This is a genomic window from Pseudomonas poae RE*1-1-14 (genome assembly GCF_000336465.1).
Lineage (GTDB): Bacteria > Pseudomonadota > Gammaproteobacteria > Pseudomonadales > Pseudomonadaceae > Aquipseudomonas > Aquipseudomonas poae.
Map to the genome: position 1 here is coordinate 2,868,154 of NC_020209.1, position 57,671 is coordinate 2,925,824.

Genomic DNA, 57,671 nt, shown 5'->3' on the forward strand with positions numbered 1-57,671 from the left:
GCGAGGTCTGCATCAGCAGTTGCCGCGCGCGGGTCAGGCGCAGTTTGAGGTAGTAACGCGATGGCGTGCAAAACAGATAGCGCTGGAACATGCGCTCCAGCTGGCGCCGCGAGACGTTCACATAGGCCGCCAGGTCGTCCAGTTCGATGGGTTCTTCCAGATTGGCCTCCATCAGCGCGACCACTTCCTGCAGCTTGGGCTGCTGCGTGCCGAGCAGGTGCTTGAGGGGCACACGCTGCTGATCGCGTTCGTTGCGAATGCGCTCGTACACGAACATCTGCGAGATCGCCGCCGAGAGTTCGTGACCGTGATCGCGGCTGATCAGGTGCAGCATCATGTCCAGCGGCGCAGTGCCGCCGGAGCTGGTGAAGCGATTGCCGTCGAGGGTGAACACGCTCGCACTCACCGTGACGCGGGCAAAAGCCTCCTGCATCGACGCCATCAGTTCCCAATGCACGCTGCACTGGAAGCCATCGAGCAACCCGGCCAGGGCCAGGGCCCAACTGCCGGTGCACACCGCGCCCAGCCGCCGGCAATGCAGACGCGCCTGGTTGCGCAGCCAGGCAATGTGCTCGGCGGTCACGGCCTGTTGAATGCCGATGCCACCGCACACCACGACCGCGTCGAGACTGAGCAGGTCGCGGGTGGACGCATCCGGCGTGACCGCCACGCCATCGCTGGCCCACACCGGCTGGCCGTTGAGGCTCAGGGTCTGCCAGCGGTACAGCTCCTCGCCCGCCAGTTGATTGGCCATGCGCAACGGCTCGACTGCACACGACAGGGAAATCAAGGTGAACTGGTCCAGCAGCAAAAAGCCGATGGTCTGGCAGACCGGCGTCTCAGGTGCCACGGCATTCACTCCAAAGCGACTGATCAGGATTGCTCCAGCGCCACCGGTTTGGCCAGCGGCCCGTGCTGGCGCGCAGTGACCAGCCCGATAAACGAAATCACCAGCGCCAGGCCAATCGTCGACGACACTTCCAGGCGATGATCCGGCGTCACCATCATCACCCCCAGGGCCAGGCAGATGAAGACAATCACCAGGTAGGTCAACCAGGGAAACAGCCACATGCGAAAGGTCAGCTCAACGTTTTGCCGCAGCAGCAACCGACGCATGCGCAATTGCGACACCGCGATCACCAGGTACACCAGCAACGCGATGGCGCCGGAGCTGGCCAGCAGAAACTGGAACAGCCCGGCGGGCATGAAATAGCTCAGCAGCGTGACGCCCGCGCCAATGATGGTGCTGGCAATCACGGCCGCCCTGGGCACGCCCGCCGCCGAGGTGGCTTTGAGCGCGCGCGGCGCATCGCCGCGCTTGCCCAGGGAAAACAGCATGCGCGAAGAAATGTAGATCGAGGAATTCATGCAACTGGCCACGGCGATCAGCACCACCAGATCGACCATGAACTTGGCGTTGGGGATGTTCATCAACTCCAGCGCGCGCTGGTAAGAACCCACGGAGGCCAGCAGCGGATCGTTCCACGGCACGACCGAAATCACGATGGAGATCGACAGCAGATAGAACACGCCGATGCGCCAGATCACCGAGCGCGTCGCCTTGGCGATGTTCTGCGCCGGGTTGCTCGATTCGGCGGCAGCGATGGTCACCGCTTCGGTGCCGATAAAGCTGAACATGATGGTGATAAACGCCCCCACCACCGCCGACAGACCGTTGGGCGCAAAACCGCCGTGTTCCTGCATCAGCCGGCTCAGGCCGCTGGCTTCGCGGTCCGGAATCCAGCCCATCAGCACGCTGAAACCCAGGCCGATAAAACCGACGATGGCGATCACCTTGGCCATGGCGAACCAGAATTCGAACTCACCGTACTTGGCCACGCTGAACAGGTTGGTGATCACCAGCAGGATGATTGACAGCAGCGCGAATAGCCAGGCGTCCACCTGGGGGAACCACTGGTTGAGCACATGCCCGGCGGCCAGCGCTTCAATCGGAATCACCAGCACCCAGAACCACCAGTACAACCAGCCGATGGTGAACCCGGCCCAGGGGCCGATGGCCTGGTCGGCATAGGTGGAGAACGAGCCAGTGTCAGGCCGCGCCACCGCCATTTCGCCGAGCATGCGCATCACCAGCACCACCAGCAGCCCGGAGGCCAGGTACGCCAGCAACACCGCCGGCCCGGCCGCCGCGATGGCATGCCCGGAACCGACAAACAGCCCGGCGCCGATGATGCCGGCAATCGACAGCATGGTCACATGGCGGGGCTTGAAGCCTTGCGCCAACTGACCGCTGGAATCCTTGGAGTTGAGGTTAATCATTGTTTTTGTTGTGCTCTGCGACCCAATTGCGCACCACCATACGGGCGCAGCGCCAGGCGAAAAGGCCTGAGTACGTCACGATCGTGCCTGATGTCGACATGCAGAGAAGTGCTCACAGCCCCGTGGCGTCGGCGGCGTTACTCCTGAACGCTGCGGATCAACGCACCAAACAGGTCGCCACGGGGCATTTTGTCCAGCGGTATATCGGCGTTCTCGAACCACTCGCGCCCGGCTTCCGGGTGCGGACCACTGAGCACCACCACGCCCTTTTTATAGGTGTAGCGCGCGGCCGCGACGTCGCCATTGTGGTAGGTCGCGAGGGTCTGGTAAGGCGTGGCCGCCGTGGACGTGGGGAAATACGGACCGTCCTGATAGAACACGTAGTCCGGCTTGCCGGCCCAGGTGACGCGCACCGCCGCATCGTCGATGCCGCTGACTTCAAAGCCCGGACGACCGGCTTCGGTGTCGATGGCGTCGGGGATCAGGCCGAGGTTGTTGTCGTCCGCCAGATAGGCGCCCATGCACAGTCCCAGGTAACGGCCGCCCTTTGCCACGTAACTGCGAATAGCTTCGGCGCGCTCATCGCCCAGGCTGTCGAGGGCGCCGGGAATGTCCTGCCCGCCGCCTGGCTGCACGTAGAGGTCGTAGCGTGCGAGGGTTTGCGCGGTGATGTCGATAGCCTCGTCTGCGCCGACGAAGTCGACCTGGTAGCCGGGGTTGAGGCGCAGCAGCGCCGTTTTCACGTTTTCCGAACAGTCATCGCACCCCGCCGGGCCGCGGTAGATGGCGACGTGGGTGATCGGCACGGCGGCGTGCCCCTGGAAGGTGGCGAAGGCAAGGAACGTGGCGGCAATAACGTGCAGTTTCATGGTGGCGGGTTCTTCACAGGTTGGGGGCACGCGCCTAGCCTAATGCGAATGGCCGCGCAAAAAAGTTAACAGTTGTAAACACCCTGGGGAATGCCGGGGCACTCTGCGGCGCTGTGACAGTCCATTCCTGCACACCCCACACTCTGGAGCCGTCCATGATCATCGTCCATCACCTTAACAACTCACGTTCCCAGCGCATTCTGTGGCTGCTGGAAGAGCTTGGCCTGCCGTACGAGATCAAGCGTTACCAGCGCGACCCGAAAACCAACCTGGCGCCGCCGGAACTCAAGGCAATCAATGCACTGGGCAAGTCGCCGGTGATTGAGGACGAGGGCAACGTGGTGATCGAGTCCGGCGCCATTGTCGACTACCTGATCCGCCGCCACGGCGCCGGCCGCCTGCAACCGGACGCCGCCAGCGCCAGCTACGACCAATACGTGCAATGGCTGCACTTTGCCGAAGGTTCGGCCATGTTGCCATTGATGCTCAATCTGTATGTGGGTCGCCTGGGTGAAGCCGGTGCGCCGTTGCATCCGCGTATCGAATCGGAAGTGGCCAATTACCTGAGTTATCTGGATAACGCCCTGGCAAGCACGCCTTACCTGATGGGCGAGTCGTTGAGCGGCGCGGATATCCAGATGAGTTTCATCGGCGAAATCGCCAAGGCTCAGGGCAAGTTGCAGGCCTACCCTAACCTTGCTGCGTGGGTGCAGCGCTTCCAGGCGCGGCCGGCGTATCGCAAGGCGGTGGAGCAAGGTGGCGAGTATGCGTTTGCCAAGTGAGGCGTAGAGCCGGTTTGTTGTAACAAGCTGACTTGCCCTAATGCCGTTCACTTAAGCGCAGATTCTCTGTGGCGAGCGGGCTTGCCCCGCGTTGGGCTGCGCAGCAGCCCCAAAACCAGGCGCTGAGCCGTATCAGGCACACCGCGTTTTGCTGGATTGGGGGCGCTTCGCACCCCAACGCGGGGCAAGCCCGCTCGCCACAATAAGCCCACACATTTTCCTTAACTGAACGGCATTAGGGCTTGCCCGCTCGCCACAGGAATGGGATTGCTGAAATAGCTCACTTCCACATCGGATCTGCCGGCTTACCGAAACATCTGCCACAACGACGCACCCACGCCGGTGATGCTCTCACCGGCTATCAACCCTGCCGCCGCCGTGATCGCAAAGCGCTGCGTCACGCTCGGCCAGCGCAGGCTGACGAGCCAGGTGAGCACTGCGCCCAGCGCCATCATCAGTGACACCGAGGCCGGCAGCACAAATGCCAAGCCCAGGGCGGCCGCACTCGGCAGGTAGCGCGCGCGATGGGCCGGCAAGGTGCTGTCCAGCACGCCCAGCAACACGCCGATCAGGCCCGCGATGCCAATGGCCCAGCGAATACTCGGCGACAATGAATCCAGGCCGAGGGTGAGGGTTTGCGCCACGGCTTTCCAGGTGGCCACGGCCGGTGCCGGCCACTCCTCGGTCAGCAGCATGCCTTGCGGGTCGGGGATCAGCGCAAGGTAGGCGAACACCCCGACGATGCTGCCGACAAAAATCCCCAGGATCTGCGCAATCATCTGCTTGCGTGGCGTCGCCCCAATCGCTTTGCCCACCTTGAAGTCGTTCATCAGGTCGGTGCACTGCCCGGCCGAACCGCCGGCGGTGTTGGCGCTCATCAGGTTGATCGGCACCTGCCCCGGCGCGACGATGCCGAAACTCAACTGGGACAATTGCCCGATGGCCCCGATCGGCGGAATGCCGGTGGCGCCCACTACCCGCGCCGCCACGGCCGCCAGGCAGATCGCCAGGGGGATGGTCAGCAGGGCCATGCCCAGATTGATGCCGAACAGCAGCGCCTGCAGGCTCACCACAAGGATGATCGACAGCGCGAAACCCGCAGCAGGCCCAGGCTTGGGCAAGGTCCAGGGCGTGCCGCCGCCAGCTTTGGTCGAAGCGTGCAACGCCCACAGGCGGATCGCCAGCGAAGCCAGGGTCGAGCACACCATCAGGCTCACCCCCGGCCACAGCAGCCATTCCACCAGCGCGGCGAACTGCGGGCCGCTGCTGCCTTCGGGCAGGCTCACCAGATGCTGCGCCAGCAGCCAAGGCCCCAGCCCGCCCCAGGCGAGCAGCGCACCGAGCAACAGCCTCAGGCCCACGCGCAGGCCGATGATGCCGCCAAAGCCGAGCAGCAACAGCGACGGGTCGGCGGTAAACGTGAGACGTTCGAGCTGCGCGCTTGGCGACCAGCGCGGGAACGCCCACAGGAAAGTGTCCACCCACTTGACCAGCCCGGACAGCAACGCGGCGCCGAGCAACACTTGCAAGCGCGTCGCGGCTTCGCGGCCATGGTTGTAGATGTGCAACAACGTCTCCAGGGTGGCCATGCCTTCGGGAAATTTCAGCGCCTTGTCATTGAGCAGCGAGGGCCGCAGGTACCAGGCGATCCAGATGCCGAGAAAACTCACCGAAAACACCCAGGCGATCATCGGGATCGGGTCCAACTGGTGGCCGGTCAACAAGGTGTAGGCCGGGATCGGTGCCACCAGCCCGCCGGAAATGATCGACGCCGCCGCCGAAGCGACGGTCTGGTTGATGTTGCTCTCGTGCAATGTCCACGGCAGTTGGGTGGTGGAGCGCCTGGCCAGGCCTTGCCAGATCGCGTAACCGACCAGCAAGGCGATGATCGACATGTTGAATGACCAGCCGATCTTCAGGCCGGCGTAGACGTTGGAGGGGGTCAACAGGATGCCGAGCACCACCCCGGTGATGACCGCACGCGGGCTGAGTTCACGTTCGACGGGGCCGTGCAGCGGGGATGTGGGCGGGGTTGAAGGCATGCGGATTCCTTTCGGCAAGGGCACAGGGCGACTTAACAAGTGAGCCCCGTAACCCCCGAAGGTTCATCCGCAGGCTCAGCCCAGACGGAACCGCGCGGTGTTGTCGCTCAAGGCGCGGCTGCCTCTGCTCAAGGTATCCGCCGCCTGGTTCACCGCCCGTGCGCCGTCGAGCAAGCGCCCGGCGGCCTGGTCCACCTGCTGGATATTGCCGCTCACTTCATCCGCGGTGGTGGCTTGTTCTTCCACCGCGGCCGCAATCTGCGCCAGGGTGTCGGTGACGTTCTGCACGGCACCTGCAATCTCGCCCAGGCGCGCGCCCAGGCCGGTAACCGACTCAGCGTCGGTGAGTGCCTGCTCGCAGGCGGCGCCCATCAGGCTGACGGCCTGGCTGACCGTGGCGCGCAGGCTGTCCACCGTACTCGCGATTTGCGCGGTGGAGGCCTGGGTGCGTTGCGACAGGCTGCGCACTTCGTCGGCCACCACGGCAAAGCCCCTGCCCTGCTCGCCCGCGCGGGCGGCTTCGATGGCGGCGTTGAGCGCCAGCAGATTGGTCTGTTCGGCGATGCCACGAATGGTATCGACCACCGACTGAATCTGCTGGCCCTGCTGGCTCACCTGTTCCAGCGCGTTGGCGGTGTCGGTGAGCCGCTGGTTGAGCTGCTGAATGCTGGCCGTGGTGCGCTGGCTGTCGCGGCTGCTGTCTTCGGCAATGCGCCGGGTGTGCTGGGCACTGCCGGACGCCTGTTCGCAGCTTCTGGCCACGCCCATCGAGGTGGCCGCCAGCTGGGTGGCGGCGGCGGCGATCTGGCTGATCTGGTGCTGCTGGTCTTCAACCTCGTTGAGGGTGCTGCCCGACTGGGTATTGAGGGTGAGCACGGCCGAACCGAGCTGCTCGGTCTCGTGGTTGACCCCGAGCAGGCTGGTGCGCAACTGCGCCACGGCAACGTTGAGCGCGGCGCTGATGGCGGCCAGTTCGTCACGGCCTTGCACCGACACTTCCACGCACAGGTTGCCGTCGCGCAACGACTCGGCCAGCGTGGTGATGCCGCTGGCACTGCGTTGAATCGCGGCCTGCAGGCACATGAACAGGTACAGCGCCGCCAGGGCCAGCAGGCTGAACGTGGCTGCCACCGGCACGAATTGCTCCAGGGAGCGGGCGTGGTAATAGCTCAGGCGTGCGTCCAGCGAGTTGAGCGACTGGTTGCGCAGCGACCCCAGGCTGCCAAGCATGGCGTCGACGCTGCGGTCGAAGGCGGCGCTGTCGAGCTTGATGGTGCCGCCGAACACGCCGTCGTCGAGAATCTTGAGCTCACTGTCGAGCAGTTGCAGGCTGTTGTCGTACTGCGCGCTCCAGGATTCCAGGCCCGGATACGGCTTGGCCTTGAGCGAGGCGGCGGCCTTGATCAACTGATCCCGCGCGTCGCCGATGCGGCTACGCAGGTCGCGCATCTGCAAGCGGCTTTGCAGGGTGAACTGCCCGGATGCGATGGACGACTGACCCACGCTGGCCATGCGCCCCACTCGTTCGATCAGGTCCGGCGTCTGCTGGGTGGAAATCTGCATCAGCAGGTAGGTTTCCAGCCACGGGTCGAGAATCAGGCCGGTGTCGAGGGCGATTTGCTCGCGCAGGCCCTGCATCGCGGTCAGCGCCGAGGTGAAGCGGTCGTAGCCGTCCGGCCACCAGCCGACGGTGCGCAGCGATTGCGTGTCCATGCCCTTGACCGTCGCCTGCAACGCCGTAAAACGGGCCAGGGTTTCGGCGCTGGCCTGCTGGGCAGCGAGCGTGTCGCCCAGGGCTTGCAGGCTTTGCTGGATCATGGGGTTCAAGGCGTCGACCTTGTCCATCGCCGCCTTGGCCGCGGGCGTCGGTTCGCGCAGCAGGTCCACTGCCTTCCATCGCGCGGCGAGGTTACGCTGGGCCGTGAGCTGGCTGTCGAGGGAGTCCATGGCCAACAGTTGCTGAACGCCGGACTTTTCGCTGGAGATGACCGCACTTTTCTCGCGATAGTCCGCCGCGATCATCCACAGGCTGCCGACCAGCGGCAGCATGAACAGGAGGAACAGAATCTGGAACTTGCGCGCGAAACCGAAGCGCCCGAGCAGGCGCATACCGGGTGATAACAGACTGTGCATTGCCGACAACTCCTGGAACAACCCACACCGTGCACGGCGAGGCGAAGCCTTGAAACGACTAACGGCAAAATGCCATGTCATTGATTACCCTGGCACAAGCAAGATATGGGCCGTTGGTTACAGGCCCGTAATTGGCGATGCGGCGAGACGCTGCGCAGTGGGCGGTGCGTGAAAATGGGGCAAAAGCACTCAGTGTGTGGCGCAAACTGTAACCGGGCACCCAATCGGTGCAGTGCCCTGTGGAGATCCGCTCTTAGTGGCCAGGTGTTACTCCAGCAAAGCGGTGATCCAGCCAACCTGCCGCTGGAGTGCTCGCAGCCGATCTTCAGGCCCCCCTTGCAACGCTCGTTCGAAGCCTGCCAGGGTGCGCTGCTTCAGGCGCAACAGGCGCTGCCACTTGGCAAAAAACACCGGGCTGCGCACCTGCAGGTTCAGCGGGCCGAAGTACAGTTGCTCGGGCGTATAAGTGACCGGCCCGGTGCGTTCGGCCACGATGATTTCGTAGTAGAAACGGTTCTCGTGTAACAGCTCCTCATGAAGAATGCGGTAGCCGTTGTCCATCAGCCACTGACGCAGCGGTTGTTCACCGCCGTTGGGCTGCAGGATCAGGCGTTCCTGGCCGGACAGACGCGCCTTGCCCGCCTCAAGAATGTCGCGAATCGTCTCCCCGCCCATGCCGCACAGGCTGATGGCGGTGATCCCGTCGTCTGGTTCGATAGCCGCCAACCCGCTGGCCAGGCGCACCCTGATCAGGTGCTGCAGACCATTCTCACGCACACTGCGCGTGGCCGCCCGAAACGGCGTCTCGGCCACCTCCCCCGCCACCGCCGCCGTGATCACCCCGCGGCGCACCAGCGCCACCGGCAGGTAACCGTGATCGGAACCGATATCCACCAGGCGCGCCCCGGCCGGAACCTGCGCCGCCACGCGCTCAAGGCGTCGGGATAATGTGTGTTCGTTCAACTGTGGATCCTTCGAATCATGAATCGCCAGCAACGGCGCGTTTGGCCCCTGCGGTTTTTTGACTGGCAGGCGCAACCATTGGCCGCACCGTCAGCTCGACGCCCAGCGCCGCCATCAATTTCTGGACAGTCTCATAGCGCCTTCATCAGCACTGCCGTCAGCGGTCACGCCAACTGCTATCATCCGCGCCTGCACACATCCGGGCTGGAAACCATGAACCGTCAAAAGAAACTGCAGCAACTCTTCAAGGCCAAGGCCAAGAAAGCCAACGCGAAATTGGCGCCTAAAAGCAAAGACAAATACATCAGCAAGGCCGAGCGGGAAAGGCTGGCGAACGAAGCGGCTCAAACACCCGACGCTTCCCCACAGAGCTGACTCAGCAACCGTTCAACGCCACCTGCGGTCTTTCACCTGCGAAGAAAAACGGCCGCAGGCGCACACCGACGCCGTTGCCGATAAACGCCGCCACCAGCCACACCCAGCCATGCAGGCTGCCTGAGGCGATGCCACTGAAGTACGCGCCGATGTTGCAGCCGTAGGCCAGGCGCGAGCCGTAGCCGAGCAGCAGCCCGCCGATCACTGCGGCTATCAGCGAACGCGTGGGGATTTTCAGGCTGGGGGCGAAACGTCCGGCCAGGCCTGCGGCCAGCAGCGCGCCGAGGACAATGCCGATGTCCATCACGCTGGTGATGTCTTCCCACACTGGCGCGGCCAGCGCCTTGGCATTGCCCGGCATCTGCCAGAACGCCCAGCTGGACACGTCCACGCCCAGCCCGCTCGCCACCTTGGCGCCCCACAGCGCGAACGCCGAGGTGATGCCCCAGGGGCGGCCGGCCAGGGCCAGGGTCGCGTAGTTGAGCAGCGCCAGGCCAATCGCTCCCCACACCAGCGGCCACGGCCCGCGCAGAAAGCGGCGCAGCCCCTGGTGCTCGCTGGTCACACCTTTTTCAAGCTGGCCGTGGCGGGCTTTTTCCAGGCGCACGGTCAGCAACGCAATGGCCGCAAACACCCCCAGGCTCAGGACCAATGCCGGGACCACGCCAAAATGCTTGACGATGGACACCGCCGGCAACGCCGGCAGCGCAAACCACCAATCCACATGGTGCGTGGCGATCAGCGAACCGCAGATAAAGAACAACAGCGTCACCAGCATGCGCGCATTGCCGCCGCCCACGGTGAACAAGGTGCCTGATGCACAGCCGCCCCCCAGTTGCATGCCGATGCCGAAGATAAAAGCGCCAAACACCACCGACACCCCAGCCGGCGCCACCAGTCCCACCACTGGCTCGCCGAACAGCGTGCCCGCCCCCAGAGCCGGGAAAAACAGCAGCACCGCCACCGCGAGCATCACCATCTGCGCGCGCAGTCCGGCACCGCGCCGGTCCTTGATGAACACGCGCCAGGCTGAGGTGAAACCGAAGGCGGCGTGGTAGAGGGTCAGGCCCAGGGCGGCGCCGACTACCAGCAACAGCACCTGGCGCGCGCCAACCGTGTTTTGCAGGAACAGCGCGCCGGCGATCAGCAGGATAAAGGCCAGCAACGGCGCCACGGGCTTGCGCGTGGGCGTGAGGGAAAGGGAGGTGCTCATGGGGATCTCGTCTGGCATTGATTGCAGGACGGCAAGTATGCCGTTTTTTCGTAGCAGCCGGCTCACTCGCTCCTACAGTGGGGCGGTCGATCAGCCACGGCCTATCGAACCGCTCACCGGCAGGTTACCCAACAACTTCAGCCCGGTGGTTTTCACGAAGCTGTCGTAATCCATCGGCCGTTGAATGCGGGTTTCCGTATTGGGCAGCACATAGGCCCAGGCACGTTTGGAAGAGGCGTCGTACACCAGTTTGAACAGCCGCGTCGGCACCCACACCTTATTGCGGCCAATGGTGGCGTAGCCCGTGTCGAACAACGGCCCGGTGAACACGAACACATCGCCGCCCGCGCGTGCGGCGAACTTGCGCACGTCGGACTCGACTTTGCTCCAGATCTTGCGATTGTTGGTGGGGTCTTGCGGCACCATGTTCGACAGCGCGAACGACTGCGCCATGGCATGCGCGTTTGGCGCGTCGGCGGCCGGGGACTGGTGGCCACGGTCCACCGCTGGGTGCTGGGCATGGTAGTCGCTCAGTTCCGCACGACCGTCTTTGGGGATACGCGGGTCGGCGTAGAACTGGTTGGTACGCTCTTCGCCTTTCGCATCTTTCAACAACGCGGCGTTGAGGCGTTCGACCACCACCAGCGGCGTCTTGCTGGTTTGCGAGTAGAGCACCGCAAAGTTATCGGAACACAGCGCCAGCGGTTTCAGGCTGGCGGGTACCGTGGCGGTGTTGATCGGTGCGGCGGGGAACAGATCGGCGCAGCTGTCAAAGGACAGGCGCTTCTCGTCGTTCGAGTAGAGGGCTGACAGGTTGCGGGCCTGGGTGACAGGCGCGAGAAAAACCAGGGCAGAGAGGGCGACGGCAATAATACGTAAGTGCATGTTTCATATCTTGAAAGTGGGGGCCTGTTGACCGCCCTTTTTCACTTTAGTGCCTGCCCGGTCTGATCAGTTAACGACGGCAAATCCCGGGCGAAAAAAAGCCTGCATCGCTGCAGGCTTTTCTTTATCTGGCTCCACGACCTGGACTCGAACCAGGGACCCAATGATTAACAGTCATTTGCTCTACCAACTGAGCTATCGCGGAATGCGCCGTATGTTACTGATTAAAAAGAAGAAGTCAACCCTGCCCTGCTGAGTGCCAGGTTTAAAGCGAGTGGCCTTTACAAAGCTGCTGTTCCTCGGCCAGATCCAGCCAGGCCCGCGCCGCCGGCGGCAGGTGTGCGCTGGTGCGCCAGGCCAGGGCGATGTGCCAGTCCGTGAGCGGTTCGTCGAGGTGGACCAGGGCAATGCCGGAGTGCTGGTGCTTGCGCGCGAGCATGCGTGGAAGGAAGGCAACACCGAGCCCGGCCGCTACCAGGTCAACGATGAAGTCGATCTGGCCGCTGCGCGCGGTGACCTTGGGTGTCACGCCTTTGTGCTCGCAGGCAGCGAGGATCTTGGCGTTCAGCGCGAAACCGGCTTCAAAGAGGATGAACGGTGAGTCGGCCAGATCCGTGAAATCGAGGCGCTGGCGCAGCGCCAGGGGGTGGCCGACCGGCAAGACGGCGATCAGGGGTTCATTGCGCACCGGCTGATAGTCGAAGCCCTCATCCACGGGCAACAGCAGGGCCGCGAGGTCGACTTCACCGGCCTGCAGGCATTCGCGCAGCTTTTTGCTGCCGTATTCGGTCAGCTCAATCTCGATGTCCGGGTAGCGACTGCGGTAAATCGCGAACATGCTCGCAAACAGCAGGCCGCAGCCCACCGGCGGCAAGCCGATACGCAATACGCCGCGCTTGAGGCCGCGCAGGTCGTGAATCTCGGCAACGAGGTTGGCGTGCTCGGCGAGCAGCACCAGCGCGTGACGGTAGGTCATTTCGCCGGCGGCGGTGAGTTCGTTCCTGTGACCGAGCCTGTTGAGCAGCGGCATGCCCAACTCCTCTTCCAGGGTCCTGACCGCCTTGCTCACCGTGGACTGGGTAAGGGACACCACCTCGGCCGCCTGGGAGAACCCTCCCTGGCGCACCACCTCAACAAAAGCCCGCAGTGTGCGCAGGTTCATCAGCATTCCTTTTGCGACTTGGATGTAGTGATAAAAGTTGTTTTTATCATGCCAGATCTTTGCCTATGGTTATCTCATCCTGCCGGAGACATTGCCCATGATCATCTCGTCCGCTTCCGATTACCGCACCGCCGCCAAGCGAAAGTTGCCGCGCTTTCTGTTCGACTACATCGACGGCGGCGCGTACGCCGAACACACACTGCGTGCCAACTGCTCGGACTTGACCGAAATCGGCCTGCGTCAGCGGGTGCTGCGCAATGTCGACAACCTGAGCCTCACCACCTCGTTGTTCGGCCAGACACATGCCCTGCCGGTGATCTTGAGCCCGGTGGGGCTGACCGGCATGTTCGCGCGGCGCGGTGAGGTGCAAGCGGCCAGCGCGGCGGCCAACAAGGGCATTCCCTTCTGCCTGTCGACGGTGTCGGTGTGTTCGATCGAGGAAGTGGCGTCGCAAAGCGCGCAGCCCATCTGGTTTCAACTGTATGTGCTCAAGGACCGTGGCTTCATGCGCAATGCCCTGGAGCGTGCGCAGGCTGCCGGTGTGACGACCCTGGTGTTTACCGTCGACATGCCGACACCCGGCGCCCGCTACCGTGACGCGCACTCGGGCATGTCCGGGCCGTACGCCGCTCAGCGCAGGATGCTGCAAGCCATCACCAGGCCGCAGTGGGCCTTCGATGTGGGGTTGATGGGCCGCCCCCACGACCTGGGCAACATCTCCAGATACCTGGGCAAACCCACGCACCTGGAGGATTACATTGGCTGGTTGGCCAACAACTTCGACCCGTCGATCAGTTGGAAAGACTTGGAGTGGATCCGCGATTTCTGGAAGGGCCCGATGATCATCAAGGGCATCCTCGAGCCGCAGGATGCCAGAGACGCGGTGAGTTTCGGCGCGGACGGCATCGTGGTGTCCAACCATGGCGGGCGCCAGCTCGATGGCGTGCTGTCCACCGCCAGGGCGCTGCCACCGATTGCCGACGCGGTGGGCGATGAGCTGACCGTGCTGGTGGACTCGGGCATTCGCTCCGGGCTTGACGTGGTGCGCATGCTGGCATTGGGTGCCAAGGCCTGTCTGCTGGGGCGTGCCACTGCCTATGCGCTGGCCGCCGCTGGTCAGCAGGGCGTGGAAAACCTGCTGGATATCTTCGCCAGGGAAATGCGCGTGGCCATGACGCTGACCGGCGTGACGTCGATTGAGCAGATTGATCACAGCATTCTCGTGCATCAGCCAAATAACCGGCGTGATAGTTAGGCGGGTGTTTTCGCCTGTAGCAGCCCCCATTGATTTGTAAGGCGTTTTTTTTAATTAAACGAATTGGCATGAATCTCGCTCTAACACTCCCCAAGCAGGTCAAGTAATGGCACTCGCCACGCTGGCTTAGCCCGTACGATGTTCAGGCGCACAGAGGCCGATTGCTGATGAAGACACCTAACAAGACCCACGCAATCGACTTCGACAGCGCCAAACTGCAACGCCTGGGCTTCGGTCAATCTTCGGCACTGCCGCATCGCCCCGTGACCCTGGCGCAACTGCGCCAGCAACTGGCGCAGCATCTGCAAACCAGCCTGGAGCCGGAGCGCATCCTGGGGCTGTTCTTTCGCGAGATTCAGCGTCTGGTGCCCCTTGATGCGATGGTCTACAGCCATCAAGCCAGCGATCTTCGTCTGGAGTTCGGCCAACGCGGGCATCACTCGGTGAGTTATAGCCTCAGCCATGAGGGCGAGCCGCTGGGCGAACTGGTGTTGCGCCGCAACCAACGCCTGGCCGAGGAAGAGCTGGGGCAGCTCGAATCGCTGCTGTCCACCCTGCTCTACCCGATGCGCAACGCCCTGCTCTACCGCGCCGCCACCCGCAGTGCACTGCGCGACCCGCTGACCGAGACGGGTAACCGCATCGCCATGGACCAGACCCTGCAACGCGAAATCGACATGGCGCGCCGGCATCTGCATCCGTTGTCGCTGCTGATGCTGGACATCGATCATTTCAAGCATATCAACGACACCCACGGCCACAGCGCTGGCGACAAAGTACTGCGTGCCGTGGCGGCCTCAATCAAAGGCCAGTTACGTAATGTGGACATGGTGTTCAGGTATGGCGGGGAAGAGTTTCTGATCCTGCTCTCCAACACCAGCCGGGAGGCGGCGCAAATGGTCGGTGAGCGACTGCGCCAGGCGGCACAGGCTGAGGATTACTGGGCGGACGACACGCGAATCGAGCTAACGGTGAGCCTGGGTTGCTCCACGCTGCTGACGGCAGAATCGCCCGAAAGCCTGCTGCGTCGCGCCGACAACGCCTTGTACGTGGCCAAGCGCGAAGGCCGCAATCGTCTGGCAATGGCGGGGTAAGTCCCCCGCCACCGCGATTTACATCAGGCCTGACTGGCCACGCGTACCGGGCGTTCGCGGGCGACTACCGGCGCTGTTTCCTGCTCCAGGCGCATGCAGCTTTCCAGGAACAGGTACATGTAGTCGTAGCTCTTGCACACCGCCTGGCGCAGCTCTTCCTGCAGCGCCCTGGTCGGGTTCATGCCGGCCAGGGTGCAGATGATTTCGAGCGCTTCCCATGGGTGAGCATCGTCGTACTGGGCATGCATCTTCAGCCACTTCATCGCCCGCTTGCGGTCTTCCTCAGGGAAGGCCGCCGCATAGACGCCGGTTGAACACACCACAGCGGACCACTCCCCGGTCGCCCCCTCGATCGCATAGTTGGTGGCGGCAATCGCGACGATCAACGCGTCGGAGGAACTGGTGTGCCAGCACCAATGGCTCAGTGCGTGCAACTCCGGCGGTACGTTTTGCGCCTGCAGCTCTTCGAGACTGACGCCATGGGCACGCGCCCAGTGAACCCAATAGTCGGCGTGGTTAAGCTCCACACGAATATTGCGCATCAGCCAACGTCGCGCCATATCCTCCCCAGGATGGCGCGCGAACTTGGTTTTGGTGAGGTTTTGTGCCATGTACAAGGCAAACTGTTCCACCACGGGCCAGCCACCAATCAGGTAGTGACGCATGGTTTTGGCGCTGAGCGTATTGTCGCGCATGCGCTGATACAGTTCGTGTTCGACAACCCGGCGCTTGCTCTCGCTACAGTCCTGGATCAGTTGTTGCGCCCAGGCGGGGTAACTTGAGGCTTCCATAAGCGGGCCGGTTCGGTTGAATGTGTCGATCACTGTAGGGCTCCTTTTTAAGTGTGATTGTACAGACCAGCAAATGTTTCAGCGGAATGTGCCGGGCGCCTTGAATAACAGTGGCTGCGGCCGCGCGGGTCGGCACTGCAAGCTATCGAAGGTAAACAATTGCGGGCGTTCAATCAGGTAGCCCTGAGCGTAATCCACACCAATCTCCAGTAACGCCTGTTCGATCTGGGGTGTCTCCACAAACTCGGCAATTGTGCGCTTACCCATGACATGGCCAATATGGTTGATCACTTCGACCATGGCACGGTTAATCGGGTCGTCCAGCATATCCTTTACGAAACTTCCATCGATCTTCAGGAAGTCTACAGGTAAATGTTTCAGATAAGCGAATGAGGACATTCCGGCGCAAAAGTCGTCCAGGGAAAAGTGGCAACCTAAGGCTTTGAGTTCATTAATAAAGCGGATGGCACTGCCCAAATTGGCGATAGCGCTGGTCTCGGTTATTTCAAAACAAATCATTTCCGGTGGAACACTGTAAGTGTTGAATTTCTCACGTAAAAAGCCGAGAAAATCATCATCGCCAATGGTAATGCCTGACAGATTGATCGCACACATCGCCATGGGCCGGCCCGGGCGCTCATGCAGGCAGCGGGCGATAATCTTGAACACGTTTTCCACCACCCAACGGTCCAGGGACGTCATCAGCCCGTAACGTTCTGCCGCCGGAATGAAACTGTCCGGCAGGATGATGCGGCCGGCTTCATCGTGCAGGCGCAGCAGGATTTCGATGTGGCCGCTGCCACCCTCCGTTTGACCCAGCGGCGCGATTTCCTGGGCATACAGGCAAAAGCGATCCTCTTCCAGGGCCATATGCAGACGCTGCACCCAGGCCATTTCACCAAAGCGCATGGACAGCTCGGAGTCGTCGGCGTGGTAGACCTGCACGCGGTTGCGGCCTTTTTCCTTGGCCATGTAGCAAGCCATGTCGGCAGTGCGCAACGAGGTCTCCAGGGTGGTGGGCGTGCTGGTGATGTGCACCAGGCCGATGCTCACGGTGGTCATGAACGGCCGGCCCTTCCACACGAAATGCAGACTTTGCACGGTGTGACGCAGGCTTTCGGCGATTTTTTCCGCCACCGGTGCCGGGCAGTTCTCCAGCAGGATGCCGAACTCGTCGCCACCCAGTCGCGCCAGGGTATCTTCTTCACGCAGGTCCGATTGCAGCAACGCGCAGATATGCCGCAGCAGTTCGTCACCGGCCGCATGCCCGCAGGTGTCGTTGACCAGCTTGAACTGGTCCAGGTCAAGGAACATCAGGGCATGCCGTGCATGGGGTTGGCGCCCCGATTGCTGCAACACCTGCTCCAGGCGGTACTCGAACTCGCGGCGGTTGGCCAGGCCGGTCAAGGCATCGTGGGTCGCCTGCCACGACAGGTTGGCGATGTATTGGCGCTCCTGGGTCATGTCGTGCAGCACCAGCACCGCGCCACTGACTTTGCCGGCGCTGCGGATCGGCGCCCCCACCAGAGTCACCGAAACAGTGCTGCCATCCAGGCGCTGAATCAACGTGGAATGATCACTGCCGCCACTGAGCTGGCCCTTGATGATGTGTTCGATCAAGGTAAAACCATCGGGCTCGGGATTTTCATCCAGCAGCTTGAACAACGCCGCCAGCGGCAAGCCCTGGGCCTTGGCCGAGGTCCAGTGGGTGAGCGCTTCGGCAGCCGGATTGAGGTAGGTGATCGCGCCATCGACATCGGTGGTGATGACGCCGTCGCCGATCGACTCCAGGGTGATCTGCGCGCGCTCCCTTTCCAGTTGCAGCGCATCGGCGAACGCGTGACGCTGGGTCAGCAGCTTGTGCGTGCGCAGCAGCGCCAGCGCGATCAATACCAGGGCCGTGGCCAGGTTGGTGATCAACAGCAGCCGCAGGATCATCCGCGACCCTTCGCCCAAGGCATCACTGAAGGCCATGGCCGCTGGCGTCACACCATCGTTGATCGCAAAAATATGCGCCTTCCAGCGCCGCACATCGTCCTCGCTGACCTGGCCGCTGCTGATCGCGCCTTGCATCGAGCGGGCCAGATCATCCAACTGCAGCAGGTAGCCATCGCCCACCGTCCACAGCTCGATGGCTTTTTCCAGGTAGCTGAAATGACGAAAGTTGAGGTACAGCCATATCAGGCTGGACACGTCATCCGGGTGATTGCCACCCTTGAGGATACCCTGGCGGGCAGCCTCGACGTCCGGCACGGGCTGGTCGAGCGCGATGCGCAGTTCATGCCCGCCTTGAGGCACGGCAAAGGCTTGCTGATATTTGAGGTAGGTGGCTGCGTCACGGTTATCGGCGTAGAGCGTCAGGTAATAGATGGCGTCCTTCTGGCCCTTGGACCACAAGCTTTCACCTGCCACATAGCCACGCACCGCCGACAGCACATACAGACTGAGACAGCCTAACAGTGCCTGAAACAGTACAACGGCGATGAAGGGCCAGACGATGCCCAATAGCCGTGGCGTTCCTAAAGTCCGCTTTTGCTTCATGAAGTCCCTTGCACATGCACTGCTGGGTAAGCACGCGAAAATTCGCTTCCGATAGCTCAGCCTAGGCCAATTCAACGCACTTGTTGCAGGTGCCCGTAAAGTTTGGCGTAAAGCCCGCCATCAGCGATCAGTTGCTGGTGGTCGCCATCTTCGGCAATGTGACCGCCATCAAAGACCAATACTCGATCAGCTTGTTTCACCGCCGACAGACGGTGGGCGATGATCAGTGTAGTACGCCCGCTGAGAAACCGCGCCAGCGCCTGATGCAGGTTGTACTCGGTCGCCGCGTCCAGCGCCGAGGTGGCCTCGTCGAGTATCACCACCTTGGGTTCGGCCAGCACCATGCGCGCGATTGCCAGCCGCTGGCGCTGCCCGCCGGAAAAGCGCACGCCAGAGCGCCCCACCACACTGTCCAAGCCCAGGGGCAGCGCCTTGACGGTCACGTCCAGTTGAGCAATTTCCAGGGCCTGCCAGCAGGCCTCATCGCTGCGCTCGCGGCCCATGGTCAGGTTGGCGCGCACCGTATCGTTGAACAGTGCCGGATGCTGCAGCACCACTGCGACGTTTTCGCGGATGGTTTCAAGGCCAATGGCCTGCTGGGTTGCACCGCCGAATCGGATACTGCCGGCCTGCGCCGTATAGAGCCCGAGCAGCAGTTGCACCAGGGTGCTTTTACCGCCGCCGCTGGCGCCGACAATCGCGACTTTTTCACCGGGTGCGATGGTCAGGTTCAACTGGTTCAACACAAGGTCTTCGCCATAGCCAAAATCAAGGTCGCGCACCTCGATACCGACCGTCTTGCGCCCGCTGAACGGGTCTTCGCCACCGGCATACTGCGGCTCGTCGGCACGCGCCAGCAACTCGTTGATCCGCGTCAGCGCACCGCCCGCCGCATAGTAGGCGTATTGCAGGTTCAGCAACTGTTCCACCGGGCCGATCATGAACCACAGGTAGCTGAACACCGCCAGCATCTGGCCGATGGACAGGTCGGAAAACAGCACCGTGAGCATCGCCGCTGCGCGGAAAATATCGATGCCGAACTGGAACAACAGGCCACTGGCGCGGCTGGAGGCATCGGTTTTCCATTGCGAGTGGATCGCGTAGTCACGCACTTCCCGGGCACGCTGGCCCAGGCGCCCAAGGAAGAAGCCCTGGCGATTGCCGGCGCGCACTTCCTGGATGGCATCCAGGGTTTCGGTCAGCGCCTGGGTGAAGCGCGAGGTGCTGTCGTTTTCCAGCTTCTTGAGGTGCTTGACGCGCTTGCCCAACTGCACCGTGAAGTAGATCACCAGCGGGTTGAACAGCAGGATCAACAGCGCCAGCTGCCAGTGCATCCACACCAGGATCGCCGAAGTGCCCACCAGCGTCAGCATGGCCACCAGAAAGCGGCTGAGGGTTTCGCCGACAAATTTGTCCAGCGTATCCAGATCGGTGACCAGGTGCGTAGTCACGGTGCCGCTGCCCAGGCTTTCATACTCGCCCAGGGAGATGCGCTTGAGGCGTTCGATCAGGCGCACGCGGATGCGGTAAACGATGTCCTTGGCCAACCGCGCAAACAGGCGCGCCTGCACCACGTTGAACACCAGTGCGCCGCAGCGCAGGGTCAGGGTCACCAGCAGCATCAGGCCGATGTAGCCTGCCGCTTTTTGCCAACCCAAAGGCAATGCGTGGTTCATCACCTTGAGTGCGGCATCGCCGCTGCCCAGCAGCACTTCGTCCACCAGCAGCGGCAGCAGCAAGGGAATCGGCACGCTGCACAGGGTCGCCAGCACAGCGACGCCATTGGCGATCCACAGGGATTTCTTGTGACGCAGGGCCAGGCGGCGGATTTCCGCCCAGGTCAGGCGGTCGATGCGGGCAGACAGCTCAGGCACTGGCGGCTCGCTCAAGCCATCGGCTCAACAACGGCGAAAGCTCGGACAACGGCTGGTAGCCGTTGGTCAGCAAGGCCAGTTGACCGTCGCGCTCGGCCAGCAGCGTCGGGAAACCGGCGATGCCCAGGTCTTGCACCCAACTGAAATCCGCTGCCGTCGCCGCATGCTGCTCGGCGCGGTCGAAGGCACCGGCAAATTCGATGCGCGGGATGCCCGCCTGCTCGGCCAACTCCACCAGCACGCTGGCAAGGGTCACATCGCGGCCCTCGACATAAAACGCGCGCTGGATCAGCCCCAGCAGGGTCCACGCGCAATCGGCCGCCAGGCCGCGCGCGGTGACGATGGCGCGGCAAGCGGGTTCGGTGTCGTAGACAAAGCCATCGGGCAACGCGCCTTCGCGCTTGAACGGCTGGCCGGTGGCGTCGGTGACGGCCTGCCAGTGTTCAAGGATGTAGCGCCGGGTGGTCGGCTCCAGCGCCGCGCCACTGCCGGTGCGCAGCCCGCCCACCACCAGGTGCACATCCACGCCGGCCGCCTGGGCCTGCTCAACCAGCGCCTGCGCCACCGGCGCAAAGCCCCAGCACCAGGAACACATCGGGTCCATCACATAGAGCAGGCGCGCGGACATGGGTCAGGCCTCGGAAGGGGTTTGCTTGTAGTTGAAGCCAATCGGGTGCGGCAGGTTGCGGGCCTTGGCCAGCTCGATCTGCTTCTGCCGGTCGATGGCACTGCGACGGGTTTTCTCCGGCAGCTTATCCCAGCAATGTGGACAACTGATGCCGGCCACGTAGTGTTCGGATGCGCGGTCTTCAACGCTGACCGGTGTGCGGCAGGCGTGACACTGATCGTAGTCGCCCTTGCTCAAGTCGTGACGCACGGTTACCCGGTTGTCGAACACAAAGCAGTCGCCCTGCCATTTGGTCTCTGCCTGCGGCACCTCTTCGAGGTACTTGAGGATGCCGCCCTTGAGGTGATAGACCTCATCGAAGCCCTCGCTGAGCATGAAGCTGGAGGCCTTCTCGCAGCGAATGCCGCCGGTGCAGAACATGGCGACCTTCTTGTGTATCGCCGGGTCGAAGTGGGCCTTGATGTAGTCGGGAAACTCGCGAAAGCTGGTGGTCTTCGGGTCAATCGCGCCTTCGAAGGTGCCGATGGACACTTCGTAATCGTTGCGGGTGTCGATCAACAGTACTTCGGGGTCGCTGATCAGCGCGTTCCAGTCCTGCGGTTCAACGTAGGTGCCGACCTTTTTGTTCGGGTCGACGCCTTCGACGCCCAGGGTCACGATCTCTTTCTTGAGCTTGACCTTGGTGCGGTAGAACGGCTGGTCGTCGCAGTAGGATTCCTTGTGGTCGATGTCGACCATGCGCGGGTCCTTTTTCAGCCAGGCGATCAGGCCGTCAATCCCTTCGCGGCTGCCGGACACGGTGCCGTTGATGCCTTCTTCGGCAATCAGCAGGGTGCCCTTGATGCCGTTGTCGACCATTGCCTGCAGCAGTGGCTCGCGCAGAGCGACGTAATCTTCGAGGGTGACGAACTTGTACAGTGCCGCCACGACAATCGGTTGGGTCATGGGTGTTCTCTCCAGGTGGCTACCCTCGTAAGGGGTGAACCGGATGCAAAAGGACGCCGGTGACCGGCGCGGCGCGCAGTCTAACAAAACCGCAGCGTCACCGCATCGACACTCAGCCGCTGACAATTCTCCTGAGCCCTGTCGGCACTGGCCGACCTCGTTGCGAACAATCGCAGTGATAGCGTCTTGCGTCGCCCAATGGATCCACTTTTGGGCTTACTGGAAGATCGTCGACATGGAAACTTCGAACAGTCCCTTACTGGACAGGCTGATGGAAAACCCCGTCACACCTGGCCCAGGCAGGCTCGATTTCATCACCGCCTTGAAGCGCCTCAACATTACCGATGTCGTTGCAATCGCTGCTTTACCCAAAGCCCAATTCATCAAGGAACTGGCCAGGTTCAATGATGACGATGGCGCTCAGGCTTACGACAAAGCGCTGTCCTTCACCACGCAGTTGCAGTGGCTGTGCGACCAACAGCAATTCACCGTCGACCCCGCGCTTAAACGCAGTAAACGCGAGCTTGGGTCGCCCTATTCCAGCCTGCTGGAAGAGAACTGGGAAGATGTTTGCGACCCGCACGCCATCGCCGCCGTCGACTCGCCGGTGGCCTACTTGCGCACCCTGTACCTGTTCGCGATGCATCTGGAGAACAAGGGCGCCCCAAACGAGAAGAGAATCCCCCTGGGCGTGCGGCGCCCGGATCTGCAAAACCTGCTCATCGACCACGACGCAACGTTTCGCCAGCGCCCGATGCTGTCGATTATCGATGACGTGCTACGCGAGCAGATCCGCCAGCATCAGCCTGGGCAGGACCTGCACCTGCTGCTTAGCGAGCAGCACTACCCGCTGACGCAGCCCTATCACCATCATCACTATCAATGCCGCCTCGGCCTGTCGGGCACCGGTTATGGGCCGGGAGAATTGAACCATCGAATCGGCAAACGAGCGCCGCTCAATGCAGCCGACAGCGCGACCCAAGCCGATGTCGTCAGCCGTAACGATGACGCGCAGTGCCTGCTGAGCGAATTGAACCCGACACAACAGAGCCTGTTGCGGCAACCCCCGCTCGACGCTGTGGCACTGCTCGCCACGCACTTCAACTGGTCACAGCCACCCGGGGCCGGCGAGACGGTTTTCCCCACCCGGATCGACCCACTCCTGCGCTGTACAGGCTTGGACAGCGTTCAGTTGCAAGCGCTTCTGGCCCAGAACAGCTTCGCCCCCCACGCCTCCCCTTCGGCCAAGGGTCAGACCCTGGCGAACTTTGGCGCCCGCTACATCAACGGCAGCGGCGCTATCCCGATGGCCGTCGCCACCGTCGACAACGTCACGACGCTGCTGCATGGGTCAGCCGAACGGTTCGATCGCATGCAACGGATGATCCGACTGCACAACGGGTGCGGTCTGTCTTTCTGCGAACTGGACACCCTGATCGTCAGCGCCAGGGCCTGTGAAGCAAATACCGCAAACCCATCGTCACTCAACCACAACACCCTGCGTGTGCTGGGCGTCTATCGCTACCTCAGCCGACGCTACAGCCTGTCGCCGCTGGAATTCTGCGCATGGCTGGATCAGTTGCCGGTGCAGGCCAGCGCCAACGAACAGCCCTTGTTCGATCAAGTGTTCAACCGCAATCCGGTGGCCGAGCAGCCGCTGCCGCTGGATGGCGAGCCCTTCGATGCACCGACGCGCCAGCATCTTTGCCAGGCGCTGGGATTAACCGATACGCCGGATTCCCTGGAATTGTTGTTGGGTGCGGCCCCTCCCAGAAGAGACCTTGCCACTTACTCCTCTATCTACCGGCAAGCCCATATCCCGAAGGTTTTCGGCTTGTCTGCGCTGCATTGCAAACAACTGGCCGATCTGCTCGGACCTGCCACCTGGAGCCTGCTGACCACCCCCAGATTGCGTGCGAACGGTGAAGCGTCGATAGACGTGCTCGACGTACTCATGCAGTTGGACTGGGCGGTCACCTGGCTCAAGGACAACCACACCAGCGTGCCGCAATTGCGTCAGCAACTGCTGGCGGAGCCGATCATTGACAACCCGACGCTGGCGCGGTTGACCGACTCGCTGCAGGCCTCGCTCAGTAAGCTGCCACTGACCGACGGCGATAGCCCAACGACCGAGCAGTGGATACAACTGCAGACAAGCCCGGTGCCAGCGCGCGATGCCCACGCACTGTTTCTGATGTACTCCAGCTTTTTGAAGATCACCGCCGCGGCTCCCCTGCAGCGGCTCACGCTCCACCACCTGATCCTGCTGGGCAAGGATATCGCCAGCCTGTTGGCGTTACCGGTGAGCAACGCCACCTTGCATGCGTTGCTGCTCAATCCGCGCTGGCTTGACAGCAAAAATCTACCCAACGGCGTAATCGAATTGAACCTCGGCACCGTCTATTTTCTACGGCGTTTCAGGGACTTCTGCGACAACCATGACCTGGCGCAAGAGACGCTTCTGGAATACTTCCGGCACGCCAATACCAAAGCCGCCGGTGCGCGCACTCCTTCGCTTACAGCCCAATTGAGCCATTGGCTGGGCTGGAGCGAAACAGAACTGGAAGCGCTCGCCATGACCCTCCCCCACGGCATGGTCCGGTCCATGGATGAACTGGATTGGATCATGCGTTGCCGACAAGCCTGTGCGCGCACTCGGCTCTCCAGCCAGACACTGCTCGACGCCTGCGAACTGAACACTGCCAGTCCATTCAGCCAGTGGAAGTCCGTGGGCGAAGCCGTGATCGGCGCACACCAATGATGTTTTTTTCAACCTGCATATTCAGGGAATGACTATGTCCGAGATCCACTCAAACCTCAGTGAGGCCCGCCGCGATGCCATGCTCAGTTACTACCTGACTCGCTGCATCAGCGCGCCGCTGAAAAACTCACTGCGCACCCTCAACGACCTGCACGACTATTGGCTGCTGGATGTGCAGGTCAGCCAGGCGGTGCCAAGCAGTCCGGTGGCCAGTGCCATCGCGAGCCTGCAGCAGTACATCAATCGGATTCACCTGGGCCTTGAACCCGGTTATGAAACCCAGGGCATGTCGCCCGACGAAGCCCGCGACTGGCAGGAGTCCCTGAGCACTTACCCCGTTTGGAGCGCCAGGCAGCAGTTGCGTTATCACCCGCACAACTTCCTGGACCCCACGCTGCGCGAGGACAAAAGCGCGAGCTTCGAACAACTGGAGAATGACCTCAATCAGAACCGAATGCAGCCCGACACCGTGCGCAATGCGGTACAAAACTACCTGTCGCGCTTTGAGCGCATCGCCAGTATCCAGACCCTCAACGGTTACATTGACGGGGACACACGGGCCCTGGAAGCCAGCACTTATTACTTCGTCGGCAAGGCCGCCACGGATGACCTCTATTACTGGCGCTCACTGGACCTGTCGCAACGCTCCAGCATCAACCCGAAGGCACCCTCGCCCCTGGCCTGGAGCGACTGGGAAAAAATCAACCTGACGTTTTCCGCCGACACGCCCCCTCACAGCATTCGCCCGGTGCTGTGCGATAAACGCCTGTTCATCGTGTGGGCCGAGTGCGTAAAACCTGCGCCCCATAATGCATTCCAGAACGCTGATGACGTGGATCCCGACGCTCAGGATGAGGGCGAAAAACACCGCATGGCGGAGTGGCTGAACAGCCGGTTCGTGAAATTCCGTCTTTGCTTTTCCTACAAAAAACTCGACGGCAGCTGGAGTCTTCCGCACACGGGTCTGGAAACACACTGCGTGACCCAGGACATCAATGCGCTGTCCCTCACGCAACTCAAGCACATCACGCACACCGTGGCGGTGATGGACAGTCGCTCCCCGCCTTCATTGTTTCTCGGTATACAAGCCAGTTCCCGCAATGACGGTGCCTCGCTCCTGGGGGCATTCTTCCAGGCCATTTCCGTGGATCAGTCCCTGAACATCCAGACCGTCGCCTCCGGCGCCAGCCCGGACAGATACACACTCGTGCCGGGCTCGGCGGTTGCACGGGAAACCATACGCCTGCTGGAAGCGTTTGACGCCTCGGTAAAAAACCCCTTGCAGACGGCCTTGCTGGGGGGGCCTGACAAGGACAATATCTTTTCAAGCACCGTGTTGCCCCCGTTTGCCAGTCGGTACTTCACGTTGTTTCTGGACATCAACAAACACAACCTGCAGTTCCAGGTGCAGCCTGCGGGCGAGCAAGATAACAAGGTAATCAATCTGGCACCCGTGCTGCATCCGCCCGGCACCATGCAAAGCTGGGACTTTGAAACCAGGAGCCAGGCGATAGCGCCTGCAGATACCACCGGCACCACGTATGACGCCAGCACCGGCGAGATTGTGTTTACTTCAAAAACGTCAACCAGCTTTCAGCAGACTTACACGCTCACCTTCAAACAAGAATCCGGTCAAGCAAGCATTACCCTGGTCACCAACTCGGCATTGCACGATCCAGCCACCACCGAAATTGAACTGGCCAGAGGCTCGCACCTGACCCTGCAGGCTGAGGTGGCGAGCGCCGAAGCCGTAACGCACCATGCAATGTTTTTTAAATCCATCAGGACGGGCAAGAGCTTTTCCAACGCGCTTTATGACAGTGGCTCGGTCCTGTTGACCCTTACCCATCAGTCCAAACAGATACCGGACCCAAGACCCGGGCACGATGCAAACGCCACCGTCAACGTCTTTGAATACGCTCTGGAAGGCAAGCGCCTTAACCGAAACCTGTTCATTTACTTATATGACCACCCTCAGGAAAAGTTCCTGATGGTTCTTGACCGCTATAGCGGTTATCACCTGCCCGGCGATGAAAAGGCGATTAAGAAGCTGCACTTCATGAGTGACCTGAGGGTCGAGTTCGAATCGGCAAGGTCCAATACTCGCGCCTACAAACACGTCATTCTGCAGTCCAAGCTGGCTGATATCCCGGCGCCCGAAGCCATTAACAACAACACCGCCCTTATCCTCAATCTCTCCAACAGCGAACATGAAAGCGAGGCGGACTCCGCACCGGAATTGCCGCCCGGACACAGTGCAACGGCGCGGATAAAACTACCCAACGGGAGAGACCTGTCATCCGTCACGGTCATCCATGGCGTCATCACGCTGGAGAGTGCAGGCAACGGGATGACAGTGCTTGGCTACGCACTCAAGGCCGTCACCTGCACGTTGAGCACCGTCCATGCCGACTCCGAGCCGCCGCAAGCACCCGGCATTCGTCGCCAGCAAAGCCTGGGGGCCGGCAACATCGAGTTCCTGGAGTTTCCCGCGCGCACCAGCCCGAGGATCCCGGCGATCCGGCTCAACACCTGCTTTGCGCGACAGTTGATCGAGTCGGCCACGCCGAGCCTTGATCCGCTGTTTTCCAAGCCCCTCGCCGCCTGGACAGAACCGCCGCTGCCTGCAGACCTTGCGCCCCACCCCCTGGACTTGCAGGGTGCACACGGCAAATACTTTCGTGAACTGTTTATCTACCTGCCCTGGACCATCGCCCATTACTTCAACCAGCAACAGCAATACGCGCACGCACGAACATGGCTGCATTACCTGCTCGATCCCAGCCATCCCCAAGCCGGCACGCTGTACGGGCTGAACAGCCAGCCGCCTGAACTGAGCTACACCTGCCAGCACCCCGACAGTGCACATTACAAGGCGCTCAGTTTCCCGTTGTACCTGCGCAAGGCCCTGAGCCTGCTCCATGTGGACATACTGCTCAACCGCGGCGACGCCGCCTATCGACAATTGAGCCCTGACCATCTGGTCGAAGCCAGGCTCTGGTACAGGCAGGCCAGCAACCTGATGGGCATGCGCGCAACTGTTACCCGTGCCGATACCTGGACCCCACTTTCACTGGATGAACTGGCCAGCGCCGCCTCAAAGACACTACGTGCGCTTGAACGTGACCCGGCCCACACCAAGACGCTTCTCCCACACTGCAAAACACCGGGCCAGCGCACTTGGCTCAAAGACAGCCCGCACCTCTACCGTCCTCTGAACACACACCTGGTTACCCGCTGGGACGCCCTGGAAAGTCGCCTGCACGGGCTGCGCAATCACTTGGACATCAACGGCAAGCCCATACGCCAGTCGCTGTTTGCCCCGCCGCTGGACCCCGCAGCATTGTTGGCGCGACATGCGCAGAGTGGCGCCGCTGGCGACAGCACCCTGCAACTGCTGCGCCCGGAAGTCGGTCACTACCGTTTCCAGACCCTGGCAAGCCATGCCCAGAGCGCGGTAGACAGCCTGGCGCAGTTCGGCAGTACCTTGCTCACGCTGATCGAACGCAAGGAGCAGGCGCAATTGCTCGAGCTGCAACAGCAGCACGCCTGGGAACTCGCAGAAGGGGTCGTGACCCAGCAAATCCAGGCGCTGGCCATTGATGAGAAAAACCGCGAAGCATTGCGCCGCAGCCGCGAGGTGATCAAGGCGCGCCTGGACTTCCTGACGCTGAGGCTGCACGACGGCATCAGCCCTGGCGAAACCGCCGCTGGCCAGCATTATCTGGACAGCGCCGCGTGGGAACGAAAAGTCGCCATTGCCGGCGTAGGCGCCGGCGCAGCGATGCTCGCGCCGAATATCTTCGGCACCTCGAGCGGCGGCATGCGCTGGGAAGGCGCGTTTCATGCCTTCCAGGCCTTCGCTCAGGGTGAGGCCAACGCTGCGCGCGCCATCGGCAATGATCTGGACCGTGCCGAGCAATTCAATCGCCGCGCCCAGGAGTGGAGCCACGCCGAGCAACAGGCGCAGCTGGAATTGGCCCAGATCGATGCCCTGCTGCAGACCCAGGCAGAACAGGAAAAAGCCACCCGCCTGCAATTGCGCAGTGCCCGCAGCGCACTGGCACAGGCCAGGACGACCTACCAGGCGCTCGGCCGACGTTTTTCCCAGGCCCAGCTTTATCAATGGCTCAATGCTCGGTTGGGCACTTTCTATTACGCGCTTTACGACAGCGTGCAATCACTGTGTCTGGCCGCCGAGGCCTGCTGGCAATATGAAACCGCTGACAATCGACAGTTTTTCAAGGGCGATAGCTGGCACCACGCCTCCCGCGGACTGCTGAGCGCAGAATCGCTGAAATTGAATCTGGTGCGCATGAGCACGGCGTACCTGCAACACACCCCACGGGAACTGGAAATCAGCAAGACCGTATCGCTGCGTCACCGTCTGATCGAGACGGCGGCCAGCCCTGATGATGCCGAAAAACAACCGCCTTCGGGCAAAACCTGGGCAGATCACAAGGCAACGCTGGTCGCCAACGGCACCTTGTTCTTTGATCTCACCCCTGCCCTGTTCGACGAGGACTACCCAGGCCACACACTGCGCCGCATCAAGCACATCAGTGTGTCGCTGCCCGCGACCCTCGGCCCTTATGAAGACATCAAGGCGATGCTGACCCAAACCAGCAACGAACTGCACATGCCCGATGGAAGCTTCAGGAAAGACTGGCGGGCGCACCAGCAAATCGCCTTGTCACGGGGCCTGGATGACAACGGCCTGCTGACTCTCAATTTCGATAACGACCCGCGCTACCTGCCCTTTGAATACACCGGTGCGGTGTCGTCCTGGAGCCTGATTTTTCCCCAACCCGCACTGCAAAAGCGCCTGTTGGAATCGATCAGCGACATCATCCTCCATGTGCGCTACACCGCACGTCCCGGCAGGAGCACGCCATGAAGACACCAGAGGCGACCCCGTCGCCCCTCAGCGTGCCGTCGCTGCCCGACGCCGGCAGCGCTGTCAAAGCCAGAAGCAGCGACTGGGGTTCTGTCGGCGCCAACGGTACGGCAACCTTGGCAATCCCCCTGCCCGTTTCCGCCGGCAGGGGTTATGCGCCGACGTTGGCCTTGCTCTACCGCAGCGGCGCAGGCAACAGCCCGTACGGGTTCGGTTGGGAGCTGAACCTAGGCGCCATCACCCGCTGCACCCGGCGCGGCGTGCCGAGCTATACCGCAGCCGATAGCATCCTGGGACCCGACGCGCAGACCTGGATGCCCGAATGCGACGCCAACGGCACGCCACTGCAGCGCCGGCGCGAGCGCTTCAACCAATTACCGCTGCCTGCTCCCTGCACCGTCACCCGCTACTTCCCCGCAGTCGAAAGCGACTTCGCGCGCATCGAACACTGGCGCACAGCCGCTGACGCCGTGGGTTTCTGGCTGATACAGGCGCGCGATGGCAGTCAGCATGTGTATGGCAAGACGGCCTCGGCACGCATTGCCAATCCCGATGCGCCCGATCAAGTGGCGCAATGGTGGCTGGAGGAAAGTCTCAATCGCCACGGCGAACATATCGGCTACCACTACCTGCGCGAAACCAAGGCTCACACCTTTCCCTACGATTGCCGGGCGCAGCACTACCTGCACGCGGTGTATTACGGCAACGTCAAGGCCAGGGAAAAGGAGACGCTGTATCTGCTGCATGCCGATGTCCTCTCACGTCAGGACTGGCACTTTCACCTGCTGCTCGACTACGGGCAACGCAGCACGGCCATGGATCAGGTGCCGCCCTACACCTCGCCCGGTCTCTGGCCTGTACGTCAGGATGCATTTTCCAGCTACGCCTACGGCTTTGAACTGCGCACCCAACGCCTGTGTCGGCAAATCCTGATGTTCCACTGCTTTCCCGCCGAATCGGCCATGGGCCCGGCCCCGGTGCTGGTCAAGCGACTGTTGCTTGAGCATCAACCCGCCGCCCCCTGCCGACTGATTGCCGTACACGAGCAAGCCGTCGATAGCCAGGGCCAGCTCGCGTCCTTGCCGCCCCAGGAGTTTCATTATCAAAGTGCCCGGCTGAAGCTGAACAAAGGTCGCTATCAACGCCTTGAGGATTTCCCAGGTCTTAATGACGGGCAACGCTATCAAGTGGTGGACCTGTACGGCGAAGGGTTACCGGGGCTGTTTTACCGGGGCGATAACGCCTGGTTTTACCGCGCCCCGCAACGGGATGAAAACCGCGCAAACGCAGACGCAATCACCTACGCGCCGCCTGAGGCGATACCCATCAGCGCCATGGCCGACACACTGCGGCCCGTCTATCAGACGCTGCTGGATGTGGACGGCGATGGCCGGCTGGAGTGGGTCCTGGCGCGACCCGGCCTGAGTGGCTTTTTCAGGTTGGGCGCGCAATCGGAAGCAGCCGGCTTCGTGCCGTTTGACGCGTTTCCCGCAGAGTACTTGCACGCGGACGCGATGTTTGCCGACATGTTGGGCAGCGGCTTTGCCGACATGGCCCTGGTAGGCCCGCGCAGCGTGCGTTTGTATGCCAATCAACAGGCGGGCGGGTTTGCCGCAGGCATCGACCTGCCACACCGCATCGACGGTGACGATTTGCCCACCGTGACATCGTCTGCGCGTGACTGGGTCGGTTTCAGCGACATACTGGGCAGTGGTCAGCAACACCTGGTGCGCATCCGCCATGACGAGATCAAGTATTGGCCCAATCTGGGGCGCGGCAGGTTCGGCAAAGGACGAGTGCTGACGGCCCTGCCCTTTCGCGAAGCAACGTTCAACGCGGCCAATATCGTGCTGGCCGACCTGAACGGCTACGGCGGCGCCGACCTTCTTTACCTGTCTCACGACGCGCTCAGCATCTACCTCAACAAGGGCAGCAAGGGCTTTGCCGGCACCCCGTTGAAATTGCCCTGGCCATCCGGTGTGGCGTATGACGCTTTGTGTCAGGTCAGTGTGGTGGATATACGCGGGCAGGGCCTGGTCAGCCTGATCATCAGTGTCATGCATCCACGCCCACAGCATTGGCGCTACGACTTTTTCAATAAAAGACCCGGCTTGCTTCGCTACCTCTACAACAACCTCGGCGCAAAAGCCCGCATCACCTACCGCAGCAGTGCCCAGGAATGGCTCGACGAAAAACAGGAACTTCTTCACCAGGGCAAACCTGCCGTCAGCCGACTGCCGTTCGCACTGGACCTGGTGAAAACCCATGAACAGCGCGACGAGACCACCGGTGGCGCGCTGATCCAGCGGTATCAGTACCGACGGGCGTATTACGACCCTGACGAGCGAACCTTTAACGGCTTCGGCCTTTTGCTGCAAAGCGATCGCGAAACCGCCTACCACGCAAGTCACACGCGTAGCCTGTTGAGCAAGCGCTGGTTTCACACCGGCCAGTCCCTTGACAGCCCCGGTGACGGCTACAGCGCCCACGACCGGCACAGCGTCACCCTGGGGCCCACGCTGTTGGCAAGCTATGAGGCCGGCGCCGGAGCGGCCGAGCCCACCGCTCATCACGACCGCTTGATCACCCGCCCTTCATCCCAGGCCGTGCGTGACGCAACCCGCGCCCTCAGAGGTTTGCCGTTGCGGGTGGAAGTATTCGCCCTCGATCCGCCAGGCGCCGTGCCGTACTCCGTGCAACACCATCGTTACCTGGTGCGTCAATTGGCACCGGTATCCGGCGCGCTGCAACGGGCGCGCATGCTGCCCCTTGAAGTGGAAACGGTGACATCTCTCTACGAACAGGTCGCAGACGATCCGGTTTGCGAGCATCGGCTCAATTTGCGCTGGGATGCCTATGGCAGCCTGGTGCATGGCGTCACGGTCCATCATGCCCGCCGCAAGACACCGGACGATCCGCCGCCTGATGTGCTGACCGACGCCCACCCGCAGCAATGGTGGCGCGATACCCACGACACGGCGCAACAACAGTATTACCTGAGCGAAACCCTGGCGCAGTGGATTCACCATACCCAGGAGGATCAATGGCAGTTGGCCCTGCCCTACCGGCAACGCAGTAATGCCTGGACATTGCCCAAGGGCCTGCCACCGTCAGGCTTGAACACTCATGCCATCAGCTATGAAGGGTTTATCCAGGCGCAATCAGGTCCAATCGGGCCGCGGGCGCCCCGGCAACTGAGCGGCTTGTCGGTGCAGCACTACCGCGAGCCTGGCGGCAAAGGCCAGGTGCTTGAACCAGGCGTGGCCACGTTCCAGGCACTGACCAGTTACCTGGAAACCGCTGAACTGGACGCCGCCGCGTTGCAGGCTCTGCAAGCCATCCCTCGCATGCCGGGCCAACCCGCCTGGGACCTGCCGAAGCGCTTGAAGGAAATCGGCTATCAGGCCATGACGGTGTTTTTTTGCGCCAGTGATGAGGAACGCCAAACGCCGCCCACCCTCTGGTCCATCCGCCGACAGTTCCCCCGCTACCGCAACGCCAAGCATTTTTATCGCCTGCACGCCTGGCGCCTGACCCAGGCCGAGGATGAGACCAGCGTGACCCACGACCCTTACGACTGTCAGATCATTGAAGTCAAACAGGCCGACGGCTGCGTGACGCAACTGCACCATGACTATCGCCTGTTGCAACCGGTCAAGCTGACCGACGCCAACGGCACAGTGCAGCAAGCGCTGCTGGATGCGTTCGGACGCGTGATTGCCAGAAGCGTCATGGGCAATGAGTCTGGCACGCAGGTCGGCTTCGGCGCATTGACGGCCGCCGACACGGCTTTGCACACCTCTGTCGAAGACGCTATCCAGAGGCCTGAAACCGTACTGGGCCACGCAGCCCGCGCCGCCTGTTACGCAGTGTTCAGTTGGATGGGCAGCATCGCCGGGCAGCAGATACGCCCCGAGTGGATCAAGCGGCGTTACTTGCTGCCCGATGGGCACATCCGCAGCGCCGCCCGCCCTTACCTCAAAGCCAGGTCGCGCCAGTTGACAGAGTCCGAGCGGGCCTTATCGGCGTTGATCAAGCAAGCGCGCCGCACGCCGGTGCACAGCCTGGAACTGGCGGCGGACCGTTACCCGGGCGACGAGGCGCGAATCATCCACATGACGCTCGCGTTCCAGGACGGTGCTGGCCGCACCTTGCAGCGCACGCAAAAAGCCGAGCCCGGGCCCGCGTATGTGATGGCGGACAATGGCGACCCGGCGATTCAAAACAGTGCGCTGCGAACCGCACACGCCGACCCGCGCTGGTGCGTCAGTGAACGCACCGACTACAGCCTCGAAGGCCGTATCGTGCGTATTTACCGGCCGTTCTTCAGCGATCGCCATCACTTCGTCAATGCTGAACCCTTGCGTAAGCTTTGGCACAGCGACACCCAGCTGTACGACCCTCTGGGCCGACCTGTACGCACCCTGACCGCCAACGCAACGGTACGACAAACCACTTACTGGGCTTGGTACACCATCAGCGAGGATGAAAACGACACCGGGTCGCCGGAGCCGACGCCAGCATTGCCCCCGGCGTGAGACGTGGCGCTACCGTGGCGGCGCTGGCACCGCCACGGTGATTCACTCACTTACCGGCGCGCCCGCGCACCGGCCACGCGCGTGCTTCTGGGCGTATAACGGCGCCACAGGCCTGCGTCAGTCTCCCAAGGCGCATCAACCCTGATCCGGCCTTGATAGAAGTTCACCCTGCCGGCCAGTTGCGTTCGGTGCCGATATAGCCAGCGCAACTCCGATGCGGTGATCGATGAGCGCGACTTGTCGACCACCGCCTCTATGTCCAGATCATCGAGGGCAAAATGAACCACTGCGCTGCTCTGCTCACCGGTCAAGGTGCGCAACGCGGATTTGCTGCTGCGACTGACCATTTTTGTCTGGATATCCGAGAGGCCGCTGCCGATGTAGTGAATAGCCGTCGCCTCGAGTGAATAGGCACCTGCCTTGAGGTCCCTGACAAAGGCTCTGGCAAACTGCTGGTTGCATGCCGTCGCCGCACATCCGGAATACCGCGACACAACGCCCTCGTAAAACGGTTGGACACTGGTGGATATTTCCCCAATGAGCTCGCGCTTCAGACGGGTATAGACAGGGTCTTCATGACGGACCGGCGTTAGCAGGTTCCGGAAGTGCTCAGGCGCCACTTGTCTGAAGCTGCTAAAGGCTCTGACCTGGGACGCCAGACCGGCAGTCCAGGCTTGCAACTGCGAACCCGAGAAATAAGCCGCCATCGTGTCGCCTCGCCCGCTTAGCAGCGACCACCAGCTCCTGTAGGTAAAAACGGTCGCGGACAAGCCAAAAATAATATCCCCTCGCCCCGGCTGGAATTGCTCGCCAAAGGTGGCCTGCCCGCCGTCGGCATCCCTGAACCGCAATGGATTGCCTCGGGCCATTGCATACAGGTTCAAACCGTCCACGTCGCCCAGGGGGTCCGGGCTGATCCAGCGTTGCAACCACGGCGCGTAATAGCGCGCCCCGTAGTAGTACAGACCCGTCGCGTCGCGCTCCTTGTCCGAATAACGGCGCACCTTGTGGTAGCCGCGCACAGTATTTTGCACGGCCCACCATGCCGTGGCGCCATAGGGATAGTAGTGCTCCTGACTCAATAGCCGAGCCTGTTCGTCCAACGTGAGCGAACAACTCTTGAGGTGATCCTGGAGGCAGAAATGCAGTGGGTGCGTGTCCAGGTAAGCGGGTTTGCCCGATTGCCATTGCACCACGGTGACTCGCCCACCGCCCGTGTCGATATCCAGCAGATTGAAGCGCTTGCCTCTTTGCTTGTGGACTTGCAGACCGGGCAGGTAATACGTCAATCGTGTCTCCTTTGCGTCACCCTCGCCTTTGCTGCGAAGCTTCAGGGCCCGCTGACCTTGACTGTCATACACGTAGCTTTCCCCATCGGGATCACCGCTCTGACGTTGCACCTGCACCAGCTGGTTGCGCACATTCCAGACCGTCAGCTTGCCGGAACCCAGTGACTGTAGATTGCCATTGGCATCGAAGGCGTCTGCCAGTCGAGCCGACCTGTCTTGAGCGGCAGGCAAGGCGCGGTTGCTCAGCGCAGCGATCTGCAGCTCTCGGGTATAGCCCGTGCCGCGGGAAGGCAGATGTTGGAGCCGCGTCAGATTGCCGGCCTCATCGTGCTCATAGTGCTGAGTGTAATTGCGCCATAGCCCTTGCTCCGTTGCACCCAATTGCACGGCTGGCGGGAGTGCCGGGCCACCTGTGGCGACGGCGCTCTCCCTGCCGCTGGCCTGGATCAACCGATACAACGTGTCATACCGGTACATGCTGACCGCCTCGATCCGCGCATTGCTGTGCCACCGCGTCGGCTGGGCCAGGTCGCTGATGCTGAGAATATTGCCCACCGGGTCATATTGATAAGCAAGCTGCTGCAGCGGCGTGCCAGCCTCGCCTTGACGATAGGCTTTCAGTTGCACCAGACGACCATCGCGTTCGGAATAGTCGGCCACCTTGATCACACCATTGCCCGCCCGCTCGGACATGACCTGGCCACTGGCGTTGTACACCCGCTGATCCATCAATACCTGGCGGTCTTCGTTCTTGAGGGTCAACGCCATTTCCAACAGCCGTCCCTGTTGCCCATAGCGCCGATGTTGAGCGTTGCCCTTGGCGTCGACCTGCTCCAGTAAGGCACCCAGCGCGTCGTAGCGCCAAGTGGTGGTATAGGCGTGGCTTTCCACCTGAGCGTATTGAGCGGCATCGCTTTGTGGCCAATCGACAGGCGAGAGGTCAGTACGAAATTGCCGTGTTTGTCTGATCACCTGTTGTTCGATCGAGTACGCCTCTATGCGCAGCACGCCGGCCGGGTCCGTATGACGAATCAACCGACCGCAGCGTCTGGCGACTGCGTCGGAGGGGCTCGCGGCCGCGTACTGCATGCGCTCGACACAACGAGGCGAAGCATCGCCTGCCGATTGCTCGAACACCGCAGTCGGGCGCAGCAGGCGGTCGTAATGAAACGACTGCTGTGCACCGCGCGAATCCCAATCATGCAGCCGTTGCCCCGCAGTGCCACGCAGCACCAGTCGCCAGCCGGCATCCCCGGTTTCGGTGCGCACGGTTTCGCCGGACAAGCTATAGAGATTGGATTGCGCAGCCACCCCGCTCTCGCCACGGGCAAACTGGCGGGGATCCCATTGTTCAAGGAGCAGGCCACTGGCGCCAAACACCTGGCGATTGACCCGTGGCTGCGGCGGGTCCGTCGGCTGGGTGCGCAAATATTGCACGGTGCGTACCGCCAATCCACGTGGGTCGACAGCGGTCAAAGTGGGCGTGTTTCGATGAAGAGCAGCAGACATGAGCGTTGACCTGTTTTGCACTAAGGTCAAAAAAGACTAGGGGGGCTGATAGTGAGGGAGGGGGTAATGCACGTCGGTTTAATGTAACCGGATTCTCAAAATACGCACCGACATCCGCAGGCATTGCGCCTGCGGGTGTCGGTCAGGCTCAGTGCCCGCCGGCGCAGGTCGGCGAAGCCGGGGCTGCGTCGATGGTCGCCCATTCCTGCGGCGTGTAGGTATGCAGCGCCAACGCATGAAACTCGGTCATCAGGTCACCCAAAGCGGCGTAGACCTTCTGATGGCGCTTGACGCGGTTGAGCCCCTCGAACTGCTGGCTGACCAGCACAGCCTTGAAGTGGGTCTGCAACCCACGGCTGTGCATGTGGCTTTCATCCAGCACGCTCAAGTGTTCCGGGCTCAAGGCGCCAAGCGCCGTTTCGATACGCGGTTGCATGGTCATCGCTGCTTACTTCTTCTTGGCCGGTGCGGCGGCTTTGGGCGTCAGCTCGTTGGTCATGTCTTCCAACAGCTTGTTGACCACCGGCACGGCGCTTTCCAGTTTGGCCTGGGTCATCTGGGCCGATTGCTGGGTCAGCTGCGGCATTTTTTCCAGGACCTTCTTGCCCAGCGGGGACTGGTAGAACGCAACCAGGTCCTTGAGCTCCGACTCGCTGAAGTTGGTGGTGTAGAGCTTGACCATGTCCGGCTTAAGCTTCGGCCAGCCAATGGCCTGGTCGAGCGCGGCGTTGGCCTTGGCCTGGTAGCTGTCCAGTACGGACTGCTTGGCGGCCGGCGCCTTGGTTTGTTCGAAGCGCTGGGCAAACATTTGCTGAACTTGCATGTACACCGGGGTTCCCAGCTTGTCGGCATGGGCCAGGGTAAGGAAGGCTTCGGCACTGGCGTTGTGGCTGGCGGTATCGGCAAAAACCTGGCCGCTGGCGCAAACCAGAGCAACCGCGGTACAGATGGCACGAAGACGAGTCATCGAGTTTCCTTTTCTACAGGCGAGGTAAAACCCCAAGGGCGACCATTCTGCGCCTAAAAAACCTCGCGGCTCAACCCCAGGCCTTGTCGGACAAGGTTCAGCGCCGCGTTAATCCGATGAAAAGTCTTTTATGGAACCCCCCTGGCCCATCACGGCCTAAACTGCGCTGACTGACTTCAAGGAGAGAGCCCGAATGAGCCGTATCGAAACCGACAGCCTGGGAGACGTCCACGTCCCGGATGACGCGTACTGGGGCGCCCAGACCCAACGTTCGCTGGTTAATTTCGCCATCGGCGAGCAACGCATGCCGCTGGCGGTGTTGCATGCCCTGGCCCTGATCAAAAAGGCCGCCGCGCGGGTCAACGACCGCAACGGCGACTTGCCCGCCGACATCGCCCGCCTGATCGAACAGGCCGCCGACGAAGTGCTCGATGGCACCCACGACGACCAGTTCCCACTGGTGGTGTGGCAGACCGGCAGCGGCACCCAGAGCAACATGAACGCCAACGAAGTGATCGCCGGGCGTGCCAACGAACTGGCGGGCAACAACCGTGGCGGCAAGAGCCCGGTGCATCCCAACGACCATGTGAACCGCTCCCAGAGTTCCAACGACTGCTTCCCCACTGCCATGAGCATCGCCACGGTAAAAGCTGTGCACGAGCAGTTGCTGCCGGCAATCACCGTGTTGTCCGGCGGCCTGGCCGAGCTGGCGGCGCGGCACATGAAGCTGGTCAAAACCGGCCGCACCCACATGATGGACGCCACGCCGATCACCTTCGGCCAGGAAGTGTCGGCCTTCATCGCCCAGCTCGATTATGCCGAGCGCGCCATCCGCAGCGCCCTGCCCGCCGTGTGCGAGCTGGCCCAGGGCGGCACCGCCGTGGGCACCGGGCTCAACTCGCCGCACGGTTTTGGCGAAGCGATCGCCGCCGAACTGGCGGCCCTTTCCGGCTTGCCGTTCGTGACCGCCCCGAACAAATTCGCCGCCCTCTCCGGCCACGAACCGCTGGTCACCTTGCACGGTGCACTCAAAACCCTGGCCGTGGCCCTGATGAAAATCGCCAACGACCTGCGCCTGCTAGGCTCCGGCCCGCGCGCAGGCCTGGCCGAAGTCAAACTGCCGGCCAACGAACCGGGCAGTTCGATCATGCCCGGTAAGGTCAACCCCACCCAGTGCGAAGCCCTGTCGATGCTGGCCTGCCAGGTGCTGGGCAACGACGTCACCATCGGCATCGCCGCCAGCCAGGGCCACCTGCAGCTCAACGTGTACAAACCGGTGATCATCCACAACCTGCTCGAATCCATCCGCCTGCTGGCCGACGGCTGCAACAACTTCCAGGAGCACTGCATCGCAGGTTTGGAACCGGACGCCGACCAAATGGCCGAGCACCTCGAACGCGGCCTGATGCTGGTGACGGCGCTGAATCCGCACATCGGCTACGACAAGTCTGCGCAGATCGCAAAAAAAGCCTATGCCGAAGGCCTGACCCTGCGGCAGGCCGCACTGGACCTGGGCTACCTCACCGACGAAGAATTCGACAAATGGGTACGCCCTGAAAACATGCTGGAAGCCGGCCATTAAAAAGCGCTTGATCTGCTTTTGCTCTTGATCTTGATCTTGATCTCAGGCGCCCCGTCAACCACGCTGGCCGAACGCAGGCTTGAATCCGTGGGCAACCCGGCAGGACGCCGGGTTAGCCGCGCTGGGCCAAGGATGGCCCATCGCGGCGGCCCACGGATTCAAGCCTGTGTTCGGGCACACCGAGCCCAAGCGAGGTGCCGAGTGGTGGGGCGAAGCGTTTTTGGTTACTTTTTGCGCTCTTCAAAAAGTGACCCGCCGTAAGGGCGGAACCCTAAGCCGCCGTTACAAAAATAATGGATATGTACACAACCAAAACCACCTTCGGGAGCAAGCCCCCTCCCACATTTGAACCGCGTAAGCCCTAAGAAGCCAGTCGCACCCGACGAGCCCTGAGCCCCGCAATCAACGAAGGCGCCAAGGCGACCATTGCCGACCCCATCACCACCACCAACGCCCCAAAATAACCCAACGCATTAATCTCCTCAGCCTGCACAAACCCAGGCCACCACCACGCCGCCAGCGCCACCGCCACAAAAGTCACCAACGGCGTCAACGCCAGCGTCGCACTCACCCGCGAAGCCTCCCAGTGCGCCAGCGCCTCCGCAAACGCCCCATACGCCACCAACGTATTCATGCAACACGCCAGCAATAACCACCCCTGCAACGGACTCAACGCCAACGCCTCCAGCGGCTGCGCCCACGGCGTCAATAACGCCGCGCAAAACAGATAAATCACCATCATCACCTGCAGCGAATTCCACACCGTCAGCAGCTGCTTCTGTCCCAACGCGTAAAACACCCAGATCGTGGTCGCCAGCAGCACCGTCAAGACCCCGGCCGTGTAGGCGCCCATGGAGGTCAGCAGTTCAGCCAGGCGCTGGTTGAAGAACAACCCAAAGCCCACAATCAACACCACCAACCCCAGGCCCTGCCCCAGGCTGAAGCGCTCCTTGAACACAAACACACTGGTGACCATCAAAAAGATCGGCCCCATCTGCACCACCAGTTGCGCGGTGCCGGGGCTGAGCATCTTCAAGCCCACCAGGTACAGCACGTAGTTGCCCACCAGTCCGCAGACGGCCATCGCCACCAACCCGGCCCCCCTGGGGCCCAGCACTTTCAAACTGGGCAAACGCCGGGTCGCTGCCAGATAGATGAACAGGCAACCGCCGGCCACCGTCAGGCGAAACCAGGTGACGGTGATCGGGTCCATCACCTGCAATACCTGTTTGAGCTTGACCGGGAGAATGCCCCAGAGCAGCGCGGTCAACAGGGTCAGGAGAAAACCGTAGACCCAGCGACCGGAAGAGATGTGCATGAGGAGCCTCGAATGCCTGAGATAGAAGAGCCTGCATTCTAGGGGCAAGCAAACAGATCGGGCTATGCACTAATGCCGTTCAGTCAAGCGCAGATCCCCTGTGGCGAGCAGGCTTGTCCTGCGTTGGACTGCGCAGCAGCCCCAAAACCAGGCGCTGCCGTATCAGGTACACCGCGTTTTGCTGGATTGGGGGCGCTTCGCACCCCAACGCGGGGCAAGCCCGCTCGCCACAGAGGCTCCCAGTTTGCTGCGCAACAGCGCTAAGTCGAAGACTGGGCGGAGCCTCCCACATCGCTTCAGCGCACGGCTTCAAAGAGTCCGCTCGCACCCATGCCGCCGCCCACGCACATGGTCACGATGCCGTAGCGCAGATTGCGCCGTTGCAGCTCGCGCACCAGGTGCCCCACCTGCCTCGAACCGGTCATGCCGAACGGGTGACCGATAGCGATAGCGCCGCCGTTGACGTTGTACCTGGCATTGTCGATCTCCAGCCGGTCACGCGCATACAGACACTGGGACGCGAATGCTTCGTTGAGTTCCCACAGGTCGATATCCGCCACTTGCAAGCCCTTTGCCTTGAGCAGTTTGGGCACCGAAAAAACCGGCCCGATGCCCATCTCGTCGGGCTCGCACCCTGCCACCGTAAAGCCACGAAAAAACGCCTTGGGCTTAAGCCCCAGGGCCAGCGCTTTTTCCAGGCTCATCACCAGCGTCATCGAGGCGCCATCGGACAACTGCGAGGCGTTGCCCGCCGTCACCGAGCCGTCCTCGGCAAACACCGGTTTCAGGCTGCTGAGGCTGGCCAGGGTGGTGTCGGGGCGGTTGCAATCGTCGCGGTCGACCACACCGTCGAGCATCTGCACGGTGCCCGTGTCTTTGTCCTCGACGCGGTACTTGACCGCCATGGGCACAATTTCATCATCGAACAGGCCAGCCGCCTGCGCCTGCGCGGTGCGCTGCTGGCTCTGCAGCGCATACGCGTCCTGCGCCTGACGGCTGACGTGGTAACGGCGCGCGACGATTTCGGCGGTCTGACCCATGGGGAAATAGATGCCCGGCACCTGCTCCTTGAGCAAGGGGTTGATCAGGTGATCGGTGTTGATGCTCTTCAACGTCAGGCTGATGGACTCGACGCCGCCGGCGACAATGATATCGCTGCAGCCCGAGGCAATCTGGTTGGCCGCCATGGCAATCGCCTGCAGGCCCGATGAACAGAAGCGGTTGAGCGTCATCCCCGCCGTACCGGTGCCCAACTGCGACAGCACCGCCACATTGCGCCCGATGTTCTGACCCTGGGCACCTTCGTTGGAGGCTGCACCGACGATGCAATCCTCCACCGTCGCCGGGTCAATGCCGTTGCGGGTGAGCAGCGCATTGACGCAGTGAGCCGCCATGTCATCCGGTCGGGTCTGGTTGAACTTGCCGCGAAACGACTTGGCCAGGCCGGTTCGCACGCTGTCGACGATCACAACTTCACGCATGGGCTACCTCGATCTTGTTGTTGGAAGATCGAGCGAGCATAGATTCAACCCGGCCCACCCGCGATGATCATTCACCCGGCCTATACAAAAACATGGTGATCGGACTGCCATTGGCAAGGCGCCCGATGGCAAGCAAGCGCTTAAGCAGCAAGCAGCCCTGTGATGACAGCAGGCTTTTAATCGTGGCGAGCGGGCTTGCCCCGCGTTGGGGTGCGAAGCGCCCCAATCAAGGAAAACGCGGTGTACCTGACACTGCGCAGAGCATGGTTTTGGGGCTGCTGCGCAGCCCAACGCAGGACAAGCCTGCTCGCCACAGGGAATCTGCGCTTGACTGAACGGCATTGAGGCTTGCCACAAAAAACGCGGCGACCGTTTATTTCTTCTTCTCGCGATTGCCGGAGCGATCGAACGCCTCTTCCAGCGCGCGGTTGATGGTGCGCAGCACCTTGACCCGCGCCCAGCGCTTGTCGTTGGCCTCTACCAGCGTCCATGACGCGACGTCGGTGCTGGTGCGGTCGACCATGTCGCCGACGGCGGTGCGGTAGGCGTCCCATTTGTCGCGGTTGCGCCAGTCGTCTTCGGTGATCTTGAAGCGCTTGAACGGAATATCCTCGCGGGCCTGGAAGCGCTCAAGCTGGGTCTGCTTGTCGATGGCCAGCCAGAACTTGACCACGATCACCCCTGCGTCGCGCAGTTGCTCTTCGAAGTCATTGATCTCGCCATAGGCACGCATCCAGTCGGCGGGGGTGCAGAACCCTTCGACCCGCTCCACCAGTACACGCCCGTACCACGAGCGGTCGAACACGGTGAACATGCCGCGCGCCGGAATTTTCTGCCAGAACCGCCACAGGTACGGCTGCGCGCGCTCGTCTTCGCTGGGCGCGGCGATCGGCACGATGTGGTACTGGCGCGGGTCCAGCGCGGCGGCGACCCGGCGGATGGCGCCGCCCTTGCCCGCCGCGTCATTGCCTTCGAACACGGTGACCAGCGCGTGCCTGCGCATGCGCTTGTCGCGCATCAGGCCCGAGAAGCGTGCCTGCTCGGTAATCAGCTGTTCTTCGTAGTCGTCCTTGTCCAGGTGCAGCGTCATGTCGAGGCTGTCGAGCAGGCTTTTCTGGTCGACCGAGGCCGGCAGCGGCGCCGGGTTCATGCCGCTGGTTTTCGCCTTGGGCAGTTTCAGGGCATTTTGCAGGCCATCGAGCAGGATCTTGCCCACGGTGAGGCTGCGATAGTGCGCGTCAACCCCTTCGATCACATGCCACGGCGCATAGTCGCGACTGGTGCGACGCAGAATGCGCTCACCAAAATGCACGAACTTGTCGTAGGTTTTGGACTGCTGCCAGTCCAGCGGGCTGATGCGCCAGCTGTGCAGCGGGTCGTCGGCCAGCGACTTGAGCCGCGCCTTCATTTGTTTTTTGGACAGGTGAAACCAGAACTTGAAGATCAGCGCGCCTTCGTCGCAGAGCATCTGCTCCAGACGCTCGGCACCGGCAATGGCCTGGTCCAGGCGTGCATCCTTGATGCGCCCGTGCACCCGATTCTGCAACATCTGGCTGTACCAGTTGCCGAAGAAAATACCCATGCGGCCCTTGGCCGGCAGCTGGCGCCAATAACGCCAGGCCGGCGGGCGGGCCAGTTCTTCATCGGTCTGCTGGTCGAAGGTGCGCACCTCGATCAGGCGCGGATCCATCCATTCGTTGAGCAGCTTGACGGTTTCGCCCTTGCCGGCGCCTTCGATGCCGTTGATGAGGATGATCACCGGGAAGCGCTTCTGCTGATGCAGTTCGTACTGCACCTCCAGCAGCGCTTCACGCAGCGCGGGAACCTCTGCCTCGTAGGTGTCTTTGTCGATGGCGTGACCGATTTCGGCGGATTCGAACATGGGCAGCTCCATTTCAAGATGGCTCAAGACTAGCGGATTGGGCAACGCCACGCGGGAGGAAATTCCACGGGCGTCTGTCATGGGACCAATCATTGCCGGTCGATCGGCTAGAATGGCCGCCTTGCCCTTGCCGAGTCGCCCATGAACCCCGTAACCCACGCCCAGCTCGACTGGGACGATCAAGGTCGCCCGCACTCGCGGGTCTTCGACGACGTGTACTTCTCCGACCAGTCGGGTCTTGAAGAAACCCGCTATGTGTTCCTTGAGCAGAACCGTTTGCAGGAGCGCTTTGCCGCCTTGCCTGCGGGCGGGCGGCTGGTGATCGGCGAGACCGGCTTCGGCACCGGGCTGAATTTTCTATGCGCCTGGCAGCTGTTCGAACAGCACGCCGTGGCTGGCGCACGCCTGCACTTTGTCAGCGTCGAGAAATACCCGCTGAGCCACGCCGACCTGCAACGCGCCCTCGCCCTCTGGCCGCAACTGGCGCCGTTCGCCGAACAACTGCTGGCGCACTACGTTGCCATCCATCAGGGCTTCCAGCGCCTGGTGCTGGACAACGGTCGCGTGACCCTGACCCTGTTGATCGGCGACGCGCTGGAGCAATTGCCGCAACTGGATGCGCAGATCGATGCGTGGTTTCTCGACGGGTTTGCCCCGGCGAAAAACCCCGACATGTGGACCGCCGAGCTGTTCGCCGAACTGGCACGCCTGGCCGCGCCGGGGTCGACCATCAGCACCTTTACCAGCACCGGCTGGGTGCGCCGGCTGATCAATGCCGCCGGGTTCAAGATGAAACGCACGCCGGGCATCGGCCACAAATGGGAAATCCTGCGCGGCGAGTTTCTTGGCTGGCCGTTGGAAACCCCGGCGGCGCCCGGCATCAAGCCCTGGTTCGCGCGCCCTGCTCCCGTGCTCGGTGAGCGCAAAGCCCTGGTGATCGGCGCCGGCCTGGCCGGCTGCGCCACGGCCGCGAGCCTCGCGGCGCGGGGTTGGCAAGTGAGCCTGCTGGAGCGTCATGATGCCCTGGCCCAGGAAGCCTCGGGCAATCCACAAGGGGTGCTGTACCTCAAACTTTCAGCTCATGGCACGGCGCTGTCACAGATGATTCTGGCCGGGTTCGGCTACACGCGGCGCGTGCTTGAGCACCTTCAGCGTGGCGTGGCGTGGGACGGCTGCGGCGTGCTGCAGTTGGCCTTCGATGCCAAGGAAACCGAGCGCCAGGCACAACTGGCCGAGGCCTTTGACCCAGGCTTGCTGCACCTGCTCGACCGTGAACAGGCCCAGGCTCGCGCCGGTGTCGCACTGGCCCATGGCGGGCTGTTTTTCCCGGCGGGCGGCTGGGTGCACCCGCCGGCCTTGTGCGCCTGGCAGGCACGGCGCGAAGGGGTCAGCGTACTGACCCATCACGAGGTGCTGGACCTGCGCCAGGTCGACGGACGCTGGCAAGCCTGGGCAGGCGAACGCCTGCTCGACGAGGCGCCGGTGGTCGTCCTGGCCGGTGCTGCCGAGGTGCAACGCTTCGCCGACCTGCCACTCAAGCGCATCCGTGGGCAGATCACGTCCCTTGCCCAAACCGCCGAGAGCCAGTCCCTGGCGACGGTGGTGTGCGCCGAAGGCTACGTCGCCCCGCCCCGCCTGGGTGAGCACACCCTCGGCGCCAGCTTTGACTTCAAGAGCGATGACCTCACACCCACCGCCGCCGAACACGCTGGCAACCTGGAACTGCTCAAGGGTATTTCCGTGGACCTGGCTCAGCGCCTGCACGTCGACAGCCTCGACCCGGCGACGGTGCAGGGCCGTGCGGCCTTTCGCTGCACCAGCCCGGACTACCTGCCGATCGTCGGACCACTGGCCGATGCGGCACGGTTTGACCAGGCATACGCCAGCTTGCGCAAGGATGCGCGCCAGGTGCCCGACGTCGCCTGCCCCTGGCTCGACGGTTTGTACGTCAACAGCGGCCATGGCTCGCGCGGCCTGATCACCGCGCCCTTGTCCGCCGAGCTGCTCGCCGCCTGGCTGGACAACGAGCCCTTGCCACTGCCGCGCAACGTCGCCGAAGCCTGCCACCCCAATCGCTTTGCCCTGCGCAACCTGATCCGCAGCACTACGCACAAGCCCTGACGCCGGCCGTCAGTCGAGGGGCACCTCCAGACAACCGCCCACCTCGGCGTACTTCAACGCGCTCTGGGTCTGGCTTTCCAGCTCGGCCTGTTCTGCCTGGGCTTGCTCCTTGTGGATGGTGGTCACCTGCTTATGGTAGGCGGCGTCATCCAGGGTCTCGCGCGTGTCGAACACGCGTTGCAGGCGCCTGTCGAAGGGCTGGTTGATCCGCTCGAAGCGCCCGGCAAAGGTGCGCTTGAGGTAGGCGCTCCAGAACGGCAGTTCCACCAGGTACTGCAACAGCTTGGGCGACAGTTCGGCGGCGCGCACCGCGTTCGCCGCATCGGTTAGATCACTGGGGGTGACGCCGGCCAGGCTGGCAAAGCGCATGTGCCGGGGCTGCCCTGGCAATTGCAGGGTATTGGCCAGCCCGGAACGAAACGCCAGGTTGACCTCCAACGGATCGGCCTCCGGATGCGCGAGGCTGTGGTTGTAGGCCAGGCGCTCCAGTTGATCGAGGCGAAACAGGCTTTTGGCAAGGTCCAACAACGGCTTGGCGGTCAGCTTGCCGTCCTCGACCAGGCACTCGGCTTCACGAATTTCCACCAGCACTTCCAGGTTGCTGAAACTGACGGCCGCCGCGTCGTCGCAGTTAAGCGGCGTGGCGGCACGCTCGTAAACCTGTTCACGCAGTTGCGCGTCGTTGCCGACCGCCTCCAGCACCCGCCACACGCGGCGGTCCATGTCTTCGCGTACCAGGGCGGCATCCGCCGTGCCGCCCAATTCGGCGAGCAGATTGAACAGGCCATCCGAAGTCGGTTCATCCTTGAATCCGTTCCACAACCGCAGTTTCTCGGTGTAACGGTTTACCCGGTCATCGGCCAGCCAGAGTTCGCGGGCCTTTTGCTCGGTCAGGCGGGCAATGTCATCTTCCAGGTAGCCCATGCCCAGGCCCTTGTCGTTACGGTAATTGCGCAGCGTCTGCCGGCTGCTCGTATCCAGCGGGTTATGCCGCAGGTTGAAGGCCTGGGCAGACGCACGCGGCAATTGAAACAGCCAGCCGGGCAGCACTTTTATATCGTTTTCGCGCAGGTCGACGTAGTGCAGATAAGGCAGGCGGGCGGCGCCCGGGGGAATGCGGGTGAGCCGGCAATCGCGCAGCAACAACTCGCGCAAATCGAACAGGCTCCCCACCTCAGGCGGGTCGCGCAGCGGGTTCTGGCTCAGGTTGAGGGTGTGCAGAGTGCGCATTGCGCCCAGGGTCTTGCGCGTGTATTCGGTCAATTGCAGGTTGTTGTTGGCCAGGCACAGGTCCTCCAGCCGAGGCATTTTCGACAGCACCTCGGGCAGGCGGCTGATCTGGTTGTCAGCCAGGTCCACGGCGTGCAGGCCAGGAAAGTGTTTGAGAAAATAGGCGACGTCATCGGTCTGCCCGGTGTTGCGCAAGGTCAACTGTTCGACATGGGCAAAGCTGACGCCCGCCGGCAGCATCGGCAAGGGCGCGCGCAACATGCCGTTGAGCGACAGGCCCGGCACGTTGACCCGGGCCTTGTTCGGCAACACCGTCATGCGCCGCCAGCAGCGCTCCAGCGCCGTGGCCACCTGCGCGCGGCTCAAGCGAAAGTCCTGACGCGTGCCCAGCATGAGGTTGTAGGCCGAGAGGTCGTTGCGCCAGGTTTTCAAGGCTCGGTGCAGGCTGTCAAATTGCTGTTCAAGCGCCTGCACCGCCTTGGCCCGGGACAGGTGGTCCGTGCCGGCCTCCTCCAACAGCGTGGAGAGCTGAACGTCGGTCAATGACGGATAGAGTTTGCGCAGCTTGCGCACCAATTCGCGTGCAAAGGAGGTGAGGCTCGGGGGCGCAGCTTGTACACAAAAATGCTCCTCGCTGGCGACCTTGGCCCGCTCCGGCCACAGATAGCCCGCCAAACGCGGACGCTCTTCGCGCGCTGCCGCCGGTGTCAGGGCGCGTAAACGTGCGGCGCCCGACGGCCCATCCAGGTTCAACGCCGCACGCTGACGCGCGGACAATGCATTGAGCACTGCGGTATAGAACCCTTCAGGCCCCGTCGCCGTGGCCCCCAGGGACTGGCCTTGCGCATCGAGTGCCTGATAGCCCGCCGCCGTCTTGAGCACGGTGCGCTGCACGGCAGGCTCACCCGGCGGGGCCGAGACTTGTTCGTCTGCACGGCCTTCGCGCAGGTACAGCAACAGGTCCTGGGGCCATCCGGGCAGTCGTCGCATCACGCCAAGCGCAACACGGTGGCTGGCGTCGGTGGCCAGTTCCGGCGCGTGCAGGCCCATCACTGCCTGGTCCTGCGCCAGCTCATCGAGGGTCTCGCGTGCACGCTGGGCCAGGGTCAGGGGCACGCGACCGGTCTGGGCGAGCAGCCGGCGCTCGGCATCCGTGGCCTGGGCCATCAGTTCGCGCACCAGCGGCGACGGCATCTCGGGAAACGCTCGCTTGAGCGGCATCTGCGCGACGGCGCCCTGGTATTCCTGGCTCAGGTAAAGCTGCTCATACACTGGGCGCGGGTTCGCCTTGAGCGAGTCCAGCAAGCGCTGTTGCAACAGAGCTTTGGCCTGCGCAGGCCGGGCCGCTTGTCCCAGCAGCGAGGCTTGCTCCTGCTCATCCAGTTCCTCCAGCAGTGTCTCCAGCAGTTGCCCGTCATCGAGCTGTTGGCGGGTGATGTGGATACTCTGGTCTTCGTAATCGAAAGGCGCCAGGTCCGGATGGCTCTCCAGCACGTCGCCCTGCTCATCCAGCAACTCAAAGAAGCGCCCCTTGGGCCAACCCGGCACCAGCGGCAGCGCGAGTAGCTGGGTGTAAGCCGTCTGCGGGGTGGAGGGTTGTTGCCGCTCCATTTGGGCGATCAGGTCGACAATTTTCTGCTGTTGCTTGAAGCGCAGCACGCTGTCATTGAAGCGCGCCGGCAAAGGCTGGTGGTCCAGCGCCAGACGCTGAGCCTTGGGCAAAGACATATCGCTGACCTCGGCAATCGACTCCACTTGCTCATGCTCCAGCGCCCTGAGGCTGGGGTCCAGACGATTCAGGGTGTAGCGCAGGTCCTGCCACTGCTCGGGCTGCTCGTAAATGTGCAGCCAGCCGCCGCGCTTGTTATGTTCCAGGGGCGGGCGAAACGCCGTCGGACGTGTCGGGTGGTTGATCCGCCACTTGCCGAGCGCAGGATCAAAGCCAATGGCGTATGCCTCGCCGTCGATCCTGATATAGGACTGGCCCTGGGCCTGGTAGATACCGTAGGGATTGGTCACCCACTTGTCATCGAGGCTCGACGTTTGTCTGTAGGGCCCCAGGCTCCGCCGCCACAGGCCGGGCTGGCCATTCTGGCGGGTGACCGCTTCGACCTGCTCGAAAAAGTCCGATGATCGCGCGCCGCGCCAGAGCGCACCGACGATGCGCCCTCCCACGGCAAACGCCGCCATCGAGGCGAGACTTTGCCCGACATTGCTCAGGTGCTTGAGCGCATCGGCCGTCCGGTGGTGCGCCCAGTCCTCCACGCCGTCGAAGACTTCGCCGAGCAGTTGCCCGACGGCCACGCCCGCCATCAGTTGACCAAGTACCGGCACCACAAAACCGGCGACATTCAACAGCGTCAGGCCCGCCGACAGGTACGTTTGCAGACGTTCCTCGCTGGCTTGCGCGTCCACCTCGGCCACCGGCACCGCCAACACTTGAGCGTCACGCTGGATCTTGCTGAGACAGGCGTGGAAAAAAAACGCCGAGAACCGCACCTTGACCACCACGGTCGCCAGACTGCCCAGCGTCTGCGCCTTGTCGAACCGCGCGAGAAATCCCGGGCGCTGTTCCTCGTCCAGATAGCGCTGGAAAAACCTGCGGTACTCGCTCTCTTGCAGTTTGCGCGTCAGGTACTGCTGGAAATCCTGCAAGGATGAATACTCGTACCAGGCCCGCTCCGGCTCATTGGGCATGTACAGCAAAAACGCACCGCCGGGCAGGCTGCCGGGCGTGTCTGTCGACAGCAGGAGCACGCTCCACAGCGTCGCCCCGTCGATCTCCAGGCTTTGCCAGATCATCGCGGCGTCCTCGGGCGCCAGATGCTCCACTTCACTGGCCGGCCAATCCGTACGGATCAGCTCGAGCACGCGGGTGTAACTCGCCGTGCTGATGTGCTGCCGGGCGCGGGCCAGGTGCAAGTCGACTTCCATGTCCAGGCATTTGGCCGTGCCGACCGTCATCGCCGCCGAGTTCGCGCTCAGGCTCTGCTCCTGGGTGTGATCGGTGCGTGCCGGCAACTTGAACACCTCGCACAGGTGCCGCTGATAGGCCTGGCCCAGGTCCAGCTCGCGACAATAGGTGACGAAGTCGAGCACGCTGAGGTCCGGCAGCGGTTTGCCGCTGGCGGCGGAGCGAATCAGCGCCGACTCCGGCACGCCGCCCACGGTGGCCTGGGACGCGGGAAAGTTCTGCATGGCGGCCTGCAGCAACGTGGCCTTGTGCACGCTGGGGGTTTGCTTTTGCGCCCAAGTCAGATCCGGCATGACGCTTCTGAAGGCGTACCTGGACACTTCGAGCACATCATGCTACACGTCGACGCAGTCCACGCCCTTGCTCGCCAGGTACGCGTGCAGGCGCTCGGCGCAGTATTCATCCAGTGGCCGCAGGCGCTCGAGCAGTGCGTTGAGCCGGGCACGGGGCCGCTCACTGGCCCGATGAGCCTGCTCGAGTGCCGCGAGCACATCGGCGTCAGCCGTCACCATCCACGGCGGCAACTGCGTGCGCAGCACGGCGGCTTTATCCAGGTCACCGCTTAAATCCAGCAGGCCTGCCTGTAATTGGGTTTCGGTGAGCGGTACGACGACTTCAATCAAATCGAGGGTTTGGGTCATTGACATCACTCCTTGATGCTTGGAAATAACCATCCACGATAAGGCGCGCCGGCGCAGAAACGGATTCGAATATCCGTGGAGTTACCCGTCGGAATCAGCGGTTATTCCCATGTTTCGTGCACTTATCTACGCCCCCGCAGGCACAGGCCACGCCGGGCAAGGCGTGCGGTTTTCACGCTAGCGGCGTTTTGCCTTATAACTTATTGTTCTAAAACTCCACGTATAGCACCGGGTCAGTTTCTGGGTACGCGCCCTCCCGGGCGTATTGAGTGTTGACCCTCCCCAACGGAAAAACCGGTAAGGAATTTATGTGCGGATTAGCTGGAGAATTACGTTTCGATGCCCAACCTGCCGACCTGGCAGCGATTGAGCGCATCACCCATCACCTGGCCCCGCGTGGCCCCGACGCCTGGGGCTTTCATGCCCAGGGGCCGGTTGCCCTGGGCCATCGCCGCCTGAAGATCATGGACCTGTCGGACGGCTCGGCGCAGCCGATGATCGACGCCCAACTGGGGTTGTCCCTGGCGTTCAACGGCGCGATCTACAACTTTCCGGAATTGCGAAAAGAGCTGGAAGCCCTGGGCTACGCCTTTTATTCCGGCGGTGACACCGAGGTGCTGCTCAAGGGCTACCACGCCTGGGGCGAAGCTTTGCTGCCCAAGCTCAACGGCATGTTCGCCTTCGCCATCTGGGAGCGTGACGCCCAGCGCCTGTTCATCGCCCGTGACCGTCTCGGCGTCAAGCCGCTGTACCTGTCGCGCACCGGCCAGCGCCTGCGCTTTGCGTCGGCCTTGCCGGCGCTGCTCAAAGGCGGCGATATCAACCCGATTCTCGACCCGGTGGCGCTGAACCATTACCTGAATTTCCACGCGGTGGTGCCTGCGCCGCGTACCTTGCTGGCGGGCATCGAAAAACTGCCGCCGGCAAGCTGGATGCGCATCGACGCCAACGGCAACACCGAACAGAAAACCTGGTGGACCCTGCCCTACGGTCCCCATGACGATGAGAAGAACCTGACACTGCAGGACTGGACCGACCGCGTGCTCGACAGCACCCGCGAGGCCGTGGCCATTCGTCAACGGGCGGCGGTGGATGTCGGCGTGCTGCTCTCCGGCGGGGTCGACTCGAGCATGCTCGTCGGCCTGCTGCGCGAAGTGGGCGTGCAGGACCTGTCGACCTTCTCCATCGGTTTTGAAGACGCCGGTGGCGAGGCTGGCAACGAGTTCCAGTACTCGGACCTGATCGCCAAGCATTACGGCACCCAACACCATCAATTGCGCATTGCCGAACGCGAGATCATCGAACAATTGCCGGCCGCCTTCCGCGCCATGAGCGAGCCGATGGTCAGCCACGATTGCATTGCCTTTTACCTGCTTTCGCGGGAAGTGGCCAAGCATTGCAAGGTGGTGCAGAGCGGCCAGGGCGCCGACGAACTGTTTGCCGGTTACCACTGGTACCCGCAGGTCGACGGCGCCAGCGACCCGTATGCGGCCTATCGCGATGCGTTCTTCGACCGCAGCTACGACGACTACGCCGCCACCGTCGCGCCGAAATGGCTGACCGCCAACGACGCCGCCGGAGATTTTGTGCGTGAACACTTTGCCATGCCCGGTGCCGATGCCGCCGTGGACAAGGCCCTGCGCCTGGACAGCACGGTGATGCTGGTGGACGACCCGGTCAAGCGCGTCGACAACATGACCATGGCCTGGGGCCTGGAAGCGCGCACGCCGTTTCTGGACTACCGCCTGGTGGAACTGTCGGCACGGGTGCCGGGCAAATTCAAGCTGCCCGACGGCGGCAAGCAGGTGTTGAAAGAGGCGGCGCGCCGGGTGATCCCGAGCGAAGTCATCGACCGCAAGAAAGGCTATTTCCCGGTGCCGGGCCTCAAGCATTTGCAGGGCGACACCCTGAACTGGGTGCGCGAACTGCTGCTGGACCCGAGCCAGGATCGCGGCCTGTTCAACCCGGCCATGCTCGACCGCCTGCTGACTGACCCGCAAGGCCAACTGACCCCGCTGCGCGGCTCCAAGCTGTGGCAACTGGCGGCGCTGAACCTGTGGCTCAGCGAACAAGGAATCTGATTGATGAAACAGAATGCCGCGGCTTACAGCCAACGCTTGCTCAAGGGCCAGGCGCCGACCTACGAGCGCCTGCAGGCCCGACTGGCCGAGGACGGCAACCCGCAGAGCCCCGGCCGTATCGCGGTGCATTGCGGCTGGGGGCGGCTGTTGATCGGCCATACCTTCCCGGACCCGGCGAGCCTGGCCGAAGAGCTGCTTAACGAACAAGCCGGTGAGCGCGATATTGCGCTGTATGTGGCCGCACCCCAGCAGATCCTCGGGATTGATCCACAGCAGTTGTTCCTCGACCCATCTGACACCTTGCGCCTGTGGTTCAGCGACTATCGCCCGGCCACTCGGGTGTTTCGCGGCTTTCGCATTCGTCGGGTGCAGAGCGAGGCGGACTGGCAGGCGGTCAACCGCCTGTATCAGGGGCGCGGCATGTTGCCGGTCGATACCGAACGCCTGACGCCGCGCCATCAGGGCGGCCCGGTGTACTGGCTGGCCGAGGACGAAGACAGCGGCGCGGTGATCGGCAGCGTCATGGGCCTCAATCACCAAAAAGCCTTCAACGACCCGGAGAACGGTTGCAGCCTGTGGTGCCTGGCGGTCGACCCGCAGTGCACGCGGCCAGGCGTGGGCGAGGTGCTGGTGCGCCACCTGGTGGAGCACTTCATGAGCCGTGGCCTGAGCTACCTCGACCTGTCGGTGTTGCACGATAACCGCCAGGCCAAGAGCCTGTACGCCAAGCTGGGCTTTCGTGCGCTGACCACTTTTGCGATCAAGCACAAAAACGGCATCAACCAGCCGCTGTTTCTCGGCCCGGGCCCGCAGGCGGGGTTCAACCCTTATGCGCGGATCATTGTCGAAGAGGCGCATCGGCGCGGTATCGATGTGCAGGTGGACGACGCCGATGCCGGCCTGTTCACCCTCAGCCACGGCGGGCGCCGCGTGCGTTGCCGCGAATCGCTGAGCGACCTGACCAGCGCCATCAGCATGACCCTGTGCCAGGACAAGAGCCTGACCCACAAGGTGCTCAACGCCGCAGGCCTGAACGTGCCCTCGCAACAACTGGCGGGCAGTGCCGATGACAACCTGGAGTTTCTCGATGAGCACCAGCGCATCGTGGTCAAGCCGCTGGATGGCGAACAGGGCCACGGCGTGGCGGTGGACCTGCGCAGCATCGAGGAGGTGCAGCAGGCCATCGAAGCGGCACGCGCGTTCGACAGCCGCGTGCTGCTCGAAAGCTTTCACGAAGGCCTGGACCTGCGCATCCTGGTGATCGGTTTTGAAGTGGTGGCCGCAGCGATCCGCCGCCCTGCCGAAGTCACCGGCGATGGTCAGCATTCCATCGGTGCGCTGATCGAAGCGCAGAGCCGGCGGCGTCAGGCGGCTACCGATGGCGAAAGCAAGATCCCCGTGGATGCGGAAACCGAACGCACCCTGCACGCTGCCGGTTACGACTACGGCAGCATCCTGCCACGCGGCCAGACCCTGGCCGTGCGCCGCACCGCCAACCTGCACACCGGGGGATGCCTGGAAGATGTCACGGCGATCCTGCACCCGACACTGGTGGACGCAGCCGTGCGTGCGGCCCGTGCCCTGGATATCCCCATGGTCGGCCTGGACCTGATGGTGCCTGCGGCCGATCAGCCGGAGTATGTGTTTATCGAAGCCAACGAAAGGGCTGGCCTGGCCAACCATGAACCGCAACCCACGGCTGAGAAGTTTGTGGATTTGTTGTTTCCACACAGTCAGCCGGCGACTTAAGTGATATGTCGCCTGTACCGGCGCCATCGCGGGCAAGCCCGACTCCCACAGTTGGCCGCATTCCACTGTGGGAGTCGGGCTTGCCCGCGATGAGGCCGGGCCAGGCGAAGACGCTCGAGCCCCTCATCGAAACCATCGATGCCCTCAACTCATCAGGAGTTTCCATGACCCGAACCATTCCCGAACCGGATCTCGCGTATCTGCAAAAAGTGCTGCTGGAAATGCTCGCCATTCCCAGCCCCACCGGCTTTACCGACACCATCGTGCGCTACGTCGCCGAGCGCCTGGAAGAACTCGGCATTCCGTTTGAGATGACCCGGCGCGGCACTATTCGCGCCACCCTCAAGGGCCAGAAAAACAGCCCCGACCGCGCGGTCTCCGCGCACCTGGACACGATCGGCGCCGCCGTGCGGGCGATCAAGGACAACGGCCGCCTGACCCTGGCCCCGGTGGGCTGCTGGTCGAGCCGATTTGCCGAAGGCAGCCGTGTCAGCCTGTTCACCGATAACGGCGTGATCCGTGGCAGCGTGTTGCCGTTGATGGCCTCCGGGCACGCGTTCAACACCGCCGTCGACGAAATGCCGGTGAGCTGGGACCACGTGGAACTGCGCCTGGATGCCTACTGCGCAACCCGCGCCGATTGCGATTCGCTGGGCATCAGCGTGGGCGACTACGTGGCCTTCGATCCGCTGCCCGAGTTCACCGAGAGCGGGCATATCAGCGCGCGACACCTGGACGACAAGGCTGGCGTGGCCGCCCTGCTCGCGGCACTCAAGGCGATCATCGACAGCGGCGAGCCGTTGCTGATCGATTGCCACCCGCTGTTCACCATCACCGAGGAAACCGGCAGCGGTGCCGCCGCTGCCCTGCCGTGGGACGTGAGTGAGTTTGTCGGCATCGATATCGCCCCGGTCGCGCCCGGGCAGCACTCCAGCGAGCACGCGGTGAGCGTGGCGATGCAGGATTCCGGCGGGCCGTATGACTATCACCTGTCGCGTCACCTGCTGCGCCTGGCGGCGGACAACGACCTGCCGGTACGCCGCGACCTGTTCCGCTATTACTTCAGCGATGCGCACTCGGCGGTCACCGCCGGCCACGACATTCGTACCGCTTTGCTGGCGTTTGGTTGCGACGCGACCCACGGTTATGAGCGCACCCACATCGACAGCCTGGCCGCGCTGAGCCGTCTGCTGGGCGCTTACATTCTCAGCCCGCCGGTGTTCGCCAGCGATGCGCAACCGGCCCAGGGTTCACTGGACCGGTTCAGTCATCAGATCGAGCATGAAACGCAGATGGAGAGCGACACGCGCGTGCCGTCGGTGGACAGTCTGGTCGGGAACAAGGGCTGATACTGGCAACTCGGGGCCCGGCACAGTAGCATCGCCGGGACCCGCTACCTGAGGCTTGTATGCTGATTCCTTACGATGCACTTGAAGTCGACACCCTGACCCGCCTCATCGAAGATTTCGTGACCCGCGACGGCACCGACAACGGTGACGACACCCCCCTGGAAACCCGCGTATTGCGCGTGCGCCAGGCGCTGACCAAGGGCCAGGCGCTGATCGTGTTCGACCCCGACAGCGAGCAATGCCAGTTGATGCTCAAGCACGATGTGCCCAAGCATCTGTTTGACTGACACCGCGCAATCAGGGATTGGGCACCGGCACCGGATGGGTGTTGGCGTCCTGGCTGCGCAGGATTTTCTGGTAGACCTCGGCGCGATGGACGTTGACGCCTGCCGGCGCCGCGACGCCAAACTTCACCTGGCTTCCATTGAGTTCGAGAATGTGCAGGGCGATGTCATCGCCGATGGCAATGATTTCGCCCACAGCGCGGCTTAATACCAGCATGTCGGTTGTCCTTTTCGAATGACAGGGCCTCGACCATGCGCGCTTGGGTGGTGTTGCGACAATGGCGCGCGACCAAATCAGGCTTTACCTACATCGGCGGGTAATTTGCCTGACAGACCGCGCTCAAATCAGCCTTTAACGGCTTGCGCCTTGGCGCGCATCTTGTCGGCCATGGTGGTCATTTCGTCATACAGCAACTGGGGATTTTTTTGCTTCAACGCCCAGGCCATGCGCCCCTGCTCATGGGGCAGGATCATGAACTCGCCTGCGGCCACGCGCTGATAGATGTAGTCGGCGATGTCCGCCGCCGAAATCGGTGAGCTTTCGAGCAACTTGCCGACCTGCGCTTTCATCGCCGGGGTCGGCCCACGGAACGAATCCAGCAGGTTGGTCTGGAAAAACGACGGGCATACCACATGCACCCCCACTTCCTGCTGCTTGAGCTCCACCAGCAGGCTTTCCGACAGCGCCACCACGCCGGCCTTGGCCACGTTGTAGTTGCTCATGGCCGGGCCCTGCATCAAGGCGGCCATGGACGCGATATTGATGATGCGGCCCTTGCTCTTTTCCAGTAGCGGCAGGAACGCCTTGCAGCCCTTGACCACGCCCATGAGATTGATCGCGATCTGCCAGTCCCAGTCTTCCAGAGACAGCTCGGCGAAGAAGCCACCCGAGGCCACGCCGGCATTGTTGACGATCACATCGATGCCACCCAGCTTGACCTCGCACGCCTGGGCGAAAGCGGTGAGCTGACTGTAGTCGCGCACGTCGCAGCGCTGGGTAAAGCCGTCACCGCCCGCCTCGCGCACCCTTTTCAGGGTTTCCTGCAGGCCCGACTCGCTGACATCCGACAAGGCCAGCTGCCATCCCTCACGGGCCCAGCGCAGAGCGATTTCACGACCCAGGCCGGACCCGGCGCCAGTGATCATCATGCGATTTTGCATAGGAGAGCTGCCTTGTGGTTCACAG

General features: G+C 62.5%; 37 protein-coding genes, 1 tRNA gene and 1 pseudogene (1 of these 39 running past the window's edge). 13 read left to right on the forward strand and 26 right to left on the reverse strand.

Annotated elements, in window-relative coordinates; translation table 11 throughout:
• The 3 genes from gbdR to H045_RS12420 form a co-directional block, all read right to left on the reverse strand.
• Nucleotides 1-850 carry the 5' portion of a choline metabolism transcriptional regulator GbdR gene (gene gbdR, locus H045_RS12410; RefSeq protein WP_015372530.1) on the reverse strand. 236 nt of this gene lie to the left of the window's left edge, so only the first 850 of its 1,086 coding nucleotides appear in the window; the start codon lies at nucleotides 848-850; its stop codon lies off the left edge, out of view.
• Nucleotides 851-873: 23 nt separating this feature from the next.
• Nucleotides 874-2,280 carry an amino acid permease gene (locus H045_RS12415; RefSeq protein WP_015372531.1) on the reverse strand — a complete coding sequence of 469 codons (1,407 nt, stop codon included), beginning with the start codon at nucleotides 2,278-2,280 and terminating at the stop codon, nucleotides 874-876.
• Between the two features lie 137 nt (nucleotides 2,281-2,417).
• Nucleotides 2,418-3,149, reverse strand: coding sequence for a BPL-N domain-containing protein (locus H045_RS12420; RefSeq protein WP_015372532.1), 732 nt, complete (start codon nucleotides 3,147-3,149; stop codon nucleotides 2,418-2,420).
• 155 nt (nucleotides 3,150-3,304) lie between these two features.
• Between H045_RS12420 and H045_RS12425 the strand changes: the two genes are divergently transcribed.
• Nucleotides 3,305-3,931 (forward strand): glutathione S-transferase family protein, encoded by a 627-nt coding sequence (locus H045_RS12425; protein WP_015372533.1) that lies wholly within the window; start codon nucleotides 3,305-3,307, stop codon nucleotides 3,929-3,931.
• 305 nt (nucleotides 3,932-4,236) lie between these two features.
• Here the strand turns inward: H045_RS12425 and H045_RS12430 are convergent, their stop codons facing one another.
• The 4 genes and pseudogenes from H045_RS12430 to H045_RS25500 form a co-directional block, all read right to left on the reverse strand.
• The gene (locus H045_RS12430; RefSeq protein ID WP_015372534.1) at nucleotides 4,237-5,973 is read right to left on the reverse strand and encodes an OPT family oligopeptide transporter; all 1,737 of its coding nucleotides are present in this window, start codon (nucleotides 5,971-5,973) and stop codon (nucleotides 4,237-4,239) included.
• Nucleotides 5,974-6,048: 75 nt separating this feature from the next.
• Nucleotides 6,049-8,106, reverse strand: a complete 2,058-nt coding sequence (locus tag H045_RS12435) for a methyl-accepting chemotaxis protein (RefSeq protein WP_015372535.1) — start codon at nucleotides 8,104-8,106, stop codon at nucleotides 6,049-6,051.
• A 267-nt stretch (nucleotides 8,107-8,373) separates the two neighbouring features.
• Complete coding sequence (locus H045_RS12440) at nucleotides 8,374-9,069, reverse strand: tRNA (adenine(22)-N(1))-methyltransferase (protein ID WP_015372536.1); 696 nt, start codon at nucleotides 9,067-9,069, stop codon at nucleotides 8,374-8,376.
• 16 nt (nucleotides 9,070-9,085) lie between these two features.
• Nucleotides 9,086-9,208 (reverse strand): annotated as a pseudogene (locus H045_RS25500) (addiction module antidote protein); the annotation flags it as partial.
• A 74-nt stretch (nucleotides 9,209-9,282) separates the two neighbouring features.
• Between H045_RS25500 and H045_RS24545 the strand changes: the two are divergent.
• Nucleotides 9,283-9,444, forward strand: a complete 162-nt coding sequence (locus tag H045_RS24545) for a DUF2986 domain-containing protein (protein WP_015372537.1) — start codon at nucleotides 9,283-9,285, stop codon at nucleotides 9,442-9,444.
• 1 nt (nucleotide 9,445) lies between these two features.
• Here H045_RS24545 and H045_RS12445 read toward each other — a convergent pair whose 3' ends face one another.
• The 4 genes from H045_RS12445 to H045_RS12460 form a co-directional block, all read right to left on the reverse strand.
• Nucleotides 9,446-10,657: a YeeE/YedE family protein gene (locus H045_RS12445; RefSeq protein ID WP_015372538.1), complete on the reverse strand. Its 1,212-nt coding sequence runs from the start codon at nucleotides 10,655-10,657 to the stop codon at nucleotides 9,446-9,448.
• 90 nt (nucleotides 10,658-10,747) lie between these two features.
• Entirely contained in the window at nucleotides 10,748-11,542 is a 795-nt protein-coding gene (locus H045_RS12450) for a DNA/RNA non-specific endonuclease (RefSeq protein ID WP_015372539.1), read from the reverse strand.
• Nucleotides 11,543-11,671: 129 nt separating this feature from the next.
• Nucleotides 11,672-11,747 (reverse strand) — tRNA-Asn (locus tag H045_RS12455).
• 60 nt (nucleotides 11,748-11,807) lie between these two features.
• Nucleotides 11,808-12,704 carry a LysR family transcriptional regulator gene (locus tag H045_RS12460; protein ID WP_015372540.1) on the reverse strand — a complete coding sequence of 299 codons (897 nt, stop codon included), beginning with the start codon at nucleotides 12,702-12,704 and terminating at the stop codon, nucleotides 11,808-11,810.
• A 97-nt stretch (nucleotides 12,705-12,801) separates the two neighbouring features.
• Between H045_RS12460 and lldD the strand changes: the two genes are divergently transcribed.
• Both lldD and H045_RS12470 read left to right on the forward strand, forming a co-directional pair.
• Nucleotides 12,802-13,959, forward strand: coding sequence for an FMN-dependent L-lactate dehydrogenase LldD (gene lldD, locus H045_RS12465; protein WP_003236678.1), 1,158 nt, complete (start codon nucleotides 12,802-12,804; stop codon nucleotides 13,957-13,959).
• A 167-nt stretch (nucleotides 13,960-14,126) separates the two neighbouring features.
• Nucleotides 14,127-15,053, forward strand: a complete 927-nt coding sequence (locus H045_RS12470; protein WP_015372541.1) for a GGDEF domain-containing protein — start codon at nucleotides 14,127-14,129, stop codon at nucleotides 15,051-15,053.
• A 23-nt stretch (nucleotides 15,054-15,076) separates the two neighbouring features.
• Here H045_RS12470 and H045_RS12475 read toward each other — a convergent pair whose 3' ends face one another.
• The 5 genes from H045_RS12475 to trhO all read right to left on the reverse strand — a co-directional run bounded on the left by H045_RS12475 (nucleotide 15,077) and on the right by trhO (nucleotide 21,832).
• Nucleotides 15,077-15,844: an iron-containing redox enzyme family protein gene (locus H045_RS12475; RefSeq protein ID WP_186351050.1), complete on the reverse strand. Its 768-nt coding sequence runs from the start codon at nucleotides 15,842-15,844 to the stop codon at nucleotides 15,077-15,079.
• A 78-nt stretch (nucleotides 15,845-15,922) separates the two neighbouring features.
• A complete protein-coding gene (locus H045_RS12480) occupies nucleotides 15,923-18,385 on the reverse strand; it encodes an EAL domain-containing protein (protein ID WP_015372542.1) in 2,463 nt (820 codons plus the stop codon).
• A gap of 71 nt (nucleotides 18,386-18,456) precedes the next feature.
• The gene (locus H045_RS12485) at nucleotides 18,457-20,250 is read right to left on the reverse strand and encodes an ABC transporter ATP-binding protein (RefSeq protein ID WP_167325125.1); all 1,794 of its coding nucleotides are present in this window, start codon (nucleotides 20,248-20,250) and stop codon (nucleotides 18,457-18,459) included.
• Nucleotide 20,251: 1 nt separating this feature from the next.
• On the reverse strand, nucleotides 20,252-20,887 hold the full coding sequence (locus H045_RS12490) for a DsbA family protein (protein WP_015372543.1): 636 nt from the start codon (nucleotides 20,885-20,887) through the stop codon (nucleotides 20,252-20,254).
• Nucleotides 20,888-20,890: 3 nt separating this feature from the next.
• Nucleotides 20,891-21,832 carry an oxygen-dependent tRNA uridine(34) hydroxylase TrhO gene (gene trhO, locus H045_RS12495; protein WP_015372544.1) on the reverse strand — a complete coding sequence of 314 codons (942 nt, stop codon included), beginning with the start codon at nucleotides 21,830-21,832 and terminating at the stop codon, nucleotides 20,891-20,893.
• 43 nt (nucleotides 21,833-21,875) lie between these two features.
• Between trhO and H045_RS12500 the strand changes: the two genes are divergently transcribed.
• Genes H045_RS12500 through H045_RS12510 form a run of 3 tightly spaced genes read left to right on the forward strand, consistent with a single transcriptional unit; the run spans nucleotide 21,876 to nucleotide 34,028 of the window.
• A complete protein-coding gene (locus H045_RS12500; RefSeq protein WP_244159674.1) occupies nucleotides 21,876-24,593 on the forward strand; it encodes a Tc toxin subunit A in 2,718 nt (905 codons plus the stop codon).
• 34 nt (nucleotides 24,594-24,627) lie between these two features.
• Nucleotides 24,628-29,490, forward strand: a complete 4,863-nt coding sequence (locus H045_RS12505; protein WP_015372546.1) for a Tc toxin subunit A-related protein — start codon at nucleotides 24,628-24,630, stop codon at nucleotides 29,488-29,490.
• Entirely contained in the window at nucleotides 29,487-34,028 is a 4,542-nt protein-coding gene (locus tag H045_RS12510) for a SpvB/TcaC N-terminal domain-containing protein (RefSeq protein ID WP_015372547.1), read from the forward strand. The genes H045_RS12505 and H045_RS12510 overlap by 4 nt, the downstream gene beginning before the upstream one ends.
• A 50-nt stretch (nucleotides 34,029-34,078) precedes the next feature.
• On the opposite strand, the gene H045_RS12515 is transcribed toward H045_RS12510, so the two are convergent.
• The 3 genes from H045_RS12515 to H045_RS12525 all read right to left on the reverse strand — a co-directional run bounded on the left by H045_RS12515 (nucleotide 34,079) and on the right by H045_RS12525 (nucleotide 37,793).
• Nucleotides 34,079-36,826, reverse strand: coding sequence for an RHS repeat-associated core domain-containing protein (locus H045_RS12515; protein ID WP_244159675.1), 2,748 nt, complete (start codon nucleotides 36,824-36,826; stop codon nucleotides 34,079-34,081).
• Nucleotides 36,827-36,974: 148 nt separating this feature from the next.
• Complete coding sequence (locus H045_RS12520; protein WP_003236689.1) at nucleotides 36,975-37,268, reverse strand: BolA family protein; 294 nt, start codon at nucleotides 37,266-37,268, stop codon at nucleotides 36,975-36,977.
• 6 nt (nucleotides 37,269-37,274) lie between these two features.
• Nucleotides 37,275-37,793: a DUF2059 domain-containing protein gene (locus tag H045_RS12525; RefSeq protein WP_003236690.1), complete on the reverse strand. Its 519-nt coding sequence runs from the start codon at nucleotides 37,791-37,793 to the stop codon at nucleotides 37,275-37,277.
• 193 nt (nucleotides 37,794-37,986) lie between these two features.
• Between H045_RS12525 and H045_RS12530 the strand changes: the two genes are divergently transcribed.
• A complete protein-coding gene (locus H045_RS12530; protein WP_003236691.1) occupies nucleotides 37,987-39,375 on the forward strand; it encodes a class II fumarate hydratase in 1,389 nt (462 codons plus the stop codon).
• 361 nt (nucleotides 39,376-39,736) lie between these two features.
• Here H045_RS12530 and H045_RS12535 read toward each other — a convergent pair whose 3' ends face one another.
• The 3 genes from H045_RS12535 to pap all read right to left on the reverse strand — a co-directional run bounded on the left by H045_RS12535 (nucleotide 39,737) and on the right by pap (nucleotide 44,056).
• Nucleotides 39,737-40,693: a DMT family transporter gene (locus tag H045_RS12535; protein ID WP_003236692.1), complete on the reverse strand. Its 957-nt coding sequence runs from the start codon at nucleotides 40,691-40,693 to the stop codon at nucleotides 39,737-39,739.
• A 296-nt stretch (nucleotides 40,694-40,989) separates the two neighbouring features.
• Nucleotides 40,990-42,174 carry a thiolase family protein gene (locus tag H045_RS12540; protein ID WP_003236693.1) on the reverse strand — a complete coding sequence of 395 codons (1,185 nt, stop codon included), beginning with the start codon at nucleotides 42,172-42,174 and terminating at the stop codon, nucleotides 40,990-40,992.
• A gap of 373 nt (nucleotides 42,175-42,547) precedes the next feature.
• The gene (gene pap / locus H045_RS12545) at nucleotides 42,548-44,056 is read right to left on the reverse strand and encodes a polyphosphate:AMP phosphotransferase (protein ID WP_041931507.1); all 1,509 of its coding nucleotides are present in this window, start codon (nucleotides 44,054-44,056) and stop codon (nucleotides 42,548-42,550) included.
• Nucleotides 44,057-44,197: 141 nt separating this feature from the next.
• Between pap and mnmC the strand changes: the two genes are divergently transcribed.
• A complete protein-coding gene (gene mnmC, locus H045_RS12550) occupies nucleotides 44,198-46,177 on the forward strand; it encodes a bifunctional tRNA (5-methylaminomethyl-2-thiouridine)(34)-methyltransferase MnmC2/FAD-dependent 5-carboxymethylaminomethyl-2-thiouridine(34) oxidoreductase MnmC1 (RefSeq protein ID WP_015372550.1) in 1,980 nt (659 codons plus the stop codon).
• Between the two features lie 9 nt (nucleotides 46,178-46,186).
• On the opposite strand, the gene H045_RS12555 is transcribed toward mnmC, so the two are convergent.
• Both H045_RS12555 and H045_RS24155 read right to left on the reverse strand, forming a co-directional pair.
• Nucleotides 46,187-50,674, reverse strand: a complete 4,488-nt coding sequence (locus H045_RS12555; RefSeq protein WP_015372551.1) for an NEL-type E3 ubiquitin ligase domain-containing protein — start codon at nucleotides 50,672-50,674, stop codon at nucleotides 46,187-46,189.
• A gap of 42 nt (nucleotides 50,675-50,716) precedes the next feature.
• Nucleotides 50,717-51,022 (reverse strand): hypothetical protein, encoded by a 306-nt coding sequence (locus H045_RS24155; RefSeq protein WP_015372552.1) that lies wholly within the window; start codon nucleotides 51,020-51,022, stop codon nucleotides 50,717-50,719.
• 308 nt (nucleotides 51,023-51,330) lie between these two features.
• Between H045_RS24155 and H045_RS12560 the strand changes: the two genes are divergently transcribed.
• From H045_RS12560 to H045_RS12575, 4 genes are all read left to right on the forward strand, one after another.
• Nucleotides 51,331-53,103, forward strand: coding sequence for an N-acetylglutaminylglutamine amidotransferase (locus tag H045_RS12560; RefSeq protein ID WP_003236700.1), 1,773 nt, complete (start codon nucleotides 51,331-51,333; stop codon nucleotides 53,101-53,103).
• A gap of 3 nt (nucleotides 53,104-53,106) precedes the next feature.
• Nucleotides 53,107-54,852, forward strand: coding sequence for an N-acetylglutaminylglutamine synthetase (ngg, locus tag H045_RS12565; protein ID WP_015372553.1), 1,746 nt, complete (start codon nucleotides 53,107-53,109; stop codon nucleotides 54,850-54,852).
• Between the two features lie 164 nt (nucleotides 54,853-55,016).
• Nucleotides 55,017-56,201, forward strand: a complete 1,185-nt coding sequence (locus tag H045_RS12570; protein ID WP_003236704.1) for an osmoprotectant NAGGN system M42 family peptidase — start codon at nucleotides 55,017-55,019, stop codon at nucleotides 56,199-56,201.
• Between the two features lie 59 nt (nucleotides 56,202-56,260).
• Nucleotides 56,261-56,488, forward strand: a complete 228-nt coding sequence (locus tag H045_RS12575) for a YheU family protein (protein WP_003236706.1) — start codon at nucleotides 56,261-56,263, stop codon at nucleotides 56,486-56,488.
• Between the two features lie 10 nt (nucleotides 56,489-56,498).
• Here the strand turns inward: H045_RS12575 and csrA are convergent, their stop codons facing one another.
• The gene (gene csrA, locus H045_RS12580) at nucleotides 56,499-56,702 is read right to left on the reverse strand and encodes a carbon storage regulator CsrA (RefSeq protein ID WP_003236708.1); all 204 of its coding nucleotides are present in this window, start codon (nucleotides 56,700-56,702) and stop codon (nucleotides 56,499-56,501) included.
• A 128-nt stretch (nucleotides 56,703-56,830) separates the two neighbouring features.
• The gene (locus H045_RS12585) at nucleotides 56,831-57,646 is read right to left on the reverse strand and encodes an SDR family oxidoreductase (RefSeq protein ID WP_015372554.1); all 816 of its coding nucleotides are present in this window, start codon (nucleotides 57,644-57,646) and stop codon (nucleotides 56,831-56,833) included.
• Between the last annotated feature and the right edge of the window lie 25 nt (nucleotides 57,647-57,671).

What these genes read in the sequence shown, in the direction of transcription:
- H045_RS24155 (WP_015372552.1), bottom strand. Translation starts at nt 51,022, where the DNA reads ATGACCCAAACCCTCGATTTGATTGAAGTCGTCGTACCGCTCACCGAA.
- pap (WP_041931507.1), bottom strand. Translation starts at nt 44,056, where the DNA reads ATGTTCGAATCCGCCGAAATCGGTCACGCCATCGACAAAGACACCTAC.
- H045_RS12515 (WP_244159675.1), bottom strand. Translation starts at nt 36,826, where the DNA reads ATGTCTGCTGCTCTTCATCGAAACACGCCCACTTTGACCGCTGTCGAC.
- H045_RS12540 (WP_003236693.1), bottom strand. Translation starts at nt 42,174, where the DNA reads ATGCGTGAAGTTGTGATCGTCGACAGCGTGCGAACCGGCCTGGCCAAG.
- H045_RS12415 (WP_015372531.1), bottom strand. Translation starts at nt 2,280, where the DNA reads ATGATTAACCTCAACTCCAAGGATTCCAGCGGTCAGTTGGCGCAAGGC.
- H045_RS12430 (WP_015372534.1), bottom strand. Translation starts at nt 5,973, where the DNA reads ATGCCTTCAACCCCGCCCACATCCCCGCTGCACGGCCCCGTCGAACGT.
- H045_RS12505 (WP_015372546.1), top strand. Translation starts at nt 24,628, where the DNA reads ATGTCCGAGATCCACTCAAACCTCAGTGAGGCCCGCCGCGATGCCATG.
- H045_RS12450 (WP_015372539.1), bottom strand. Translation starts at nt 11,542, where the DNA reads ATGCACTTACGTATTATTGCCGTCGCCCTCTCTGCCCTGGTTTTTCTC.
- H045_RS12425 (WP_015372533.1), top strand. Translation starts at nt 3,305, where the DNA reads ATGATCATCGTCCATCACCTTAACAACTCACGTTCCCAGCGCATTCTG.
- H045_RS12445 (WP_015372538.1), bottom strand. Translation starts at nt 10,657, where the DNA reads ATGAGCACCTCCCTTTCCCTCACGCCCACGCGCAAGCCCGTGGCGCCG.
- mnmC (WP_015372550.1), top strand. Translation starts at nt 44,198, where the DNA reads ATGAACCCCGTAACCCACGCCCAGCTCGACTGGGACGATCAAGGTCGC.
- H045_RS12480 (WP_015372542.1), bottom strand. Translation starts at nt 18,385, where the DNA reads ATGAAGCAAAAGCGGACTTTAGGAACGCCACGGCTATTGGGCATCGTC.
- H045_RS24545 (WP_015372537.1), top strand. Translation starts at nt 9,283, where the DNA reads ATGAACCGTCAAAAGAAACTGCAGCAACTCTTCAAGGCCAAGGCCAAG.
- H045_RS12585 (WP_015372554.1), bottom strand. Translation starts at nt 57,646, where the DNA reads ATGCAAAATCGCATGATGATCACTGGCGCCGGGTCCGGCCTGGGTCGT.
- H045_RS12535 (WP_003236692.1), bottom strand. Translation starts at nt 40,693, where the DNA reads ATGCACATCTCTTCCGGTCGCTGGGTCTACGGTTTTCTCCTGACCCTG.
- lldD (WP_003236678.1), top strand. Translation starts at nt 12,802, where the DNA reads ATGATCATCTCGTCCGCTTCCGATTACCGCACCGCCGCCAAGCGAAAG.
- H045_RS12475 (WP_186351050.1), bottom strand. Translation starts at nt 15,844, where the DNA reads ATGGAAGCCTCAAGTTACCCCGCCTGGGCGCAACAACTGATCCAGGAC.
- H045_RS12525 (WP_003236690.1), bottom strand. Translation starts at nt 37,793, where the DNA reads ATGACTCGTCTTCGTGCCATCTGTACCGCGGTTGCTCTGGTTTGCGCC.
- H045_RS12490 (WP_015372543.1), bottom strand. Translation starts at nt 20,887, where the DNA reads ATGTCCGCGCGCCTGCTCTATGTGATGGACCCGATGTGTTCCTGGTGC.
- H045_RS12460 (WP_015372540.1), bottom strand. Translation starts at nt 12,704, where the DNA reads ATGAACCTGCGCACACTGCGGGCTTTTGTTGAGGTGGTGCGCCAGGGA.
- H045_RS12435 (WP_015372535.1), bottom strand. Translation starts at nt 8,106, where the DNA reads ATGCACAGTCTGTTATCACCCGGTATGCGCCTGCTCGGGCGCTTCGGT.
- csrA (WP_003236708.1), bottom strand. Translation starts at nt 56,702, where the DNA reads ATGCTGGTATTAAGCCGCGCTGTGGGCGAAATCATTGCCATCGGCGAT.
- H045_RS12555 (WP_015372551.1), bottom strand. Translation starts at nt 50,674, where the DNA reads ATGCCGGATCTGACTTGGGCGCAAAAGCAAACCCCCAGCGTGCACAAG.
- ngg (WP_015372553.1), top strand. Translation starts at nt 53,107, where the DNA reads ATGAAACAGAATGCCGCGGCTTACAGCCAACGCTTGCTCAAGGGCCAG.
- trhO (WP_015372544.1), bottom strand. Translation starts at nt 21,832, where the DNA reads ATGACCCAACCGATTGTCGTGGCGGCACTGTACAAGTTCGTCACCCTC.
- H045_RS12520 (WP_003236689.1), bottom strand. Translation starts at nt 37,268, where the DNA reads ATGACCATGCAACCGCGTATCGAAACGGCGCTTGGCGCCTTGAGCCCG.
- H045_RS12510 (WP_015372547.1), top strand. Translation starts at nt 29,487, where the DNA reads ATGAAGACACCAGAGGCGACCCCGTCGCCCCTCAGCGTGCCGTCGCTG.
- H045_RS12420 (WP_015372532.1), bottom strand. Translation starts at nt 3,149, where the DNA reads ATGAAACTGCACGTTATTGCCGCCACGTTCCTTGCCTTCGCCACCTTC.
- H045_RS12470 (WP_015372541.1), top strand. Translation starts at nt 14,127, where the DNA reads ATGAAGACACCTAACAAGACCCACGCAATCGACTTCGACAGCGCCAAA.
- H045_RS12575 (WP_003236706.1), top strand. Translation starts at nt 56,261, where the DNA reads ATGCTGATTCCTTACGATGCACTTGAAGTCGACACCCTGACCCGCCTC.
- H045_RS12500 (WP_244159674.1), top strand. Translation starts at nt 21,876, where the DNA reads ATGCAAAAGGACGCCGGTGACCGGCGCGGCGCGCAGTCTAACAAAACC.
- H045_RS12570 (WP_003236704.1), top strand. Translation starts at nt 55,017, where the DNA reads ATGACCCGAACCATTCCCGAACCGGATCTCGCGTATCTGCAAAAAGTG.
- H045_RS12560 (WP_003236700.1), top strand. Translation starts at nt 51,331, where the DNA reads ATGTGCGGATTAGCTGGAGAATTACGTTTCGATGCCCAACCTGCCGAC.
- H045_RS12530 (WP_003236691.1), top strand. Translation starts at nt 37,987, where the DNA reads ATGAGCCGTATCGAAACCGACAGCCTGGGAGACGTCCACGTCCCGGAT.